Source organism: uncultured Polaribacter sp. (genome assembly GCF_947503875.1).
Lineage (GTDB): Bacteria > Bacteroidota > Bacteroidia > Flavobacteriales > Flavobacteriaceae > Polaribacter.
Genome location: NZ_CANNFH010000001.1, coordinates 518,201 through 575,871, shown reverse-complemented (window position 1 = coordinate 575,871; position 57,671 = coordinate 518,201). Strand labels below are relative to the sequence as shown.

The 57,671-nt window shown below is 30.5% G+C and carries 49 protein-coding genes (2 of these 49 running past the window's edge); 21 read left to right on the top strand and 28 right to left on the bottom strand.

Annotated features, from left to right (window positions below):
• From pta to Q0684_RS02520, 3 genes are all read left to right on the top strand, one after another.
• Window positions 1–2,007 carry the 3' portion of a phosphate acetyltransferase gene (gene pta, locus Q0684_RS02530; RefSeq protein ID WP_299012456.1) on the top strand. The gene continues 87 nt to the left of window position 1, outside the view, so only the last 2,007 of its 2,094 coding nucleotides appear in the window; the start codon falls outside the window, past its left edge; the stop codon is at window positions 2,005–2,007.
• 2 nt (window positions 2,008–2,009) lie between these two features.
• A complete protein-coding gene (locus Q0684_RS02525) occupies window positions 2,010–3,194 on the top strand; it encodes an acetate kinase (protein ID WP_299012455.1) in 1,185 nt (394 codons plus the stop codon).
• 129 nt (window positions 3,195–3,323) lie between these two features.
• On the top strand, window positions 3,324–4,037 hold the full coding sequence (locus Q0684_RS02520; RefSeq protein ID WP_299012454.1) for a YebC/PmpR family DNA-binding transcriptional regulator: 714 nt from the start codon (window positions 3,324–3,326) through the stop codon (window positions 4,035–4,037).
• A gap of 74 nt (window positions 4,038–4,111) precedes the next feature.
• Here the strand turns inward: Q0684_RS02520 and Q0684_RS02515 are convergent, their stop codons facing one another.
• From Q0684_RS02515 to Q0684_RS02460, 12 genes are all read right to left on the bottom strand, one after another.
• A complete protein-coding gene (locus Q0684_RS02515; RefSeq protein WP_299012453.1) occupies window positions 4,112–6,193 on the bottom strand; it encodes a von Willebrand factor type A domain-containing protein in 2,082 nt (693 codons plus the stop codon).
• Window positions 6,194–6,284: 91 nt separating this feature from the next.
• Window positions 6,285–7,379: an AMP-binding protein gene (locus Q0684_RS02510; protein WP_299012452.1), complete on the bottom strand. Its 1,095-nt coding sequence runs from the start codon at window positions 7,377–7,379 to the stop codon at window positions 6,285–6,287.
• Window positions 7,366–8,343, bottom strand: coding sequence for a CPBP family intramembrane glutamic endopeptidase (locus tag Q0684_RS02505; protein ID WP_299012451.1), 978 nt, complete (start codon window positions 8,341–8,343; stop codon window positions 7,366–7,368). Before Q0684_RS02505 ends, Q0684_RS02510 begins: the two co-directional genes overlap by 14 nt.
• A gap of 30 nt (window positions 8,344–8,373) precedes the next feature.
• Window positions 8,374–9,417, bottom strand: a complete 1,044-nt coding sequence (locus Q0684_RS02500) for an o-succinylbenzoate synthase (RefSeq protein WP_299012450.1) — start codon at window positions 9,415–9,417, stop codon at window positions 8,374–8,376.
• Between the two features lie 44 nt (window positions 9,418–9,461).
• Window positions 9,462–9,980: an SRPBCC family protein gene (locus Q0684_RS02495; RefSeq protein WP_299012449.1), complete on the bottom strand. Its 519-nt coding sequence runs from the start codon at window positions 9,978–9,980 to the stop codon at window positions 9,462–9,464.
• A 9-nt stretch (window positions 9,981–9,989) separates the two neighbouring features.
• Complete coding sequence (gene menA, locus Q0684_RS02490; protein WP_299012448.1) at window positions 9,990–10,922, bottom strand: 1,4-dihydroxy-2-naphthoate octaprenyltransferase; 933 nt, start codon at window positions 10,920–10,922, stop codon at window positions 9,990–9,992.
• Entirely contained in the window at window positions 10,913–12,415 is a 1,503-nt protein-coding gene (locus Q0684_RS02485) for a PH domain-containing protein (protein WP_299012447.1), read from the bottom strand. The genes menA and Q0684_RS02485 overlap by 10 nt, the downstream gene beginning before the upstream one ends.
• Window positions 12,408–12,920 carry a PH domain-containing protein gene (locus tag Q0684_RS02480; protein WP_299012446.1) on the bottom strand — a complete coding sequence of 171 codons (513 nt, stop codon included), beginning with the start codon at window positions 12,918–12,920 and terminating at the stop codon, window positions 12,408–12,410. Before Q0684_RS02480 ends, Q0684_RS02485 begins: the two co-directional genes overlap by 8 nt.
• Before the next feature lie 392 nt (window positions 12,921–13,312).
• Window positions 13,313–14,092, bottom strand: a complete 780-nt coding sequence (locus tag Q0684_RS02475; RefSeq protein ID WP_299012445.1) for a (Fe-S)-binding protein — start codon at window positions 14,090–14,092, stop codon at window positions 13,313–13,315.
• Window positions 14,093–14,164: 72 nt separating this feature from the next.
• Entirely contained in the window at window positions 14,165–15,481 is a 1,317-nt protein-coding gene (locus Q0684_RS02470; protein WP_299012474.1) for a (Fe-S)-binding protein, read from the bottom strand.
• Window positions 15,482–15,502: 21 nt separating this feature from the next.
• The gene (locus Q0684_RS02465; protein WP_299012444.1) at window positions 15,503–16,456 is read right to left on the bottom strand and encodes an MlaD family protein; all 954 of its coding nucleotides are present in this window, start codon (window positions 16,454–16,456) and stop codon (window positions 15,503–15,505) included.
• Between the two features lie 55 nt (window positions 16,457–16,511).
• On the bottom strand, window positions 16,512–17,576 hold the full coding sequence (locus Q0684_RS02460) for an N-acetylmuramoyl-L-alanine amidase (protein ID WP_299012443.1): 1,065 nt from the start codon (window positions 17,574–17,576) through the stop codon (window positions 16,512–16,514).
• A 176-nt stretch (window positions 17,577–17,752) separates the two neighbouring features.
• Here Q0684_RS02460 and Q0684_RS02455 point away from each other — a divergent pair, with 176 nt between their 5' ends.
• Both Q0684_RS02455 and Q0684_RS02450 read left to right on the top strand, forming a co-directional pair.
• Window positions 17,753–20,407 carry a putative LPS assembly protein LptD gene (locus Q0684_RS02455; RefSeq protein WP_299012442.1) on the top strand — a complete coding sequence of 885 codons (2,655 nt, stop codon included), beginning with the start codon at window positions 17,753–17,755 and terminating at the stop codon, window positions 20,405–20,407.
• A 97-nt stretch (window positions 20,408–20,504) separates the two neighbouring features.
• A complete protein-coding gene (locus Q0684_RS02450) occupies window positions 20,505–20,885 on the top strand; it encodes a RidA family protein (protein WP_299012441.1) in 381 nt (126 codons plus the stop codon).
• A gap of 112 nt (window positions 20,886–20,997) precedes the next feature.
• On the opposite strand, the gene gap is transcribed toward Q0684_RS02450, so the two are convergent.
• The 3 genes from gap to Q0684_RS02435 all read right to left on the bottom strand — a co-directional run bounded on the left by gap (window position 20,998) and on the right by Q0684_RS02435 (window position 27,573).
• Window positions 20,998–21,999: a type I glyceraldehyde-3-phosphate dehydrogenase gene (gene gap, locus Q0684_RS02445; protein ID WP_299012440.1), complete on the bottom strand. Its 1,002-nt coding sequence runs from the start codon at window positions 21,997–21,999 to the stop codon at window positions 20,998–21,000.
• Between the two features lie 31 nt (window positions 22,000–22,030).
• Window positions 22,031–23,017: a 6-phosphofructokinase gene (pfkA, locus tag Q0684_RS02440; protein WP_299012473.1), complete on the bottom strand. Its 987-nt coding sequence runs from the start codon at window positions 23,015–23,017 to the stop codon at window positions 22,031–22,033.
• A 188-nt stretch (window positions 23,018–23,205) separates the two neighbouring features.
• Entirely contained in the window at window positions 23,206–27,573 is a 4,368-nt protein-coding gene (locus Q0684_RS02435; protein WP_299012439.1) for a translocation/assembly module TamB, read from the bottom strand.
• A gap of 239 nt (window positions 27,574–27,812) precedes the next feature.
• Between Q0684_RS02435 and tsaD the strand changes: the two genes are divergently transcribed.
• Together tsaD and Q0684_RS02425 are read left to right on the top strand one after the other, a co-directional pair.
• Window positions 27,813–28,838, top strand: coding sequence for a tRNA (adenosine(37)-N6)-threonylcarbamoyltransferase complex transferase subunit TsaD (tsaD, locus tag Q0684_RS02430; RefSeq protein ID WP_299012438.1), 1,026 nt, complete (start codon window positions 27,813–27,815; stop codon window positions 28,836–28,838).
• A gap of 18 nt (window positions 28,839–28,856) precedes the next feature.
• Window positions 28,857–30,710 carry an alkaline phosphatase family protein gene (locus tag Q0684_RS02425; RefSeq protein WP_299012437.1) on the top strand — a complete coding sequence of 618 codons (1,854 nt, stop codon included), beginning with the start codon at window positions 28,857–28,859 and terminating at the stop codon, window positions 30,708–30,710.
• An 8-nt stretch (window positions 30,711–30,718) separates the two neighbouring features.
• Here the strand turns inward: Q0684_RS02425 and Q0684_RS02420 are convergent, their stop codons facing one another.
• Window positions 30,719–31,126 (bottom strand): DUF2721 domain-containing protein, encoded by a 408-nt coding sequence (locus Q0684_RS02420; protein WP_299012436.1) that lies wholly within the window; start codon window positions 31,124–31,126, stop codon window positions 30,719–30,721.
• Between the two features lie 66 nt (window positions 31,127–31,192).
• Between Q0684_RS02420 and Q0684_RS02415 the strand changes: the two genes are divergently transcribed.
• The 4 genes from Q0684_RS02415 (at window position 31,193) to Q0684_RS02400 (ending at window position 35,375) form a co-directional block, all read left to right on the top strand.
• Window positions 31,193–31,861 carry a M15 family metallopeptidase gene (locus tag Q0684_RS02415; protein ID WP_299012435.1) on the top strand — a complete coding sequence of 223 codons (669 nt, stop codon included), beginning with the start codon at window positions 31,193–31,195 and terminating at the stop codon, window positions 31,859–31,861.
• Window positions 31,862–31,938: 77 nt separating this feature from the next.
• A complete protein-coding gene (locus tag Q0684_RS02410; RefSeq protein WP_299012434.1) occupies window positions 31,939–32,613 on the top strand; it encodes a hypothetical protein in 675 nt (224 codons plus the stop codon).
• Between the two features lie 128 nt (window positions 32,614–32,741).
• Complete coding sequence (gene pdhA, locus Q0684_RS02405) at window positions 32,742–33,731, top strand: pyruvate dehydrogenase (acetyl-transferring) E1 component subunit alpha (RefSeq protein WP_299012433.1); 990 nt, start codon at window positions 32,742–32,744, stop codon at window positions 33,729–33,731.
• A 3-nt stretch (window positions 33,732–33,734) separates the two neighbouring features.
• Window positions 33,735–35,375, top strand: a complete 1,641-nt coding sequence (locus tag Q0684_RS02400) for a 2-oxo acid dehydrogenase subunit E2 (RefSeq protein ID WP_299012432.1) — start codon at window positions 33,735–33,737, stop codon at window positions 35,373–35,375.
• 328 nt (window positions 35,376–35,703) lie between these two features.
• Here the strand turns inward: Q0684_RS02400 and Q0684_RS02395 are convergent, their stop codons facing one another.
• From Q0684_RS02395 to hemA, 9 genes are all read right to left on the bottom strand, one after another.
• Complete coding sequence (locus tag Q0684_RS02395) at window positions 35,704–36,438, bottom strand: hypothetical protein (RefSeq protein WP_299012431.1); 735 nt, start codon at window positions 36,436–36,438, stop codon at window positions 35,704–35,706.
• Between the two features lie 102 nt (window positions 36,439–36,540).
• Entirely contained in the window at window positions 36,541–37,899 is a 1,359-nt protein-coding gene (locus tag Q0684_RS02390) for a dihydrolipoamide acetyltransferase family protein (RefSeq protein ID WP_299012430.1), read from the bottom strand.
• Between the two features lie 534 nt (window positions 37,900–38,433).
• The gene (gene hemF / locus Q0684_RS02385; RefSeq protein ID WP_299012429.1) at window positions 38,434–39,357 is read right to left on the bottom strand and encodes an oxygen-dependent coproporphyrinogen oxidase; all 924 of its coding nucleotides are present in this window, start codon (window positions 39,355–39,357) and stop codon (window positions 38,434–38,436) included.
• 122 nt (window positions 39,358–39,479) lie between these two features.
• Complete coding sequence (locus Q0684_RS02380) at window positions 39,480–40,226, bottom strand: EI24 domain-containing protein (protein ID WP_299012428.1); 747 nt, start codon at window positions 40,224–40,226, stop codon at window positions 39,480–39,482.
• Window positions 40,227–40,422: 196 nt separating this feature from the next.
• Window positions 40,423–41,454, bottom strand: a complete 1,032-nt coding sequence (hemE, locus tag Q0684_RS02375; RefSeq protein ID WP_299012427.1) for a uroporphyrinogen decarboxylase — start codon at window positions 41,452–41,454, stop codon at window positions 40,423–40,425.
• A 72-nt stretch (window positions 41,455–41,526) separates the two neighbouring features.
• Window positions 41,527–42,813 (bottom strand): glutamate-1-semialdehyde 2,1-aminomutase, encoded by a 1,287-nt coding sequence (hemL, locus tag Q0684_RS02370; protein ID WP_299012426.1) that lies wholly within the window; start codon window positions 42,811–42,813, stop codon window positions 41,527–41,529.
• An 86-nt stretch (window positions 42,814–42,899) separates the two neighbouring features.
• A complete protein-coding gene (hemB, locus tag Q0684_RS02365; RefSeq protein ID WP_299012425.1) occupies window positions 42,900–43,865 on the bottom strand; it encodes a porphobilinogen synthase in 966 nt (321 codons plus the stop codon).
• Window position 43,866: 1 nt separating this feature from the next.
• Window positions 43,867–45,462: a hydroxymethylbilane synthase gene (gene hemC, locus Q0684_RS02360; protein WP_299012424.1), complete on the bottom strand. Its 1,596-nt coding sequence runs from the start codon at window positions 45,460–45,462 to the stop codon at window positions 43,867–43,869.
• Between the two features lie 9 nt (window positions 45,463–45,471).
• Window positions 45,472–46,707, bottom strand: a complete 1,236-nt coding sequence (hemA, locus tag Q0684_RS02355) for a glutamyl-tRNA reductase (protein ID WP_299012423.1) — start codon at window positions 46,705–46,707, stop codon at window positions 45,472–45,474.
• A gap of 205 nt (window positions 46,708–46,912) precedes the next feature.
• Between hemA and Q0684_RS02350 the strand changes: the two genes are divergently transcribed.
• The 4 genes from Q0684_RS02350 to Q0684_RS02335 all read left to right on the top strand — a co-directional run bounded on the left by Q0684_RS02350 (window position 46,913) and on the right by Q0684_RS02335 (window position 50,161).
• The gene (locus Q0684_RS02350) at window positions 46,913–47,794 is read left to right on the top strand and encodes an AraC family transcriptional regulator (protein ID WP_299012422.1); all 882 of its coding nucleotides are present in this window, start codon (window positions 46,913–46,915) and stop codon (window positions 47,792–47,794) included.
• Between the two features lie 73 nt (window positions 47,795–47,867).
• A complete protein-coding gene (locus tag Q0684_RS02345; RefSeq protein ID WP_299012421.1) occupies window positions 47,868–48,380 on the top strand; it encodes a TrmH family RNA methyltransferase in 513 nt (170 codons plus the stop codon).
• Window positions 48,381–48,458: 78 nt separating this feature from the next.
• Window positions 48,459–49,478, top strand: a complete 1,020-nt coding sequence (gene hemH / locus Q0684_RS02340) for a ferrochelatase (RefSeq protein WP_299012420.1) — start codon at window positions 48,459–48,461, stop codon at window positions 49,476–49,478.
• A gap of 107 nt (window positions 49,479–49,585) precedes the next feature.
• Entirely contained in the window at window positions 49,586–50,161 is a 576-nt protein-coding gene (locus tag Q0684_RS02335; RefSeq protein WP_299012419.1) for a CopD family protein, read from the top strand.
• 68 nt (window positions 50,162–50,229) lie between these two features.
• Here Q0684_RS02335 and recR read toward each other — a convergent pair whose 3' ends face one another.
• Complete coding sequence (gene recR, locus Q0684_RS02330; protein ID WP_299012418.1) at window positions 50,230–50,847, bottom strand: recombination mediator RecR; 618 nt, start codon at window positions 50,845–50,847, stop codon at window positions 50,230–50,232.
• 91 nt (window positions 50,848–50,938) lie between these two features.
• On the opposite strand from recR, the gene Q0684_RS02325 reads away from it, so the two are divergent.
• The 6 genes from Q0684_RS02325 (at window position 50,939) to Q0684_RS02300 (ending at window position 56,079) form a co-directional block, all read left to right on the top strand.
• Window positions 50,939–52,378 carry a sodium:solute symporter gene (locus tag Q0684_RS02325; protein ID WP_299012417.1) on the top strand — a complete coding sequence of 480 codons (1,440 nt, stop codon included), beginning with the start codon at window positions 50,939–50,941 and terminating at the stop codon, window positions 52,376–52,378.
• Window positions 52,378–52,791, top strand: a complete 414-nt coding sequence (locus tag Q0684_RS02320) for a hypothetical protein (protein WP_299012416.1) — start codon at window positions 52,378–52,380, stop codon at window positions 52,789–52,791. The genes Q0684_RS02325 and Q0684_RS02320 overlap by 1 nt, the downstream gene beginning before the upstream one ends.
• 2 nt (window positions 52,792–52,793) lie before the next feature.
• Window positions 52,794–53,441, top strand: coding sequence for a pyridoxamine 5'-phosphate oxidase (gene pdxH / locus Q0684_RS02315; protein WP_299012415.1), 648 nt, complete (start codon window positions 52,794–52,796; stop codon window positions 53,439–53,441).
• A gap of 33 nt (window positions 53,442–53,474) precedes the next feature.
• Entirely contained in the window at window positions 53,475–53,963 is a 489-nt protein-coding gene (locus Q0684_RS02310; protein ID WP_299012414.1) for a histidine phosphatase family protein, read from the top strand.
• Between the two features lie 6 nt (window positions 53,964–53,969).
• The gene (locus tag Q0684_RS02305) at window positions 53,970–54,869 is read left to right on the top strand and encodes a rod shape-determining protein (protein ID WP_299012413.1); all 900 of its coding nucleotides are present in this window, start codon (window positions 53,970–53,972) and stop codon (window positions 54,867–54,869) included.
• Window positions 54,870–54,978: 109 nt separating this feature from the next.
• Window positions 54,979–56,079, top strand: a complete 1,101-nt coding sequence (locus Q0684_RS02300; protein WP_299012412.1) for an OmpA family protein — start codon at window positions 54,979–54,981, stop codon at window positions 56,077–56,079.
• Between the two features lie 301 nt (window positions 56,080–56,380).
• Here the strand turns inward: Q0684_RS02300 and Q0684_RS02295 are convergent, their stop codons facing one another.
• Both Q0684_RS02295 and lpxK read right to left on the bottom strand, forming a co-directional pair.
• The gene (locus Q0684_RS02295; protein ID WP_299012411.1) at window positions 56,381–56,890 is read right to left on the bottom strand and encodes a thioredoxin family protein; all 510 of its coding nucleotides are present in this window, start codon (window positions 56,888–56,890) and stop codon (window positions 56,381–56,383) included.
• 40 nt (window positions 56,891–56,930) lie between these two features.
• Window positions 56,931–57,671, bottom strand: partial view of a tetraacyldisaccharide 4'-kinase gene (lpxK, locus tag Q0684_RS02290; RefSeq protein WP_299012410.1) — the 3' portion only. Its footprint extends 285 nt past the window's final position; only the last 741 of its 1,026 coding nucleotides appear in the window; its start codon lies off the right edge, out of view; the stop codon is at window positions 56,931–56,933.

Sequence of the window (57,671 nt, the reverse complement as noted above, 5' to 3'; positions counted from 1 at the left end):
AAATCTGCTAAGGTGGGTTATTTTAGACCTATTATTAATGAATTAAATGACAATAAAATTGATGAACACACCAATACTGCCATCAATTTTTTTAATTTAGATATCGATTATAACGACTGTTATGCCTACAAACAAGGCGAAGTTGTAGAATTACTTAGCGAAGGAAAAGAAGATGAAGTAATACAAACCGTTATAAAAAAATATAAAAAATTAGAAGCAAACTACGATTATGTTCTCGTAGAAGGTACAGATTTTTCAGGAAATGGCGGTTTTACGGAATTAGATGTAAATCTAATGATTGCAAAAAACCTAGGTATTCCTGCATTAATTGTAGGTTCTGGAAACGGAAAAAAGAAAAAAGATTTTATTAATACCATGCAACTCTCTTACCAATCTTTTGTTCAAAAAGAAGTAGATGTTTTAGGTATAATTGCCAATAAAATAGAAGTAGATGAGGTAGATTATATTCAACAAGAATTAACCAATCATTTTCCTAAAGAATTACAAATTGATATCATTCCTAAAATAGATTTTTTAGCTTTTCCAACGGTTAAAGAAGTGGTTAAAGCCTTAAATGGAGTGGTTTTATTTGGTGAGCAGTTTTTAGACAACGCTATTGGTAGTTACAGTACAGGAGCCATGCAATTGCGTAACTATTTAACGCGAATTAAAGAAAATGCATTGGTAATTACACCTGGAGACAGAGCTGATATTATACTTGGAGCGTTACAAGCAAATGCTTCTAAAAATTACCCTAAAATTGCTGGTATTATTTTAACAGGTACTTTAAGGCCAGAAGAATCTATACTCAAATTAATAGAAGGTGTACAATCTACAGTACCAATTATTGCTGTAGATGGTGGCACGTTTAGTATTTCTAACAGAATTGGGGCTGTTAAATCTAAAATATACGCGTCTCACAATAAGAAAATATTATTATCTCTAGACACTTTTGATAAATATGTAAATGCAGAAGGCATTACTAATATTTTAACCTCTTATCAATCAGATAAGTTAACGCCAAGCATGTTTCAATACAACTTGCTACAGAAAGCAAGAGTTCAAAAAAAACATATTGTTTTACCAGAAGGAGATGATGACCGTATTTTAAAAGCAGCCGCACGTTTGCAATTACTAGACATTGTAAACTTAACTTTGTTAGGAGACAGAAACACAATACAGCTAAAATGCGATCAAATTGGATTGCAAATCGACTTAGAAAAAATAAATATTATAAATCCAGAAAACACAGAGCATAGCAAACGTTTTGCTAAAACACTTTTTGAAGCCAGAAAACATAAGGGTTTAACAGAAACTACTGCCTTAGATTTAACAAGAGACGTTTCTTATTTTGGTACATTAATGATTTTAAATGGATTGGCAGATGGTATGGTTTCTGGTGCAGTGCATACAACTATGCATACCATAAAACCGGCTTTACAATTGATAAAAACCAAACCAGGTGTTTCTGTAGTTTCTTCGGTATTTTTTATGTGTTTATCAGACAGAGTTTCTGTAATGGGAGATTGCGCAGTAAATCCAAACCCAAATGCAGAACAATTGTCTGAAATTGCAATTTCTTCTGCGCAATCTGCAGAAGCCTTTGGTATAACTGCTAAAGTAGCTATGCTCTCCTACTCTTCTGGAAACTCTGGAAAAGGGGAAGAAGTAGAAAAAGTTAGGGAAGCTACAATATTGGCTAAAGCAAAAAATCCATCGTTAAAAATTGAAGGTCCAATACAATATGATGCTGCTGTAGATATGTCTGTTGCTAGAACAAAAATGCCAGATTCTGACGTGGCAGGACAAGCTTCTGTACTTATTTTTCCTGATTTAAATACGGGAAACAACACCTATAAAGCCATACAAAGAGAAACAGGCGCATTAGCAATTGGACCAATGTTACAAGGTTTAAATAAGCCTGTAAATGATTTAAGTAGAGGCTGTACTGTAGATGATATTTTTAATACTGTCTTATTAACCGCAATTCAAGCAAATCAAAAATAACTATGAATATTTTAGTTTTAAACGCGGGCTCATCTTCTTTAAAATATCAAGTTATAACAATGCCTTCAGAATTGGTAAAATGTGTTGGTTTAATAGAAAAAATTGGTGAAGAAGAGGCTATTTTCAATCATGAAAAAGGTGAAGAAAAATTTTCTGAAACACTACCTATTTTAAACCATAAAACTGGCTTAGAAAAAATTGCAAAAACTTTATTAGATGCTGAATTAGGAGTTCTAAAGTCTGTTGATAAAATTGAAGCTGTTGGACACAGAGTTGTGCATGGTGGTAATAAATTCAGTAAAACTACTATTGTAAATAATGAAGTTAAAAAGAGCATAAAAGCACTTTTTGATTTAGCACCATTGCATAATCCTGCAAACTTAACAGGTATAGAAATTGCAGAAACCATTTTTAAATCTGCAAAACAAATTGCTGTTTTTGATACTGCTTTTCATCAAACGATGCCTAAAAAAGCTTATCAGTATGCCATACCTAATCATTATTTAGAAAAACATCATATAAGAGCTTATGGTTTTCATGGTACTAGCCATAAATATGTTTCTGAAAAAGCAATAGAAAAGCTTAACAAAAAATCTTCAAAAATTATTACCATACATTTAGGCAATGGTTGCAGTATGGCAGCTATAGCAAATGGTAAAACTATAGATACTACTATGGGTTTTGGCCCAATGAATGGTTTAATAATGGGAACCAGGTCTGGTGATATAGATCCTTCTGTAATTTTCTTTTTAATGAAGAAAATTAACAAAAGTACAGAAGAAGTAAACACGTTATTACAAAAAGAATCTGGCATGCTAGGTTTAACAGGCGCTTCTGATTTGAGAGAAATTAGTAAAAAAGCATCTAATGGAAACAAAGATTGCAAAAATGCACTAGAATTAGCTGCCTATCGCATTCAGAAATTTATTGGTTCTTTTGCTGCCGCTTTAAATGGTTTAGATGCTATTGTTTTTACTGCAGGTATTGGTGAAAACTCTGCTTTAATGCGCGAATTAGTTTGTGAAAATTTAGATTTTTTAGGCATCCTTTTAGACGAAGAAAAAAACACTATTCGTTCTAAAGAAATAAGGGAAATTCAGCAGAATTTAAGTAAAATAAAAATATTTGTAATTCCGACTAATGAAGAAGTAGAAATTGCAAAACAAGCTTATTTTTTAATAAAGTAAAAAATACCTTCAATTATAACTGCTATAAAATGAAGTATATTTTCAAAAAAAATGAACAATCAAAATAATTGTAAAACAACAATCTAAGTTTTACATTTGTGAGCATTAAAATTAAAACGGTTTACAGAAATGGGAAGAGCATTTGAGTTTAGAAAAGCTAGAAAAATGAAACGTTGGTCTGCAATGGCTAAAACATTTACCAGAATTGGTAAAGATATTGTTATGGCTGTAAAAGAAGGCGGTCCTAATCCTGATTCAAATTCTCGTTTAAGAGCAGTTATGCAAAATGCCAAGGCTGCAAACATGCCAAAAGACAATGTAGAGCGTGCCATAAAAAAAGCAACCGACAAAGATACCGCAGATTATAAAGAAGTGCTTTTTGAAGGATATGCGCCTCATGGAATTGCAATTCTTTTAGAAACAGCAACAGACAACAATAACAGAACAGTTGCCAATGTTAGAGCTGCCTTTAATAAATGTGATGGAAATTTAGGAACTTCTGGTTCTGTAGTTTTCATGTTTGATCACACCTGTAATTTTACCGTAAAAAAAGATAATATTTCTGATTTAGAAGAATTAGAATTAGAACTCATAGATTTTGAAGTAGAAGAGGTTTTTGACGATGAAGAAGGTATTATAATTTATGCTCCTTTTGAACAATTTGGTGCTTTACAGAGTTATTTTGAAGCCAATGATATAGAAATTATATCTTCTGGTTTTGAGAGAATACCTACAACAACCACAAAATTAAATGAAGAACAAAAAGCAGATGTAGAAAAGCTTTTAGAAAAGCTAGAAGAAGATGACGATGTAAATTCTGTTTACCATTCCATGGAAGAATAAACTAAAATAGAATTGTATAAAAATCGAAAACTAATTTCTAGTTTTCGATTTTTTTATCTGGTCTTACTTATTCGTTAAATTTCATTTTCATAACTTTTCACTAACCTTATAAACTCTGCTCTGTAACCTTGTTTATCTTCTCCTCTACTCTTTTCTGCCAAAACAATAACATCTTTTAAATTGGTATTATTAGAGTAGCTAGAATTTCTTAACTGCATACCAAATAATGCAACAGCGGAAGCAAATTGTAAGTCTTTAGAGGCTATTTCTACTGTATTGTTTTGAACGTGAACCATTTCTATACTTTCTATGCCAGAGGGTTTTTTATATCTAAATTTTACTGTAAATAATTCGTCTGAATTTGATGAATTGGTTTCTGTGTATTTTAATTTTGGCACTTCTTTTAAATAATCGCTTTTTGCATCTATTAAAACAATTTCGTACAAAGCAGTTACTGTATGGCCTGCTCCTAATTCGCCAGCATCTATGGTATCGTCTATAAAATCTTCATCATTTAACAACCTATTTTCATAACCAATTAATCGGTAACCTTTTACTATATTAGGATTAAATTCTATTTGAATTTTAACGTCTTTTGCAATGGTATGTAAAGTGCCTCCAAACTCTTGTCCAAAAACTTTTTGAGCCTCTTGCATGGTATCTACATAAGCATAATTTCCGTTTCCTTTATCTGCTAATATTTCTAATTTATCATCCTTATAATTACCATATCCAAAACCCAAAACCGATAAAAACACTCCTGTTTTCCTTTTTTCAATAATTAACTTTTCCACATTTTTATTGCTAGATGCACCTACATTAAAATCGCCATCTGTTGCCAAAATAACTCTGTTATTGCCATTCTTTTTAAAGTTTTTTTCGGCTAATTTGTAAGCCAACTCTATACCTTGACCACCTGCAGTAGAACCACCAGATTCTAGATTATTTAAAGCAGTAATTATTTTTTCTTTTTGATTGCCAGAAGTAGGTTTTAAAACAACACCTGCAGCACCTGCATAAACAACAATAGCAACTTTATCTTTTTTTCTAAGTTGTTTTACTAAAAGTTTAAAAGCAGCTTTTAATAAAGGTAATTTGTTAGCATTACCCATAGAACCAGAAACGTCTATTAAAAAAGTAAGGTTAGATGCTGGTAAATTTTCTTGTAAATATTCTTTTCCTTGTAAACCAATTCTTACCAACTTGGTATTTGTATTCCAAGGTGTCTTAGATACTTCTGTATGAATTGAAAAAGGATGTTTGTCTGTTGGTTGTTCATAATCATAATCGAAATAATTAATCATTTCTTCTATTTTAACAGTATCAAAGGGCACTTTTTCTCCATTATTAATCATTCTTCTAACATTGCTATAAGAAGCTTTATCTACATCAATAGAAAAAGTAGATAAAGGAGAAAGTGTTACTCTTTCAAATTTATTTTCATAAATTTTCGCGTAAGACTCGTCGTTTTCTATTCTATAATTTCCTTTCTTAGTGGTAATTACAATACAACCATTTCTGGCAGAATTACCAAATAATTTTTTGGCTTTATTAGATTTATAAACATTTATTTTATTTATTTTTTTTGAATCTAAGTTTTTAATTAAAGGATTATACGCATTGTTTATAGCAATACCATCTATAATATATAATGGCTGTTTTTGTTTTTTAAAAGTGGCAACTCCTCTAATTTTTATACGTTTTTGATTTGAATTGGCAATACCTAAAGAATTACTTTGTAATGAATTTGCTATTTTATGATGCAATGGATTATATTTTTTTCTTTTACTTTTTATTGAAGATACTGCACCAGTTATAGACGCACTTCTATAATTGCCATAACCAACCACCACTATTTCATCCAAAGATTCACTGTCTTGGGTAAGAACCACATTAATTACATTAGATTTTCCAACAGTTTTATTATTTTTTTTATAGCCCAAATAGCTAAAAACCAACGTATCTCCAATAGAGGCTCTTATACTATATTTTCCATCAAAATCTGTGGTAACACCATTGGAATTTCCTTTTATAAATATAGAAACTCCGGGTAAACTTGTGCTTCCATCTGTAACTGTGCCTGTTATTTCTTTCTGCTGTGCTTGTATAATTGATATTCCAGATATCAAAAAAACATAAAATAGTTTTCTCATCATTTTTGTAGTTTTTAAAAGTTTTTATAAAACTACGTTTGAATTTTATTTCAAAAAATAACGAATGAGTAAACCACTCTAAAATGAAGGTAAACTAACTTTTTGAACTAGTTTGTAAATGCTGAAGTGTTTTTTTACGCTGAATTTTACCTGTTTCAGTTTCAACAAAACTTTCTGTAAAATACATTTCTTTAGGAATTTCAAATTTCGACAATGTCTTTAATGCTTTAATTTTAGCAGATAAGAAATTAACATCTAAATTTGAAGAGATGCCCTTTTCAACAATTAAAATTAACTTTTCACCCAAAACTTCATCTGAAATACCGGTTACAAAAAAATGTTGCTCGATAATTTTAGAGAGTTTTTCTTCTATTTTTTCTGGATGTAATTTTACACCTCCAGAGTTAATCACATTGTCAAAACGCCCTAACCATTCAAATTGCGTATCTGATATTAGACTTACCACATCATTTGTAAATACAATTTCATTGGTAACCTTTTCATTTTTAATAACCAAACAATTTCTTTCATCTACATAAATAGTTGTGTTTGGTAAGGTTGTATAATACGTTTTTTGATTCTTTTTTAAACGAAAGCCCTCAGCATGATTTAGCTTTTTTACTGCAATATGTGTTATAGATTCTGTCATACCATAGGTTGCAAAAACCTGTGTAGAAATATTTTGTAATTTTTCTTGTAATTTGTTTGAAACCACGCCTCCACCAACGATTAACTTTTTAATTAAATGTAGCTTATCTACAGCATTTTCTACCTGTAAAGGCACCATTGCAGAAAAATCATATACTTTGTTTAGTGTGGCTAATGGATTAGCATTTGACGCTACAATATCTAAATGCCAACCTAAAGTGATGGCTCTTATCAACATCATTTTACCAGCAATATATTGCACAGGTAAGCATAATAAAGCTGTAGTTTTTGGTTTTAAATTAAAAAATTTACCAGTTGCAAAAGCAGAATTAATCATTTTACTTTTTAAAAGCTTTATGGGTTTTGGTTTGCCTGTAGAACCAGAAGTTTGCACAACTATAAATGCTGTATTTGAAAACCAATCTTTTAAAAACACATGTGTTTCCGCAGAAAAACTTTGCACATATTGTACTATTTCATCTGTATTTGTAAATGAAAAACCATTTAGAGTAAAATTTTTATGAAATTTAGGCTTCTCCAATATTGTCTAAAGTTTTATAATTTTCATTAAAATTAGCAGGCACCTCTATTTTTCCAGTTAATTTTTCTTTCCAGTTTGTCCAACCATATTTTTCAGAAAATAACCACAACATTAATGGGTATAACACAAAAACAGGTAGAAACATTTCCCAAGTTACAGAAGGTTCTGATGTATCTCTATACAAAGCATCTGTTTGAAAAACAGTCCAATCTGTGGTTACTAAAAATGCAGCAGTAATATTATTTACGGCATGCAAACCTAAAGCTATCTCTGTACCCTCATCCATTAAAGTTGTAATACCATACAACAAACCTGTTCCAATATAAAAAACCATTGTAATTTGCCCTAGCTTTGCAACCTCTGGATTAGCGCCATGTAAAAGGCCGAAAATTAAGGAGGTAATTAGTAGTGGGAACCATCTATTTTTAACCAAAGCACCCAAACCTTGCAGAAAATAACCTCTAAAAAGCAGTTCTTCAAAACTGGTTTGTAAGGGAATAAAAATAAAGGATATAGCCACTAAAATGAAAAATGGTTTGGCATTAAAATTCCAAATATAATTTTCTGGTGCAAGTGAAATACCTATAAAAGTTATAGCTACTGCTATAGCTCCCCACAAAAAGAATGCAAAAAAGAAGCGATTCCAATCTATTTTTTCTCGACTTGTAATTAAAGAAGTAATGCTTCTTTTGTGAATATATTTTATACCTATAAACAAAAACACTAAACCCACTACAAACATAAATAGCAATAAAAAAAGCAGGAAATTTTTATCAATTCCGGCAGATGCAAAGTTACTTTCTGCATAACTGATAAATTCTGTAATGTTTTCTGCTTTAGCAAAAACTACGGCAGTTAAGGGAATTACACCTAATAATTGCCAACCAATAAGTACCAAAAAAATGGTAATTAGCCAATGATACCATTCGTTTTTACCTTTATATACTTGTTGTATGTAGTTCATATTATTTCGTGTAAATTAAGAAGATCTCAATTATTTTAATAAATCAAGATTCCACTTTTTAGCATTATTGTATTGTAAAGTACCGTTAACAACTTCTAACGGACTAGTAAAATTATTTGTAAACAAGCCACCTGTACCTAAACCTTGTGGTAATTTATTTTGTAAACTATACGTAAATTGTGCAATTGCGTTTAAACCAATATTGCTCTCTAAAGCAGAGGTGATCCACCAATTAATATTGTTTTTTTCAACTGTGTTTATCCATGCTATGCTTCCTGCAAAACCACCAACTAAACTTGGCTTTAAAATTATAAATTGTGGTTTTACGGTTTCTATTACCCTTTTCTTTTCTTCGGAAGTAAAAACACCAATTAACTCTTCATCTAAGGCAATAGGCAAAGGTGTTTTTTCACACAAAAGCGCCATTTCTTGCAGTTGCCCTTGTTTTATAGGTTGTTCTATAGAATGTAAATCTAATTGGGCTAATGTTTCTAATTTTTCTAATGCATTTTCTGGTAGAAATGCTCCATTTGCATCTACTCTTAGCTCTATTTCATTTGCACTATACTCCTCTCTTATGGCTTTTAATAAAGCTATTTCTGTATTAAAATCTATGGCACCAATTTTCATTTTAATACAAGAAAAACCTGTTTTTAGTTTCTCTTCAATTTGAGATTTCATAAAGGCTTTATCTCCCATCCAAACTAAACCATTTATAGCAATTGGTGTATTTTTTTTTGTAAAATCAGATGGAAATAATTCGAACTTACTTTTTGCTTTTAATGATAAAAATGCTTGCTCTAAACCAAATTGTATAGATGGAAATTCTAAAAGTTCTTGTAATAAAACTTCTTGCTCTTTATGTATGTTTTTACAAAGCCAAATTAATTTCTCTTCATAATTTGGTACATCATCTATACTTAAACCACGAAACAAACCAGTTTCTCCTATACCAGTTTTTCCGTTTTCTTCTAAAAATATAAACCAGGTTTCTTTGGTTCTTAAAACGCCTCTAGAAGTACCACTAGGATTTTTAAAATTTAGAATGTATTTTTTATAGGTTGCTTTTATCAATTTTACTAATTTTAAATTCGTTAAAAACTGTATTTACTTTATTGCTATTTTGTTTCTTCTACAAAATCTTTAAAATTGTTTAAATACATTTGACTTTGTTCTTGAAACGTACCTTTAAAATAAGGAAAAATACAGGACACTATGTAAGAATCACTCTGGCATTTGGCATTCAGTGTTATTTTTGTTTTACCATTTTCTTCAGTAAAATTATAATCGTCTTTCTTAAGCATATTTTCTGCATCAAAAAAAAATGTAATTTTTTTATGAGGTACATACGCTAAAATTTTTTCAGACATGTTAATCTCTTGGTCGTTATTTTGTATTGTAATATTGTAAACACTTCCTGTAACGCCTGCATTTTTATTTACGGTTTCTATGGTTTTTATTTCAGGAATCCAATTTTTAGAACTTTCTACATCTGCAAATGCATTAAAAACAACCTCTGCAGGTTTATCTACAATCACACTAGCAGTATAATTGGTTTCTTTAACCACTAAACCTGTTGCTAAAAATAGGAGTGCAAAAACAGAAATAATAATTAAAATAATTTTTATTGTTTTCATAATTAATTTTTAAAAGATTGTATTTAAAACACTAAATAATATCGCAAATAAAAATGTACTTAATGCTACCTTTTTTAATTCTCCATCTAAAGCTGCTGGAATTTTATTTTTAGCTACGTTAACTATATTTTTAAGTAACGGTATAAAAGCAATCAAAAATACGAATTGATAAATGGATTTAAAATTTAAAACTGTGTAAATTAGCGCAGAAATTAAAGCACCAATTATTAAAAAATAATGGTACTTTTTAGCTTTAGAAAAACCCAATTTAACAACTAATGTATTTTTATTATTCTTTGCATCTTCTTCTCTATCTCTTAAATTATTTAAGTTTAAAACGGCTGTACTTAATAAACCCACAGCAACTGCGGGTAAAAATACTTGAACATTTACATTTTTGGTGTACAAAAAGTAACTACCAACCACGCTTAATAAGCCAAAAAACAGAAATACAAAAATATCTCCAAAGCCACTGTAACCATAAGCAGAATTACCAACCGTATATTTTATTGCAGCAACAATAGAGGCTACTCCCAAGCCAAAAAACAAAACTGAAAAACCAAAGTTATTACTACCAAAAGCCACATAAATTAAAAATAAAGCTATAATTAGAGTTACTAATGCAGTAATTATCATTGCTGTTTTCATTTGCTTTGGTGAAATGGCTCCTGAAGAAACCATGCGCGCCTCTCCTGTTCTATTTTTATCGGAACCTTTTATTCCATCTCCATAATCATTGGCAAAGTTTGATAGTACCTGAAAACCAATTGTTGTTAAAATGGACAACCAAAAAATTGGTGTTAACCAAACTGTAATTTTTACACTTCCTAAAGAAATAGAATTAAGAAATGCTACACCTAAATAAGAACCTACAATTATGCCAGAAATAGACAATGGTAATGTTCTTAATCGTGCTGCTTTTATGTAACTTTTTACATCCATGATTTTGTACTGCTTTCTACTTTAAATAATGTGTAATTATAAATATGCATTGCTTTTTCTATTGAAATACAAGGCAACTTTAATTTACCAGATGCCGTTTGAAACACCAAATCTGCCACACCTTTTCTTTCTTGAAAAATGGTTTGCTTTAATTTAATATTTTGTACTTTATAAAACGGCAAATAAGTTTGGTGTGTTTCTAAAATTCCTGAACCAATTACCATAATATCTTCAGTGCATTTAAAAACTCTTTTTTTGTAAAAAAAATGCGTTACAATTATATACACAGGAATAATTATAGCATTTACCCAAAAGGCATTATAATCTTCCATTCCAAAATAAAAAAGGATATTTAGTGGAACAAAAAATAAAAGTGAACGTATATAATTTCTATATTTTAAATAAATATTAGACTTTTGAAACGGAATTGCATCTATTTGAGCACTAAAATCTAACAACTCTTTAATTTGATTTACTTGGTTTGCTTTACAACCTACTATTCTTATAATTTTATCTAATTGTTTCTTTTTAACTTTACCACTTATTGCTTGTTTAAACGTAATAAATGAGATACCAAGTATTTTTTTAATAGGGTTTGTAGAAATTGTAATATGTTGAATTTTATTCTTTTTTAAAATTACAGTTTTCTTAGTAGTTAATCCCTGATAAATTTCTAACGCATTATTTTTAATATAAACAGTTAAATTAAAATGCTTAAAGACAACGCGAACAACTGAACTTAATACAGCAATTACAGTTAATAAAATTAATAAACCCACAATTAAAATTACGCTTGATTGTAAAGCAGATGTATTTTCTGATATATAATTATCTAACACTTCTTTTTTTCCTAAACCATCAAAAAGGTCTGTAATTTGTTGAAAAAATGTAATAAGCACCGCAAATAAAAGCAGTAAACTGTGGAAGTGATTTTCCGTTAGACTTACTTTAAGTAAGGCTGGGAAATTTATTTTTAAAAAAGGTTTTTCTGAAATGATTTCTTCAACTTTATTTTCTTTTTTCTGAGAGATTGTAACCGCATTTTTTAACGCTTTTGCATCTTTAAAAGATAAAGCTTTAATAGAAATTTCTGCTTTTGTAGAACCTGCAGTTTCTACATTAACCTCATGCACATTTATTATTTGCTGAATAATATTTTGTTTGAAATTAATGTTCTGAATTCTATCAAAAGGAATGGAAGTATTTGATTTTTTGAGTATTCCTTGTTTTAAAACAAAGTGTTCTTTGGCTATTTTAAATTGAAAATTCTTGTAAATTAAAAATGCCCTAATTAAAAAGAACACTAATAAAACTGCTATCCCTAAATAGATATAAGTAAAATGATTTTCTTGAATTTTAGAGAATCTTTGAGCTACCAATAAAAGTACTAACCAAGATGTTTTAAGAGCCTTGTATAATAAATTGGCATAAATTACAAGAATTCCTTTTTTAGATTGTTTCCTAAACTGACTAAAATCCGCTGTATTACCCATCTATTTTAGTACTGATGAATTCTTTAATTTTTATAGCATCTTCTTTTAAAATTCCTTTAATTTTTAAATCGTCACTAGAATCTCCTGCTGTGTAAACGCTTAAAGATGCTAATTTAAAAAATCTAGAGAATGGTCCTTGATCTATTTCTATATGTTGCACTCTATTAAAAGGTACAGAAGTAGTTTGTTTAAATAAAATACCGCTTTTGTAAGAAACATCTTTTTCTCTTACTGCATATTTTCTTTTTTTAAAACCTATAGCATACACCACATAAAAAAAACCAAACAAAATTGTAATACCAGCATATAAGTAGTATTTAAACCCCATCATTTCGTCTTGTAAATAATAGGTGGTAACTATAAACAAACTACATATAAATATCACAAAATAAATGGTAATATTTAAAAGAATTACATTTAAGTATTTTTTACTAATACTTACAAAATCAATTTTAGTAATATCAGGAAATGTAATTACTATATTGTTGTCAAATAAATTGGTCATATACCATTTTCTTCTTTTATTGCATCTGAAATTTTAATCTCAAAACTACCTCTTAAAGCTTGTACAAAAGCATTTGGATAGCGTTTTTTAACCACACTTTCATACGCTTTCGTAACCTTGTAAGTTTTAAACTCTCCTCGCCTTTATTTTATAAGGTTTTCATCTATATAAATAGAAATATTACGTAAGTTTTCTAAAGCTTTGTTTTTTCTTTTAAAAGTACCTATTTGAACTTTATAAACCAAAAGGTTTTGTTGTAATTTTGTTTTATTAGCAGGAGTACGATCAACAGAAACTGACCAATTTTTATGTATATTATGCTTGTTTTTGGCCATTGTAAAACAAGTAGCTCACGTAAAAAGTAGCACACCTAAATACTTCATTCTCTTCAATTATAAATTATTAGCTTGAGCAATTAGTTCTGCTATATCTTTAACAATAACACTATCTTCCTTCTCCTTAAATTTAATTCCATCTGTCATCATTGTATTACAATATGGGCAACCTGTAGCAATAATGTCTGGTTTGGTTTCTAAAGCATCTTCCGTTCTTAAGACATTTACTTCTTTATCACCTGCTTCTGCATCTTTAAACATTTGTGCACCTCCTGCTCCACAACACAATGCAGTTCTTTTATGGCGTTTCATTTCTGTTAGATTCACTCCTAACCTTCTTATTAAATCTCTGGGAGATTCATAAACTTCATTAGCTCTTCCTAAATAACATGGATCGTGAAACGTAACTCTTTTACCTTGTAAATTTTTATCATCTATTTTTAAACGTCCGTCTGCTATTAGCTTTTGTAAAAACTGTGTATGGTGTAAAACTTCATACTTACCTCCTAAACTTGGGTATTCATTTTTAAGAGTATTAAAAGAATGCGGATCGCAGGTAACAATCTTTTTTATTTCATAACCATTTAATACTTCAATATTCATCATGGCTTGCATTTGAAACAAAAATTCATTTCCCGATCTTTTTGCGGCATCTCCTGTTGAAGATTCTTCTGTACCTAAAACAGCAAAATCGACTTTAGCTTGATGTAATATTTTTACAAATGCTCTACTTATTTTTTTAGCCCTATCATCATAACTTCCAGCTGCGCCTACCCAAAATAATATTTCTGGTTGTTTGCCTTGAGCCATCATATCTGCCATTGTTGGTACTACCATAAATTACAAATTTTAAATTATAAATTATGAATTGTTATAATTCGTAATTGATAATTATTAATTAAAATTGTTTTACTCTTCATTGACCCAATTCAATCTATCTTGCTGATTGTATTGCCAAGGTGCACCATTGTTTTCTATATTGCTCATCATAGCATTTAATTCTTGTGGTGCTGCACTTTGCTCCATTACTAAATATCTTCTCATATCCATAATAATAGAAAGTGGGTCTATACTTACAGGACACTCTTCTACACAAGCATTACAACTTGTACATGCCCATAATTCTTCTGGCGAAATGTAATCGTTTAATAACTGTTTCCCATCGTCTTTAAAAGTGCCGTTATTTGCATCTATATTTCTACCAACCTCTTCTAAACGATCTCTAGTATCCATCATTATCTTACGAGGGGATAATTTTTTACCTGTTAAGTTTGCAGGACAAGCAGATGTACATCTACCGCACTCTGCACAAGTGTAAGCATTCATTAATTGCACCCAATTTAAATCTGTAACTTCAGATGCACCAAATTTCTCTGGTACTTCTTCTTCTGTTCCTGGTTCTGGATTTGCGTATGGATCTGCATTAGGATCCATCATTAATTTTACTTCTTTGGTAACTGATTCTAAATTATTAAACTGCCCTTTAGGATTTAAATTTGCAAAATAAGTATTGGGAAAAGCTAATAAGATGTGCAAATGCTTAGAGTAATACAGGTAATTTAAAAATACTAAAATTCCTAAAATATGAATCCACCACGCAGCTCTTTCTACCAGGTGCAAACTCTCTGCTGAAAAGTCACTAAACATTGGTGCTAAAAATTGACTAATAGGATTTCCTACTCCTGCTTGTTGAAAAGGTAGGTCTGTAGCATTCATGACTATAAACAGCGTCATTAAAACCATTTCGAAATACAAAATTAGGTTACCATCTTTTTTAGGCCAACCTTCCATTTCTTTGCTTAAAAATCGCTTAATATTTGCAACGTTTCTTCTTGTCCAGAAGATTACAACCGTAATAAAAACAAGTGCTGCTAAAATCTCAAAAGTACCAATTAAAAAACCGTAAAATGCATCACCTAAAAAGCCTTGAAAAACACGATGTGTGCCTAATAAACCATCAACAATAATTTCTAAAACTTCTATATTTATAATAATAAAACCAACGTAAACAATTACATGCAAAATACCAGAAAGAGGTCTTCTAACCATTTTGTATTGCCCCAAGGCAATTTTTAGCATGTTTTTTAAACGAATTGGTTTATTATCTGCTCTGTTTACGTCTTTACCTAAATTAATATTTCTTGTAAGTTTTTTAATGTTTCTCACAAAAAAACCAACACCGGCAATTAACGCAATTGCAAAAAGAATATTAGGTACAAACTGTATCATATAATTGTTTAAATAAAATTAGTTTTTCACTTCTGCTTCTTCTTTAAAAGGTTTACCCTTTTTCCCAAAGATAGAAAAATGAACATATCTTTTTGGGTTTAGCTTTAGATCTTTTAACAACTCTTCTAATTCTTTAGAAGCCGCCTCTAAATTATCGTACATCTTATCGTCATTGATTAACTTACCAACAGTACCATTATTAGAGTTTATTTTTTGAGATAACTGATTAAAATTATCTACCGCATTTTCTGCTTTATTGACAATATTTTTAAAGTTAACTGTTGCAATACTGTCTGATATTTTCTCGAAATTCTCAGTAATATTCTTTGTATTATCTACTGCAATTTTTAAGTTTTGCTTATTTTCATCAACAATACCATTTACAGAAATAATTGCATTTTTAAGTTGTTTTATGGTTAATGATAAATCTGCTATTGATTCATCTATTTCATTTACTGCCTTTTCATTTAAAATTTTATTTACGCTTGTAAATAAAGTATCTGCACTTACAATAACTTTTTCTAATTTCGCTTGCAGCGGATCTAAACGCTCACCTATAGAAGTAAATAAACTTTCTTCCATTTCGCCCATTAATGTATCTCCAGAAACAGCAGTTTCACCTTTATAACTAGGCACAATAGCCAAGTTAGAACCACTTAAAGGATTAGGGGAGTAAATTTGAACAACACTTTCTTTAGAAAACTCAAAATCGTTTTGCACACTAAAAGTTACTATCAAATGCCCTCTTGTAGCTTCGTTTGTATCAAACTCTATTTTATCTACGGTACCCACTTTTAATCCGTTTATAGTAACAGGGCTAGATTTTGCTAGGCCACCAATCTTTGGGTATTCTACTTTAAAAACTCTTGTACCACCATCAAACAAATTTTGTCCTTTCAGGAAATTAAAACCCCATAAAGAACAAATAATTATTAGCAATACTACAATTCCTGTTTTTAACTCTCTTGACATGTATAATTAATTTAGATACAAAATTACTAATATTTTCCTTTAGAAAGTATTAATATTACTTCGTTTTTAATGCTTCTTTTAAAGAAATTTTTTCTCCATTTTTAAAAGCAACAATAAAGGCAGTTTTATATCCTTTTGCTTTTGCTTTTTTTAATGATTTTTGAACCTCTTTATATACGCCAGAATTGCCAAAGTAATATTTAAAATAAGAATCTACAGCTACCCTTTCTACATTTTTTAAACCTTTAAAGTTATACGATTTTGTAGCTAACTTGGTTTTACTAGATGCCAATTGTACTTTATAAACAATTGCATTTTGATTTACAGGCTTTGCTGAATTTTGATCTGCAACTGTATTTAATTTTAGGTTATTGATATACTTATAAATAGCGTCTGCTACTGCTTTTGCCATTTCTTGTTGCCCTTTTTTAGAATTTAAATATCTCCCTTCTCTTTTATTTGTTAAAAAACCTAATTCTACCAAAACGCTTGGCATAATCGTTTCTCTTAGTACCTGAAAATTATCTTGTTTTACTTTACGGTCGTTCCTTTTTAACTTAAAAGCAAAGTTTGTTTGAATAAGACTGGCTAAAACTAAGCTTTTATCTAAATTTTCTTCTTGCAAAAGCGATAAACCAATAACAGACTCTGCTGAGTTAGGATCGAAACCTTTATAACGTTTTTCAAAATTATCTTCTAATAAAATAGAAGCATTTTCTCTTTTTGCAATTTCTAAATTCTTTTTATTACCTCTTAAACCCAACACAAAAGTTCCTGCACCGTACGCATTAGAAGTATGAGAATCGCAATGAATAGAAACAAATAAATCTGCCTTTGCGTGGTTTGCAATATCTCCCCTTTTCCATAAATCTATAAAAACATCTGTGTGCCTAGTATAAATTACTTTTACATCTTTTTTATTATTTAACAAATTACCAATGGCTAAAGCTACTTTTAAGACAATACTTTTCTCTTTATAACCGTTACCTGTATTACCAGGATCTTTGCCACCATGACCTGCATCTATTACAACTACATATTTTTTTTGCGCAAAAAAATGGTTTGTATTGCAAAATAAAAAGCAAGTAAATGCAAAGAATAAGAGAAATTTATTTTTCAATATATTTTTGTGGATTTGTTGGGATTGCATCAATAAAATTTAACTAATTTTGAAATCTAAAATATGAAACTTCAAATATTGAGCCATATTTATATATTTACACAAAAATAGTATTTAAAGCGTTGCAAACAAATCTATCATACATACTTTTATTTTGTTGCTACTTTTTTATAAAGTTGGGGTATTCCCAAGATATAAAACCAGATAAAAAAATTACAATTCCTGCAAAAAAGAAAGACTCTGTAATTGCGAGTGTAAAAGCTACACCTAAAAAATTAGATACTCTTTTACTCAAAAAAAAGGACACAATTAAAAGAGATTCTATAAAGCCTAAAGAAACTATTGAAGATTTAATTACACATGTAGCTACAGATTACACCATACAAAATGCCAAAACTAAAAAAGTAACTCTTTATAATGAGGCAAATATTAAATATACAGATATCGATCTAAAAGCAGGTATTATAATTGTAGATTATACCAAAAATACACTTTTTGCAAAAGGAATTATAGATAGTACTGGTTATGTACAAAAACCAATTTTTAGGCAAGGTTCAGAAGAATCTGAACAAGATTCTATTATCTATAATTTTAAAAGTAAGAAAGCAATTATTTATGGCTTAAAAACCAAACAGGGTGAAATGTTTACTTACGGAGAAAAAACCAAACGTGTAAACGATTCTACAATTTATGTAAGAAAAATTAGGTTTACCACTTCAGAAAAAAAGAATCCTGATTATTATATAGGCACAAATAAGGCCAAAATTGTACCCGGAAAAAAAATAATTGTTGGTGGTAGTCAGTTGTACATTGTTGATATTCCTACTCCTTTATTTATACCCTTTGCCTATTTTCCTATTACAGAAACTAGTGTTTCTGGCTTTTTAGTTCCCGCTTTTGACACGGGAAGTAGCGACAGAGGAATTGGTTTTCAGAACGGAGGATACTACTTTGCTATTAGTGATTATGTAGATTTAGGTATAACTGCTGATGTTTTTTCTAATGGTAGTTGGGGTTTACGAGCAAATTCTAATTATAACAAAAGATATCGATTTAATGGAGCTTTTAACTTTAATTTTGAAAACAATATAAGTGGTATCAGAGGTTTTGATGATTTTAGAAAATCTAATAACTTTAATATCAGGTGGAGTCATAATCAAGATGCAAAAGCCAGTCCAAATTCGAGGTTTACAGCCTCTGTTAACTTAGGTAGTAGTCGTTTTTTTAGAGAATCTCAAAATCAATTTAATATTGCGCAAACACAAACCAACTCTTTTAACTCTTCTGTAAATTATAATAAAACTTTTGTTGGCACACCTTTTAACTTAAATGTTACAGCAACCCATCAACAAAACACAAATACAGAGCAAATTACAATGACCTTACCGTCTTTAAATTTAAATATGAATAGAGTTTATCCGTTTGCAGGTAAAAACGGAGTTCAAAAAAACCCTATTCAAAAATTAGGCTTTAATTATACTTTAGATGGGCAATATTTAATAAACACTACAGATGACGATTTTTTAACAGCTAAAATGTTTGAAACTGCCAGAGCAGGAATGCAACATAGAACAGGTACCAATACAAATTTTAAGGCTTTTAGGTATTTTACGGTTTCACCTAGTATTAATTATGAGGAAGTTTGGCAATTTGATTACATACAAAAAGAATACGATGCCACTAGAAATGTAGTTGTTACAGATACCTTAAGAGGTTTTAAAAGTTTTAGAGAGTACAATACAGGTGTAAGTTTAGCTACTAATATTTACGGTACATTCCCCTTTAAAAAGGGAAGATTAAAAGGGATTAGACATACCTTTAGACCTTCTATTTCTTATTCTTATAGACCAGATTTTGAAGCGCAACATATACGCCGTGTAAGATCTGGTAATAACCCAGATGATTTTGAGGAGTACACACCTTTTGACCAAGGTATTTTTGGCAGACCAGGAGCAGGTGTTAGTAATTCTATTGGTATTACTTTAAACAATGTTTTAGAGGCAAAAATGGCACCCAAAGACCCAGACAGTGATGAAGAAGACGAAAAAATCACCATTTTAAACAACTTAAACTTTAATTCTAACTACAATATTGCTGCAGATAGTTTGCGTTGGGCTCCTGTTACTTTTTCTGCAGGTACAAGGCTTTTTAAGAATAAATTAGCTATAAATTTAAATGGTACTTTAGACCCTTATAAAGTGGTTGCTTCTAGTTCTGGTGCTCCTATTAGAATTAATCAATTTAACTCTGGTATTTTTAGGCTTGCTAATGCAAATTTAAGTGCCAATTACTCCATTTCTAGTGCAGATTTTAAAAAAGATGGAAACAAAAAAGAAAAAGAAAATAGAGACCCAAACAATACTACAGATGTTATTGGTGCAAATATAGATCCTACCAATCGTTTTGCGAATAGAAACCAATTAGGGGGAGGACCAAACACAAATCAAAATCAAGACGAAGAGAAAGATAAAACAGCTAAATTGTATAATGCTACCATACCTTGGTCTGTTAATTTGGCATACTCTACAAATTTTAGAAATAATGGTTTAGATGGCGGAGAAATAGGTGTGCACAGTATTGTTTTTAGCGGAAACCTAGATTTATCTCCGAAATGGAAATTGGGTTATTCCTCTGGTTACGACTTTAAAAATGGTGCTTTTACATTCTCTAGATTTAATTTCTCTAGAGATTTAGATAGCTGGAATTTTAATTTTAATTGGGTTCCGTTTGGTAATAATTCTTCTTACACCTTTTTTATTGGTGTAAAATCTTCTGTTCTACAAGATTTAAAATGGGAAAAAATTAGACCTCCGGATAGAAGGTTGTTTTAATTTATGCTGTTTACTAAAAAGAATAAATAAAATTATTTATTTTAACTAAGCCGCAAAAACGAAACTTTGAAACTTTGAAACTTTGAAACTAAAAAAAATGAAAAAAATAATTACAACAGAAAATGCACCTGCACCAATAGGACCTTATAACCAAGCTATTTTAAGTGGAAATACACTTTATACTTCTGGTCAAATAGCGATTAACCCAAAAAATGGGGAATTGGTTTTAGATTCTATTGAAGCAGAAACAAAGCAAGTTATGGAAAACTTGAAAGAAGTTTTAGCAGCAGCAGGTATGACTTTTGAACACATTATTAAAACGTCCATTTTTATTGCAGACATGCATAATTTTAGCAAAATAAATGCAGTTTATGGAGAATATTTTAATGAAGCCACAGCACCTGCCAGAGAAACGGTAGAAGTTGCCAATTTACCCAAATTTGTTAATGTAGAAATTAGTGCAATTGCTGTAAAGTAAACTTTTGGACTTTTAGATTATTAGATAGTTAGATAGTTAGATTGTTAGATAAAACTAAAAAACCTGATAGAAATAAATCTATCAGGTTTATTATTGATTTTTTTTTAAAATACTATAAAGTATCTGCATATTCAATTAAATCTACAATTTTAGTAGAATAACCTATTTCATTATCATACCAAGAAACAACTTTTACAAAGTTATCATTTAATGCAATACCTGCTTTAGCATCAAAAATAGAAGTTCTTGTATCTCCAACAAAATCTTGAGAAACTACTAAATCTTCCGTATATCCTAAAACACCTTTCATTGGTCCGCTTTCAGAGGCTGCTTTCATAGCTGCACAGATAGCTTCATAAGATGCTGGCTTTTCTAATTTAACAGTTAAATCTACCACAGAAACATCCATAGTTGGTATTCTAAATGCCATACCTGTTAATTTACCATTCATAGCTGGTATAACTTTTCCTACTGCTTTTGCAGCTCCTGTAGAAGAAGGTATAACGTTACCAATTGCAGAACGTCCACCTCTCCAATCTTTCATAGAAGGTCCATCTACTGTTTTTTGTGTTGCTGTTGCAGCATGTACAGTTGTCATTAATCCTTCTACAATACCAAAGTTATCATTTAATACCTTTGTAATTGGCGCTAAACAGTTTGTTGTACAAGATGCGTTAGAAAAAATCTTTTGGTCGGCCTTTAACTCTGTATTATTTACACCCATTACAAACATTGGTGTATGGTCTTTAGATGGTGCAGATAAAACTACTTTTTTTGCTCCTGCTTCTAAATGCTTTCCTGCTAATTCTTCTGTTAAGAAAAATCCTGTTGACTCAATTACGTAATCAACTCCTACCTCATCCCACTTTAAATCTGCTGGGTTTCTTTCTGCTGTAATTCTAATTTCATTTCCGTTTACAACTAATTTACCACCTTTTACATCTACAGTTCCATCAAACTTACCATGAACTGAATCATACTTTAACATATATGCTAAATAATCTACATCTAGTAAATCGTTAATTGCTACTACTTGTACATTTGATCTGCTTACTGTAGATCTAAATGCTAATCTACCAATTCTACCAAATCCGTTAATTCCTACTTTTATCATTTTTAAAACTTTTATTTACTATTACTTAATTTTACGTTGTCATTATATCAGAAACTCTTAAAAGTTCTTGATTTATAGAGTGTCCTCCTTTAATTGCTTCTGCAATACTTGTGCTTATCACTTCGTTATCTTTTAAACCTACCATTAAATTGGTTTTTCCGTCTAAAATCAATTCCACAGCTTTTACACCCAACCTACTTGCCAAAACCCTATCAAAACAAGATGGAGAACCACCTCTTTGCATATGACCTAAAACAGAAACTCTAACATCATATTCTGGTAAATTTTCCTCTACGTATTCTGCTAATTGGTACACATTTCTTCCAGATTTATCTCCTTCTGCAACTACAACAATACTAGATGATTTACCAGTTCTTCTACTCTTTTTTAAAGATTCTAGCATTCTATTTAAACCTAAATTTTCTTCTGGTATTAAAATTTCTTCTGCACCTGCCCCAACACCTGCATTTAAAGCAATAAAACCAGCATCTCTACCCATTACTTCTACAAAAAACAACCTGTTATGAGAAGATGCAGTATCTCTAATTTTATCTATAGCTTCTACGGCGGTATTTAATGCTGTGTCATAACCTAATGTGTGCGAAGTTCCAAAAATATCATTATCAATAGTTCCTGGAATTCCTATTACAGGAAAATTATATTCTTCATTAAATATTACAGCTCCTGTAAAAGAACCATCTCCACCAATTACAACCATGGCTTCAATATCATTTTCTTTTAAATGCTCATAAGCTTTAGCCCTTCCTTCTTTAGTTCTAAATTCTTTAGACCTAGCAGATTTTAGAATGGTACCACCTTTATTAATTATATTATTTACGCTTCTTGCCGTTAATTCTATAAAATCACCTTCTATTAAACCTTCATACCCTCTATAAATACCAACACAACTAACTCTGTAATAAGCACATGCTCTAACTACAGAACGTATAGCTGCATTCATTCCAGGAGAATCGCCTCCTGAAGTCATTACTCCTATTTTTTTTATTTTCTTCATAATTATCTTGGTAAAATTACAGTATTTTAAAGACTTAAAATAATAAAACTACGAAAACGTTTTAGCCTTTGAAAGCGTATAAAAAGCGTATTTTTAAGTAAAAATTCAATATTTTACTTTAGTAAAATAGATTGTAAATATTTTAGAGTAGAAATCTAATTTTTCTTGAATAAAAGAAGTATAAATTTTTCTTAATTTCCTTCGAAATTATTAATTTCTTCTTCTTTTCTAATGGGTTTATTTTTAGGAATTTCTTTTTTAGACGCTGTTTTGTCTTTTTTGTTGATGCCTATTTTTTGCAATAAACCTGCAAGCGTATTAAAATTAACTTGGTAAGATAAACCAATACCTTGCGTATAACCTTGGTCTTCTATAGTATACTGTATTTCATTTTGTCTATTAAAAATAACCCATCTAAAATTACCTTCTTTGTTTAAAAGCACCTCTACTTTTACTTCGCCAATAACACTAGATTGAGTTTGCGTACCAACAGGCACACCAACTTTTCCATTAATAATTACTCTATCACTAACTTGTGTACTTACAGATAAATCTACTTGATTGTCTATGTTTAGCCTTTCAATATCATTATCTGTCTGACCTTGTTGATAATCTACACCCAATTGAAACTTACTATCTGGACTATTTAAAAGGTTAGAAAATGCACCTGCAATTGCACTTGATGCTGTATTTGCTATTTGGTCTGTTGCATTAAAATTAACTCGATCTGGATTTACAAAATTACCAAAGGCTAATAAAGATATAAACTGAGTCGTTTTTTCATTAACATTGTTATCATTTAAAATAAACTCTAATTCACTAGCAATAGTGGGATCTACATTTGTTAATAAAATATCTAATTCTTGTTTAGAGTTAAATAAACCACCAGAAATTCTTGCTACCAAATCTACCTCGATATTTCTATTAGAGTTAAAATTCTCTAATAAAACACCAGGATTGGCTTTGGCTTTATAAACTGCAGTTACATCTAAATTTGCGTTTGCAGGATCTCCGTTCCAAGAAACGGTACCTCCTTTTTGTATCACAAAAGGCTTATTTACAATACCACCATACTTAAAATCATAAACACCACTACTTACAACATAATCTCCATACATATTAAATTTACCCCTAGTGTCTATTTCTATTTGTAAATTACCAGAACCTTTACCCGATAATTGGCTGCCGTAAACCTCATCTATAACCACTTGCGCAACTGCACTTGATGTTACCTCTAAACCAATATTAAGAGACAATCCTTTTAGAGCTTGTAAGGCAACTTCATCTTGCCTTTCTTCTACCACAGTTTGCTCTGTTTTAAAATGAATTAAACTGTAACTATCTACAGTTTCTACGTCTTTTAAAGGCAACACAAAAATGGTTCCTGGCATTGTTTTCGCCTTTATATCTATGGTTAATCTATCTGTTAAACCATAAATATCTGCTGTACCATCTATAAAGGCACTACCATAATACAAGGCTTCTTCTGTATTTTCTGTATCTAAAACTAACAGATTATCACTTTCTATATTTAAATCTAAATACCATTGTTTAAAATCTAAATGTGAAATGTTACCATTTAAAAAACCCTTTGTTTTTCTTTTAGAATCTAGTAATTTAAAATTCTCTAAAATAAAAGACTGCTGTAAAAGTGTGATCTCAGACTCGCCTTCAAAATCGTAATCTACATTTAAATAAGGAAACTTTAAGCCAGCGTTTTTTAATTTTAAAACACCATCCATATCTGGGTTGCGCAGAAAACCTCTTAGCGTAAAATTACCAGATGCACTTCCTCTTAAAGAGGATAACACATCTTGACCAAGAGGACTAAATGCATTGAGTTGAAATTCTTCTAAAAGCACTTCTAAGTCTATAATTGGTCTTTCTGCAGAAAAATCTAACAAACCATTTGCTGCAATACTTTTTACAGATTCGTTTTCTATAGATAAATCTACATCATAAGTCTTATAAGAATTTTGTCCTTTTATATTTAAAGATAAATCTCCTTGTTTAAAATTATTAATTTCAAAATCTTTTATGGTTAAATTGGCCTCTGGTTTATAGTTCCCTTCTTTTTGAATAAAATCTAAATGACCAGAAAGTTGTCCTTTTAATGCTAAACTGTCTATTTCTGGTAAAAAGCTTTGTAAATTTACTTTGGTAAAATCTGCAAGTAGAACTTTTTCTTGGGTTCCTTTTAAACTTCCTGTAAATTCTATTTCTTGGGCTCCTGAAATTAATTTAAATTGACTAAAATTAAACTCATTGGCATTTAAATCGAAAGTGATTTTATCTGTATTGGTAACATCAGGATTAATATTCCAAGTATTTTCTTTAAATATGAATGATGATTCTTCGAAACCTACTACAGATTTTCCTTCAGAATTAAAAGTGTAGAAAAAATCTAAATTAAAATTTTCATTCTTCTTTTTTCCTCCTTCAAATTCAGATTTAAAGAATAAAGTATCATTTCTGTTGATATTAATTAACTTTAACTTAGAAACCTTATAATAATCTGTATTTACCTCTTTGGCAGACAAAAAGGTATTATAAATAGGGTTTTTATTATCGGTTCTTAAAATAATATCTTCGATTTCATTTTTTAAATAAGCAACTTTAGGCGAACTTAAATTCAAACGAAATAAATTTTTATCCGAATTAATTTTACCTTTAATTTTGGTATTATTATCAATAAAAATATCCGGAAAAAAAACATTTACCACCTGATTGTAGATTTCAAAATTAAAATCTAAAAACTGATTTGGAGAAACCGCATAAGGTTTGTAGTTGGTATATACACTACTCAAAGCATTTTGTGCTACTTTAGGCAAATCTGAAAAATAAAATTTACCCGCTATTTTACCATCTACAATATCTTTAGAAGTTACCGCTATTGTTTTTATACTGTCTTTTAATGATGATGAAACAATAAATTCCTTAAAAGCATACTCTTGCTCTTGATTGGTATAAAACACCTTGTTAAAAACCGCTTTTCCTATAATATTATCTAAAGTGTTCCCCTCTATATCTACAGCTATATCTGCTTTTAAAACTGCAGTACTGTCTCTTGTAAATAAATTGGTTTCTTTAAGGTTTAAATAAGCAATATTAGATTTAAAATCAAACTTATGTGTTGTAGATGATAGGTCTGCTAAACCGTTAAATTTCATTTTAAAATTAGCATCATCTATGACCAAATCACCATCAAATTTATTGTTTTGATATCTTCCATTAGTAACAATATTTTGATAGGTATATTCTTTAAAATTTAAGGCACTAATAGTACCAATAAACGCAGTATTTATATTGTTTAAAGTAAAACCACTTCCATTTACATCTCCTTTTAAAGAAACCAATCCAAAAAGCGGATTGTTAAAAAAGGCGCCCATATCAAAATCAGTCAACTCTAAATCACCAATATAAGAGGCGTTGTCTATATTATTAATGTTATCTATTTCTAAATCTGAAACAATAGTACCAATTTTAGAACGCAAAGCAATTGCAGCGCTTATTTGTGTTGGGGTTAATCTTACATTTCCTTTGGCTGTAAACCTGCCAAATTTAGAAAACTCAGATGGTAAGGTGTTTCCTAAAACATTTGGTAAAATATTTTTTAGCTCTGCATAAGAAGCAGATAAATTTCTTAGTTTTCCGTCAAAAACAAAACCTCTTTTCGTATTTACTGCATTTACAAAAGATAAATTACCAATAACTTTAATTCCTTTTCTGGTTTTTAAATTAAGATTACGCAAATCAAAATTATTTAGTGTTCCGTTTAGTTTTCCATTAAAAAAAATCACATCATTCCCGCTTAACTCTGTATAAAACTTTTTTAAATCTGTTATCTTAATTTTACTTTTAGTGAAGTTAGCGGTTATTTTTACATTATCTGTAAATTTTGCTAAATCCCCTTTGTTGTAGTTAAAAACAATATTTGCATTAAGATCTGATTTTTCGGTCTTTAACAAGGTATTCTCAAAATTCATTTTAGTATTAGTATAGGCATAATCTGTAGTTAAATTATTAACAACAATACCTTGATTGGTTTTAAAATGCAATCCTCTTGTTTTAGCTTCAAAATTAGCACCGTTAATTGCCAAATCTTGCACATTACCACCAATATTTACCGCAGAAAAAATTAACGGTTTTTGGTTATTTTCATTTATAATTTTAAAATCTAGATTTTGCACATAAATATTATCTGCCTTTAATACAAATGGTGGTGCTAAAGAATCTTTGGGTTTATTGGTAACAAAGCTTTGCAGAAAAACAGAAATGTTGTTCTGTTTTTCACCTTTGTGTGTTTTCATGTAGTAAGAAGCATCACTTAAAATAACGTCTCCTAAAAGCACCTGCTTATCTAAAACTTTTTTTGCGCTTAAAAGAGAAGTTGATAGTTTGTTTACAAAAATTAAAGTGTCTTTGTGGTGGTCTTTAATTTGAACATCTTTCAATTGAACACTGCCTAATAAAGACAAGTTTATTTTACCAATAGCTAAATTAGCACCATATTCTTCATTAATTTTACCAGTAGCATAATTACCTAATTTTGTTTGCACAAAAGAAGTAGATAACAACAAACTCAACAACAGCAAAAAGAGTATAAAATACCCTATAAGTTTTACTGTTTTGTATGCAAAAGTTTTAATAACGCTTTTTTTTAAATTGATGATTTGTTTCTCTTTAAGAAGCAAAAACATTGCCAAGTAACACAAAGAACGTGCAAATTTACCAAAGAATTATATTTCTATTCTAAAAAAAGAAAAATCAACCTAAATTTATTTCTATTTTTGCCCCAATGAAAACACCTATATATATTTTAGGAATAGAATCTTCTTGTGATGATACTAGTGCATCTGTTATTTGCGATGCTAAAGTACTAAGCAATGTAGTGGCTAACCAAGAAGTGCACGCAAAATACGGTGGTGTTGTGCCAGAATTGGCATCAAGAGCCCATCAGCAAAACATAGTACCTGTAGTACAACAAGCGTTAAAACAAGCAAAAATTAACAAAGAACAATTATCTGGAATCGCTTTTACAAAAGGACCAGGTTTAATGGGTTCTCTTTTAGTGGGCACTTCTTTTGCCAAATCGTTAGCAATTGGTTTAAATGTTCCTTTATTGGCTGTTAATCATATGCAAGCGCATATTTTAGCGCATTTTATTAATGAAGAAGATAGTAAAACACCTCCTTTTCCTTTTATATGCTTAACAATTAGTGGTGGTCATACCCAAATTGTAAAGGTTTCTAATTATTTTGAAATGGAAATTTTAGGAGAAACTATAGATGATGCTGTTGGAGAAGCTTTTGATAAGTCTGCTAAAATTTTAGGTTTGCCTTATCCTGGTGGCCCTTTAATAGACAAATATGCACAACTTGGTAACCCAAAAGCGTTTGCATTTACCAAACCTAAAGTAGGTGATTTAGATTTTAGTTTTAGTGGTTTAAAAACAGGAATTTTATATTTTATTCAAAAGCAACAGAAAATAAACCCAAATTTTATAACAGAGAATTTAAATGATATTTGTGCTTCTATTCAATATACAATTGTTGAAATTTTAATGGAAAAATTAAAAAATGCCGTTAAAAAAACAGGTGTCAAACATATTGCAATTGCTGGTGGAGTATCTGCAAATTCTGAAATAAGAAAAAGGTTAGCACTTGCTCAAAAACATTTTGGATGGACTACCTACATTCCTAAGTTTGAATATACCACAGATAATGCAGCCATGATTGCAATTACTGGTTATTTAAAATTTTTAAACAATGAGTATTCTAATACAAATGTTACTGCCAAAGCAAGATTAAAAGTTACAGAATAACTAATTACAAGCACTATTTTGAGAAGTTTTAAAAACAGAATTCTTTTTTACATAAGCTACTTTTTACTTTGGGTAAGTTATTTTGTTTTTGCAAGATCCTTTTTCTTGGTGTTTAACTTTAGTAGTACTAAAGAATTAGACACTTCAACAATTATAAACACCTTTTATTATGGTTTAAAATTAGATATTTCTTTTGCAGCCTATCTTTCTATAATACCCTTTTTACTTTTTATAATTTCTGTATTTACAACTACAAACTATTTAGGTAAAATAGTTAAAATATATTCTTATATAATTCTTGCTATAATTACAGTTTTGCTTTTAACAGATGCTGGTTTATACCAATCTTGGGGCGTAAGATTAGACAATAGTATTTTACCTTATCTAGACAAACCTATGTTGATGCTAGCTTCTGTTTCTAAAGGACTGCTAGCTTTTGGCATTTTTGCTTGGTTACTTATCACTATTGGCTTTTGTTGGTTTTTTAAGAAAGTAATTAATAATAAAACAATAGTAATAGCAAAAAGCCATTGGGCACAAGCAATCTTATTTTTAGTAACAACAGCAAGCTTAATATTACCTATTAGAGGAGGTTTACAAACCAATCCTATAAACCAAAGTAATGTCTATTTTTCTAGCAGCATGTTTGCAAACCATGCTGCCATAAATTTTACATGGAATTTTTTTAACACCATAACGCACAGAACAAATGGTATTAATGTTTACAAATCTCTAGATGATAAAATTGCGAAAAACATCATAAAAAAAAATAGAAAACCTTTATTAAATGCGGATACAGATAACATTTTAAACACAAAAAAACCTAACGTAATTTTAATTATTTGGGAAGGTTTAACCGCAAAAGTAGTTGGTGCTTTAAATGGTGAATCCAATGTAACACCAAATTTAAACGCCCTTTCTAAAGAAGGTTTACTTTTTACCAATTTTTATGCAAACGGAGATAGAACAGATAAAGGAATTCCTGCCATTTTAAGCGGTTATTATCCTTTACCTGTAAAACGAATAATGCGTATGCCAAATAAAACGAGAAGTTTACCTATGTTACCCAAACAAATGGAGGATTTAGGTTATAAAACAAAGTTTTATTATGGAGGCGATTTAAATTTTGCCAACATGAAAACCTATCTTAGAAATGCGCAAATTAACAATTTTGTAGACGGTAGTTTTTTTAAAAATGATGATTGGAATTCTAAGTGGGGTGCTCATGATCATGTTGTATTGCAAAAGTTTGCAAAAGATTTTGAAAACAAACAAACACATCCTTTTTTTAAAATTCTATTAACCTTAACTAGTCATGAACCTTTTGAGTTTCCTGATGTTTATAAATTTGGAAAAGACACAGAAGATAATAAATTTAGAAGTTCGCACACTTATACAGATAAAGCAGTTGGTAATTTTATAAAATTTGCAAAACAACAGCCTTGGTATAAAAATACTTTAATAATTATTTTGGCAGATCATGGCCATAGTTTGCCAAAACATGAAGGCCTTTTTAATGATCCCAAAAAATTTAAAATTCCTATGCTGTGGTTAGGAGGTGCATTAACTAAAACCAACCTAACTGTAGACAATTATACAAATCAAATAGATTTACCTTACACGCTTTTAGATTTATTGGATGGTGATAATAGCGCCTTTAAATGGAGTAAAAACCTATTTAATAATTCTAAAAATCAGTTTAGTTATTTTAGTTTTAACAAAGGCTTTGGCACAATTTCTAAAAACGGAACAATTGTTTACGATTTGGTGGGTAAAACTCCTATTTTAGAAATAGGAAACACCAAAACGCTAGACTCCTTAGGTAAAGCTATTTCACAAGAAGTCTACCAAGATTTTTTAGACAGAAAATAAAGCTACTTTTATTTTTGATTCAAATACTCTTCTATATCTGCAATATGATGTTGCAAAGCTTGAGACGAAATTTGAATTTCTTTAATTAACAAACTCAAAGATAATATGAGTAAAATTAGGCCAAATCCAAAAGTATAAGAAGCTATTGTTTGTTGATTAATGTAAATTAAAAACATCGTTAATACACAAAAAAGCAAACTAGTAATTCCCAAAATTTGCATGTATCTTGTTAAATTCAAGCGCAGCTTTAAATTTTTAATCTGTCTTAGTAAAGCATCGTCTTTTTTCTCTAAATAAATATCATGTAAGTTTCTAATAACTGCAGAATAAGCTAAAAAACGATTTGTATAAGCTAACATAATCAAAGAAATCGCAGAAAATAAAAGTGCAGGTGTTGTAAGGGTTAGTTGTTCCATAACAATCAAAATTAAGTATTAATTTTTATATAGAAGCCTTCCTTTAAATTTTATTATTTTTACGCTATGCAAAAAAGTATTTTAGTTGTTTTTATTTGTTTTAGTTGCTTTATTTATTCGCAAGAAATACCAAGTGGTTTTACTTATTTAAATGATGTAGCACCAAGCATACAAGTAGAACTATGTTATTTATCTGATGATAATTTTATTGGAAAGCCAATAGACGGTTATAAAAGTAATTGTTTGTTAATCACAAAAGCGGCCGCAAAACAATTACAAATTATTCAACAAAAACTTAAAAAAGAAAATTTAGGTTTAAAAATTTTTGATGCATATAGACCACAACAAGCCATAAATCATTTTGTAAAATGGGCTAGAGTTTTAAATGATACTTTAATGAAAAAAAAGTATTATCCAAATATTCCAAAATCTAAATTGTTCAAACTCGGTTACATTGCCTCTAAATCTGGCCATACTAGAGGCAGTACTGTAGATTTAACCATTATAGATTTAGCTACAAATAAAGCATTAGACATGGGCAGTATTTATGATTTTTTTGGTAAAGAATCGCACCCGTTTTATAAAAACCTCACAAAAAAACAGCAACAAAATCGTTTATTTTTAAGAAAAATAATGATGGATAATGGTTTTAAACCTTATGATAATGAATGGTGGCATTTTACGTTAAGACAAGAACCCTATCCAAAAACCTATTTTAATTTTCCCGTTCACTAAAGGTAAATTTAACAAAACTGTTACAGCTACAACAAAAATCGGCATTATATTTGTTTACACTATAACAAAACAACAATATGTTATCTACATTAAAAACTTTTTTCATAATTTTTATTACCTTTTCTTCTTTGTCTTTGTGTGCACAATTAGATAAAAGTAACGGTGGTAAAAATGACAAAGGAAAGGTAAAAGCATTGGTTATAAAAAACACAAAAGTATCAGAACAACCAACCTCTATAGAACTTAAAGGTTTAGATGGCTTCAAAAAGGCGTATGACAGAGAACAAGAAAAGCTAAATAAGCAGCAAGCAGAAGAAAAGCGATTGAATAAAGGTATTCTCACTCAAAAAAAAATTAAGGAAGCTCGTTTTTTAAACGCCTTTAAAACGGTTAACGGTCAATATATATATCCTGTTATAGACCAAGATTTAGGTAGTATTAGAACCAAGGCAAATAGTGTAAATATTATTTGTAGAGATTTTCAGCATCCAGATGGAGATCGAGTAACTATTATGGTAAATGATAAACCTGTGGTAAATAATATTGTATTAAGACGCAGCTACCAAAGCTTTAATATTCCTTTAGAATTAGGTATTAATAAAATTGCCTTTGTAGCCTTAAATCAAGGTACTTCTGGCCCTAATACTGCTGCCTTTAAAGTGTATAATGATACTGGCGTGCTTATCTCTTCAAATGAGTGGAATTTGGCTACAGATGCCAAAGCGACTTTAGTTGTTGCCAAATACGAGTAAAATTGTTCATTTTTTCAATTAAAATATAGCCTTCACGTTTTTTTATTCACTAAAAACAGTTATTTTTGTTCCAAATATTATAAACCAATTAAATTTCCATTAATTTAAACTAACAACAATAACTTAGAATGAAGAAAATCACCAAAGAGACCTACTTAAATTGGTACAAAGACATGCTTTTTTGGCGCAAATTCGAAGACAAACTAGCCTCTGTTTACATTCAACAAAAAGTTAGAGGATTTTTGCACCTATATAATGGGCAAGAAGCAATTTTAGCAGGTGCGTTGCACGCCATGGATCTTTCAAAAGACAAAATGATTACTGCATACAGAAATCACGTGCAACCTATAGGTATGGGAGAAGATCCTAAAAAAGTAATGGCAGAGTTATTTGGTAAAGTAACGGGAACCTCCAAAGGAATGGGTGGTTCTATGCATATTTTTTCTAAAGAACACCGTTTTTATGGTGGTCATGGTATTGTAGGTGGTCAAATACCATTAGGTGCAGGACTTGCTTTTGCTGACAAATATAAAGGTAGCGATGCTGTAACCTTAACCTGTTTTGGTGATGGAGCTGCAAGACAAGGATCTTTACACGAAGCGTTTAACATGGCTATGTTATGGAAATTACCCGTAATTTTTATTGTTGAAAACAATGGATATGCTATGGGAACTTCTGTAGAAAGAACAGCAAACCATGACGATATTTGGAAACTTGGTTTAGGTTATGAAATGCCATGTGGACCTGTAGATGCAATGAACCCAATAAAAGTAGCAGAAGCTGTAGACGAAGCTATACAAAGAGCTAGACGTGGAGATGGCCCTACTTTTTTAGAAATGAAAACCTACAGATACAGAGGACATTCTATGTCTGATGCGCAACACTACAGAACTAAAGATGAAGTAGAAGAATACAAGAAAATAGATCCAATTACACAAATTAAAAACATTATTTTAGAGAAGAAATACGCCACTGAAGAGGAAATTTCTGTTATAGATAAAGACGTTAAAAGTAAGGTTAAGGAATGTGAAAAATTCGCAGAAGAATCTCCTTTCCCTGAAGTTCAACAAATGTATGATATGGTTTATGAACAAGAAAATTACCCTTTTATAAGTTAATATATGGCTACAATAGTAAATATGCCGCGTTTAAGTGACACCATGGAAGAAGGTGTTGTGGCAAAATGGTTAAAGAATGTTGGAGATAACATTGAAGAAGGCGATATTTTAGCTGAAATTGAAACGGACAAAGCTACAATGGAGTTTGAATCTTTTCACGAAGGTGTATTATTACATATTGGTGTGCAAGAAGGAGAAACGTCTCCTGTAGACACTCTTTTAGCCATTATTGGTGAAAAAGATGAAGATATTGCTGGTCTTCTAAATGGAAGTTCAGATGACAATAAAGCTTCCGAAGAAAAAAGCAATACAGCAGAAAAAGAAGAAAAAACTAAAGTAGAATCAAGTAGTTCTGAAGTTTCAATTCCTGAAGGTGTGCAAGTGATAAACATGCCACGTCTAAGTGATACAATGACAGATGGTACAGTAGCAACTTGGTTAAAAAAACAAGGTGATACTGTAGAAGAAGGTGATATTTTAGCGGAAATTGAAACAGATAAGGCTACAATGGAGTTTGAATCTTTCTATGAAGGTACACTTTTACATGTTGGTACTCAAGAAGGAGAAACTGCACCAGTTGATAGTTTATTAGCAATCATAGGTCCTGCAGGAACAGATGTTTCAGCAATTGTTGCTAATGGTGGTGCTACAACTACAGCTGCCAAAACAACTGAAGCAAGTAAACCTGAAACCACAGAAGAAGCAAAAGAAGAGCAAAAAGAGGCTACTACTTCAAACAACACGAGCAACACAAATTCTAATGGAGGTAGAATTTTTGCATCTCCTTTAGCAAAGAAAATTGCTGCAGATAAGGGAATTAACCTTGCTGATGTTAGTGGTTCTGGAGAAAACGGTAGAATTATAAAAAAGGATGTAGAAAACTTTACACCTGTAGCTAAAGAAGCTGCACCGAGTAAAACAAATGCTGCTGCACCTGCAATGAGTTTTGTTGCCGCTGGTGAAGAAAAATCTGAAGAAGTGAAAAATTCGCAAATGCGTAAAGCAATTGCAAAATCACTTGGAAACTCTAAGTTTTCTGCTCCAGACTTTAGCTTGAATATAGAAGTTGACATGAGTAATGCAATGGCTTCTAGAAAAACCATTAACGCAATTCCTGATGTTAAGGTATCTTTTAATGATATGGTAGTTAAAGCTTGTGCGATGGCTTTACAAAAGCATCCACAAGTAAACACATCTTGGACAGATAACAACACAATTTTCCACAGTCATATTCACGTTGGTGTTGCTGTTGCTGTAGATGATGGATTGTTAGTACCTGTTATAAAACACACTAACGATTTAAGTTTAACGCAAATTGGAGCTAATGTTAGAGATTTAGCGGGTAAAGCTAGAAACAAGAAAATTGCGCCTGCAGAAATGCAAGGAAGTACTTTTACGGTTTCTAATTTAGGAATGTTTGGTATTGATAATTTTACATCAATAATAAACCAACCTAACTCTGCTATATTATCTGTTGGTGCTATTGTTGAAAAACCTGTAGTTAAAAACGGACAAATAGTTGTAGGAAATACAATGAATTTAACTTTAACATGCGACCACAGAACAGTAGATGGTGCTGTTGGAGCAGCGTTTTTACAAACATTAAAAACGTTTATAGAAAACCCGGTTACAATGTTAGCCTAAGTTTTTTTATATCAATATAACAAAATCCCAAACTTTACAGTTTGGGATTTTTTTTGCGTTTTATATTATAAGATTTAAAACTAATTACATTTCAACTGAAATAAAGGAATCTCAAATTAAGTACGAGATTTCTCAACTACACTTCGTTGCGTTTGAAATCACAAGTAATAAATTTGCAACTACACAAAACATAAACTGTAATAGTCACATCTCACTCACATTAAATAGGTTCTAACTTTACTTTAACACTTCGCAATATTCATATTAGGTCAAAAAAAATACCTTGAAACTCAATTCAAGGTATTTTAAAGTTTTAAGTTAATGTTTATTATAGTTTGGTAGTACTACTTTTAGTTTTTACTACTGTTTGAGCACCTTCTTCTCCCATAGCAACTTCAATATTTGCTACATCTTGCACACCTGTTGCAATATCTATTTCTAAATTACCTTTTACTACACCTTGTACAGCTCCTGTTACATTTCCGCTAACGTTTACATATACTTTACCGTTTTCTATTTTAGAAACGGTAAAAATCATTTTTGTTGCCGCTCCTTGCATATCGTTTTCGTCTGACCAAGTAGAGCCAACAGAAACTTTTTCTTCTGGATATTTTATGCTTTGTTTTTGATTTACAAATTGTGACATAGCAGGCGTCATTGGTTCTACTTTTATATTTGTAACTTCTCCTTTTTTAGTTAGTGTAGAGTAAATAGTTGCTTTTAACATGGGATCTATCTGTTGCTTCATCATTTTACCCATTTGATCTAAGTTTTCTTCTTTCATGGTAGAATCAAAACTCATAACCTGGCCTGCCTGTAACATGTTCATGTTAATCTTCTTAATTTGAGATTCCGTTTTAATGGTATCTCCAATTACCTCATTCACTTTCATTTCCATAGACATCTTAATGTCTAAACCACCTTGTACTCCCATATCTTGAGAAATATCTTGTTGCACAACAAAAACATCTCCTTTAGCATAATTTGCTCTTAATAAAACCGATTTTTGTGCTACAACATTTAAACCAGAAAGAAACACAAATAAGAATAACAATTTTTTCATTTTAAAATATTTTTAATTAAAATTATATATAACGAAGATAATCTTTTAAATAAAAAAACACCCAAAAAATATGGGTGTTTTGTAGTGTGAACCTTGTAATTATTAGAAATCTTGGTTTACATCCCAAGCTTCTAAAATATCTTTGAATGTTTTTATAAACATACCGCCCAAGGCTCCGTTTACAACTCTGTGGTCGTAAGAATGAGAAACCATCATTTTTTGGCGAATGCCTATAAAATCTCCATCTGGTGTTTCTATTACTGCAGGAATTTTTCTAATTGCTCCCAATGCTAAGATTGCTACCTGTGGTTGGTTAATAATTGGTGTACCTGTTATAGAACCAAAACTACCAACATTTGTTACTGTGTATGTTCCATTTTGAATTTCATCTGGCTTTAAGGCGTTATTTCTTGCTCTTTGCGCCAAATCGTTTACAGCTTTGGTAATACCAACTAAATTTAATTGATCTGCATTTTTAATTACAGGAACAATTAAATTACCATCTGGCAAGGCTGCTGCCATACCTAAATTGATATTTTTCTTTTTAATGATTGTATCTCCATCAACAGAAATATTAATTAAAGGGTATTTTTTAATTGTTTGTGCAACAGCTTGCATTAATATTGGTGTAAAAGTTAACTTCTCTCCTTCTCTTTTAAGAAAAGCATCTTTAACTTTATTTCTCCATTTAACAATATTAGTAACATCAATTTCTATAAAAGATTGAACGTGAGCAGAAGTTTGTACAGAATTAACCATATGTTTTGCCACCAACTTACCCATTCTACTCATCTCTATAACTTCATCTTCGCCACTTACAGTAATAGAATTAACTTTATTTGCTGATGCATTATTAGAATGTTGCGTTTGTTTAGTAATTGTTTGTTCTATATGCGTTTCTTTAGCAACAGGAACAGTTGTATCTTTTTTATCAATAAAAGATAAAATATCTTCTTTAGTAACTCTGCCATCTTTACCAGAGCCCAAAATTTGATCTAATTCCTCTTGAGATACACCTTCTTTTTGAGCAATATTACGCACCAATGGCGAATAGAATTTACCAGAATCAGAAGTTTTAGCAATAGGTGCTGCCACAACTTCTGTAGCTTTCTCTATTGATTTTTCTAGCTCTTTAATGGTACTGCTGTCCGTCATCTTTTTAGGAGCATCCTTAACTTCTTCTTTAACTGTATTGGTTTTTGATGAAGTATTATCATCTCCTGCTATTTCTATAATAGCAATTGTATCTCCTACATTTACAACAGCATCTTTTTCAAAAAGTATTTCAACAAGCGTTCCTTCTACTTCAGATGGAATTTCAGAATCTACTTTATCAGTCGCAATTTCAACTACAGCTTCATCTAATTCTACAGTGTCTCCTATTTCTTTTAACCAAGAGGTGATTGTTGCCTCAGCAACACTCTCTCCCATCTTTGGTAATTTTAATTCGAATCTAGCCATTTAAATTTTCTTTTAACTTTTGCAAAACTACTAAAAATTGACTGTTTTTAACGTATAATGACCTTAAAAAAAACACAAAAACAAACTAATGGATTTATTTATTCCTAAAAAATATAGGATAAATATCAATTTAATTTAATTAAAATCAAAATTTAACTTCTTTAATTATTAAATTAATAATTAAAGAAAATAGTCTTTATATCCAAAAAATTAAGCGCATCAAAAAGAGACTATCTTAAAGTAATTCAATTTTAATCTTTTTGAGTACAATTAAGATTAAATACTTTTAAATTTAACTAATACAAATGCTAAAAAGGAGTTGATAAAACCATATAACTAGAATTAAATAGTTTCGTTTGTTCAATGCAGATAGAATAAAAGTTTAAGACCATGCTTTAAACAATCTATTCTCAATTAAATTGAAAGGTTAGCGTTACTAATTTTGATTTTAATATTAGCTAAAAAAACTTAGTGTAAAGCGATATTGTTTACAATTACTTTAATCAACTAAAAATGTTATGCAACACTAATCAATTACACCCAATTTTTAGGCTTTGCCAAAACCTCTAGTAAACGTGCTTCTTCTGTATCTTTTTCTGGTTGATGGTTATATTTCCACTGCACAATTGGTGGTAAACTCATTAAAATACTTTCTATCCTACCATTTGTTTTTAAACCAAATAAAGTACCTCTATCATGCACTAAATTGAATTCTACATAACGCCCTCTTCTTACCTCTTGCCAATCTTTATGTGCTGTTTTGTAAGTTAAAGCTTTTCTTTTTTCTACTATTGGTGTGTAAGAATTTAAAAAACTATCTCCAATTTCGGTAACAAAATTATAACGATCTTCAATTAAAAACTCATCGGTTTCTTTTAAATAATCGAAAAACAAACCGCCAATTCCTCTTGCTTCATTTCTATGGGTATTCCAGAAATAGGTATCGCAAGTTTCTTTAAATTTAGGGTAAAAATCTTTGTTATGCTTGTCACAAGCTGTTTTACAAACTTGGTGAAAGTGTGTTGCATCTTCATCAAATAAATAATAAGGCGTTAAATCTTGGCCACCACCAAACCATTGCGTTACAATATTTCCTTCTGTATCGTACATTTCAAAATAGCGCCAATTTGCATGTACTGTTGGTACAAAAGGGTTTGTAGGATGCAAAACTAAACTTAATCCGCATGCAAAAAAGTTTCCTTCTTTTACACCAAATTGTTTGCGCAAAGCTTCTGGTAATTCGCCAAAAACTTTAGAAATATTTACGCCTCCTTTTTCAAAAATAGCGCCATTTTCTATAACTCGTGTTCTACCTCCACCACCTTCTTCTCTTTGCCAAAGGTCTTCTTTAAACTTTGCTTTACCATCTAATTGCTCTAATTTAGAAGTTATGGTGTCTTGTAAATTTTCTATATAATTGTAAAATTCCTTTTTAAAACTAACTTTACCTTTCTGCATATTTATTAACTTTATTGTTAGTGTTATTTAATATAAAAGCTACCTTTCTACTTATTAAAATAATTGTATTTGAATATTCTAAAAAGGAAAAATCAAAACAAAAACCTTAGACGAAATATTCTTTAAAATGCTTTCTGTTTATTTAATGCCTTAATTGTATTTACAGTTGCTGAAGTTACAGATAGTGGTAAAACAAAAATAACCCCAATTACTGGTATTAATAAGAATAGTAAAAAAACAGTTCCATTACCAATTGCAAATCCTTTATTTTTACTTACAAAATGTATACTTTCTCTGTATTTTAAATGACGTTCTAAAGTATAATCCATATTACCAAAACCTGCATAATACGCTTGTACTAAAAACAATAATATTGTAGAAAATATACTTACTATGGGCACTAATTTTAAAAGTAAAATAGGAATGGTTACTAGTAGTTCTTTTGTTAAATTTCTACCATTAATTCTTATTGCTCTAATTAATTGCTCTTGGAATGTGGTTTTTCTGTGTTGATGTGATAAACTTCCATTAATATACCTTTCTATTTTTTCTGAAACAGGACTCATAAATGGTGCAGATAACGCTAAAATTATGTGTTTGTATAGAATTAAACCAAGTACCAAAACCACAAAACCACCAATAAATGCAGATATTGTTGTAAAGGTTTCTTTGCCCCAATCCCAAATCCAGATTTTAGCTAAAAAATTACCCATAGGATTTGATAAGTTATAGGCCACAGCTCCAATTACCAAGGCTGTAACAAAACTAATTAACATTGGAATTGCAAAATACTTCCAGAGTTTTAGTTTAGATATTAAACTAAAAGCACCAAAATAGGTTCTAATTCCTGAAAGTATGTCTTTAATCATTATCCTTTGTCTGCGTTAGCGATTGAAATGGCATCCTTTTTGCCTTTTTCGGCAAAAAGATATAATGGAAAGCGCGACCTTTTTAGGGAACGCCCAAAATATTGTAATTTATTTTATACTTACAAAGTTTTGAAAACCCTGTAAAGTGATTTTTTACAGTATAAGCACCAACAAGCATTTCTTTCCTTTGGAAAGATTAAGATGGCATTTTATACTCTTTAACTGCGTCTATAAATGCTTTGGCATTGTCTAAAGGAATGTCTGGCAAAATACCGTGTCCTAAATTTACAATGTATTTATCTTTACCAAACTCGTTTATCATTTGTGTTACCATTCTTTTAATTTCTGATGGTGACGAATACAAACGTGTAGGATCAAAATTACCTTGCAAAGTCATTTTTCCGCCGGTTAAATAACGTGCATTTCTTGCTGTAATAGTCCAATCTACACCCAAAGCAGACGCACCCGATTTAGACATTTCTTGCAAGGCAAACCAACAGCCTTTACCAAAAGCAATTACTGGAGTTTCTTCCTTTAAGGCATTAATTATTTGTTGAATATATTGCCATGAGAATTCTTGATAATCTTTTGGCGACAGCATACCTCCCCAAGAATCAAAAACTTGTACAGCATTTACGCCTGCTTTTACTTTTTCTTTTAAATACGCTATTGTTGTGTCTGTAATTTTTTGCAATAATTGATGTGCAGCAATAGGGTTTGTAAAACAAAATTTCTTTGCCTTATCAAAGTTTTTAGAGCCTTGCCCTTGCACACAGTAACACAAAATTGTCCAAGGAGAACCTGCAAAACCAATTAACGGAATTTCGTCATTTAGTTTTTCTTTGGTTGCCTTAATCGCTTCCATAACGTAACCTAATGTCTCCTGAATATTGGGAACAATTACATTATCTACATCTTTTTGGGTTCTTACAGGATTTGGCAAATACGGACCAAAATTAGGTTTCATTTCCACATCGATATTCATAGCTTGTGGAATTACCAAAATATCTGAAAACAAAATTGCAGCATCCATACCATATCTTCGAATTGGTTGTACTGTAATTTCTGATGCTAATTCTGGAGTTTGACAACGTGTAAAAAAATCGTATTTCTTTTTTATTTCTTGAAATTCTGGCAGATATCTTCCTGCTTGACGCATCATCCAAACTGGAGGACGTTCTACTGTTTCTCCTTTTAATGCTCTTAAAAATAAATCGTTTTTTATCATAATTTATTAGTTTAAAAGTTTGAAAGTTTCAAGTTTTAAAAGTTACTTTCCAACTTTATTACTTTTTAACTTTTAACTATTTGCTACTTTGGCCATCGCTTTATCTACAGCCTTTGCAATTACTTTAATATCTTTATCTGAAATAGCAGAATTTAAAAACCAAGCTTCAAACTGACTTGGTGGTAAAAACACACCATTTTTTATCATTTCCCAAAAGAAAACACCAAATTTTTCTGTATCTGAGGTTTGTGCTTCTGCAAAATTAGTAACCTTACTTTTGGTAAAGAAAGGATTCATCATAGAGCCAAAACGGTTTACCACTAAATCTACATTGTATTTTTTAGCAGTTTCTAATAAAATTACTTCTATAATCGATCCGATTTCCTCAAACTTATCATACGGATTTTGTCTTTTTAATTCTGATAAGGTAGAAATACCTCCTGCCATAGCAATTGGATTCCCAGACAACGTTCCTGCTTGATACATTCCGCCTAAAGGGGCAACGTTTTCCATAATTTCGTTTCTTGCACCATAAGCACCAACAGGAAAACCACCACCAATTACTTTACCTAAACAGGTAATATCTGCAACCACGCCTAATTTTTCTTGAGCACCACCAAAAGTAGACCTAAAACCTGTCATTACCTCGTCTGCAATTAATAAGGCACCTTTAGATTCTAAATAAGTTTTTAACTCTTTTAAAAATCCGTTTTGCGGAATTACAACGCCCATATTACCACCAATTGGTTCAATAATTACGCCTGCAATATCATCATGTTCTTCAAAGTGTTTTTTTACACTTTCTAAGTTATTGTATTCTGCAATTAACGTGTTTTTTACTGCTCCTTCTGGCACGCCTTTAGAACCTGGTAAGCTTAAAGTTGCCAAGCCAGAACCTGCTGCAACCAATAACGCATCTTGATGCCCATGGTAACAACCCGAAAATTTAATAATTTTATCTTTTCCTGTAAACGCTCTTGCCAAACGAATTCCGCTTAAAACAGCCTCTGTACCAGAGTTTACAAAACGTACTTTATCCATTTCTGGAAAAGCATCACAAACTATTTTTGCTAATTTGATTTCTGCCTCTGTAGATGCTCCAAAAGAATAGCCGTTTTTTAAAGCTTTTTTGGCTGCTTTTTCTACTTTCTTATGTCTGTGCCCTAGAATCATTGGGCCATAAGAAACTACCAAATCTACATATTCGTTTCCATCAACATCAATAATTTTAGAACCTTTTGCTTTTTTAATAAACAAAGGATTTCCTCCCACTGATGAAAATGCTCTTACAGGAGAATTTACTGCTCCAACAAGGTTTTTTAGTCCTTTATTGTATAGTTTTTGTGATTTTTTAAACATCTTTCTTGTGTAATTGTTTATTTGTGTAATTGTGTAATTGAGACCTTTCGACTGCGCTCAGGGTGACAGTTCAACAATTACACAGTTTAACGTTTCAACAGCAATCTCGCTGCTTCTTTCGCAAAATAGGTAATAATAATGTCTGCTCCTGCTCTTTTCATAGACAACAAGCTTTCCATCATTACGCGTTCGCCATCAATCCAACCTTTTTCTGCGGCGGCTTTTACCATTGCATATTCGCCACTTACATTATAACATGCAATTGGTCTGTCAAAATTATTTTTTAAATCTCTAATAATATCTAAATAAGATAAGGCTGGCTTAACCATTAAAATATCTGCGCCTTCTTGATCGTCAAAAGTTGCTTCACGCATTCCTTCGTCTCTGTTTGAAGGATCCATTTGATAGGTTCTTCTATCTCCAAAAGTTGGAGCAGAATCTGCAGCGTCTCTAAAAGGTCCATAAAATGCAGATGCATATTTTACAGAATACGCCATTATTGGTAAATTTACAAAACCTGTATTATCTAAAGATTGGCGAATCATATCTATAGTGCCATCCATCATTCCAGATGGTGCAACCATATCTACCCCTGCATTTGCATGAGAAATTACTTGTTTTGCAATATTTACTAAAGTAGCATCATTATTCACATCATTGTCATGAATAATTCCACAGTGCCCATGAGAAGTATATTCACAAAAACAAACGTCTGTAATTACATATAAACTTGGGTAATTCTTTTTAATAAAACGAATGGCTTGTTGCATAATTCCATTGTCGTTCCAAGTTTCTGTACCTTCATCATCTTTGTTAGATGGAATACCAAATAACAAAACTGAAGGAATATTTAAGGCAACAACCTCATCTAATTCTTTAGAAATTCTATCTAAAGAAAAACGCTTTATACCAGGCATAGAAACAATTTCTGTTTCTATATTTTCGCCTTCTTCAATAAAAAGAGGATACACAAAATCGTCTACAGAGAGTTTGGTTTCTTTAACCAATCTTCTAATTCCTTCGTGTTTTCTAAGTCTTCTTGTTCTAAACATCTTATTCTTCTGAAAAATGATTCTTAACCAATTCTAAAAGTGACTCTACACTTGGCATATTAGCAACAACTACATTTTCAAAATGTTTTCTTGCCTCAACAGCTGTTGTTTCTCCTATACAAAAGGCAGTTTTATCTGTGGTGTTTTTTTCCAAATAGCTTGTAATTCCAGACGGACTGTAAAATAAAACGCCTTTAACATCGTCTGCTAACTTCTCTGGACTTAACATTGTTTTATAAGCCTCAATTTCATTTACAGCAACTCCTTTATTTTTTAATGTTGATGGTAAAACATCTAATCTTATATTACTACAGAAATAAGAAACTTTTTTAATATCTGTTTCTTCGGAAATATATGCTGCCAATTTTGTAGCATTTTTAGCTACTTTGGTTACCTTACCTATTCTATTTTCAATTAATTTTTTGGTTCTTCTACCTACACAAAAAATATTTTTGAACTTAATTTCATCTTTGGTAAATGAATTTAAAACGGCCTCAACTCCATTTTGGCTAGTAATTAAAACATTTTCGTGCTCTTTTTTCATAACCTTTGGTGACAATCTATTAAACCGAATTTTAATAAAATCACTATCTTCTAATCCAATACTACTTGGTAATTCTTTCTTTTGAAGTTCAGATAATTTCTTAGTAGAATACACTTTATTTTTAACTAGAGAAACACCTTCTAAATCTTCTAGCATTAACTCTTTACCACCTCTATTTATAATATAATCTGCACAATCTTTAGCCAACAACTGATGTTTACCTAATTTGGCAGTTTTAGTAACCGTGATTTTTTTAGAACCGTCTTTTTTTAATAAAACACCTTTAAAATTTATTTCTTGTGTTTTTTCATCTACATAAGCTAAAGCGCCTATTGGGGCAGAACAACCTCCTTCTAACAAGCGTAAAAACTCTCTTTCTACACCTACACAAACTTTTGTTTCGTGATGATTTAATTGCTCACATGCATCTAAAGAAAAAGTATCTATTTCCATGGCAGTAATCATAATTGCACCTTGCGCAGGTGCAGGAATCATCCATGGTAAACTAACTGCTCCTGCTGGTCTTTTACCAATTCTTTCTAAACCTGCTGCTGCAAAAACAGCACCATTCCAAGTTTCGCTATCTTCTAATTTTTGCAAACGCGTATTTACGTTTCCTCTTAAATCTTCTACTTTATGTGTTGGATAACGATTTAACCACATTGCTTTTCTACGCAAACTACCTGTTGCAATTAAACCTTCTGGGTGCCCAAAAAATTCTTCTGTATCTTTTAATACAAGAATATCGTTATAATTCGCTCTTTTTAAAACTGCGGCTTGTACCATACCTTCTGGTAAAGCTGTTGGTACATCTTTTAGAGAATGTACTGCAATATCAATATCACCATTTAGCATGGCAACATCTAAACTTTTTGTAAAAACACCAGTAACACCCAACTCATACAAGGGTTTATCTAAAACAATATCACCCAAAGACTTTATAGGCACCAAGGTTGCCTCATAACCTAATTCTAATAATTCTTTACGTACTTTATTCGCTTGCCAAAGTGCCAATTCACTTTCACGAGTTCCTATTCTAATTACTTTTTGCATGTGGTTTGGTTAGGATTGAAATACTTTCTGAATAACATCTATACTTTCTGGTACAGAAGTATCTTCACTTTTTAGATGTTTTACAAATTGTGTGGTAATCTTTTGAATTAAGCGAGAAGTTAAGATTTCTGCTTGATTTTCATCGAAATTAGAAATTTTCTTTTTTTGAAAGTTAATTTCATCATTCTTAATAGTTTCTAACGAATTTTTTAAAGCAGTAATTGCAGGTGTAAACCTTCTATGGTTTAACCAATCATTAAATTCTAATTTATGTGTAGCTATAATTTTTTCTGCTGCCGGCACTTCTGCTAAACGAACTGCTAATGTTTCATCAGTAATCTTAGAAAGTTCATCTACATTTACTAAAGAAATGTTATCCAATTCTAAAACATCGTGTGAAACATTTTCTGGCATAGATAAATCTAGAATTAATAATTCTTTATCTTTGGAGAGATTACTTTTGGTAATTGTAGGTTTATCTGCACCCGTAGAAACTATTAAAACGTCTGTATTAGCAATTTCCTCATTTAAATTTTCTATAACAGCTTTTCTTATAGAACTATGCTCTTTAACAAACTTTATAGTTTTTTCTTCTGTTCTATTAATTAAGCAAACTGTTTTATTACTTGTATACTCTGCAAGGTTTTTACAAGTATGTTTACCCATTTTACCCAAACCATACACTAAAATATTTTTAGTATTGTAATTGGGCACATTTTTAATAATGTATTGCACAGCAGCATAAGAAACAGAAGTTGTACCAGAACTTAATTTAGTCTGGTTTTTAACTTTTTTACTTGCTTGTAAAACACTGTTAACTAATCTTTCTGAATACGCATTTGTAGTTTTGAATTTTTGCGACAACTTAAAAGATTGCCTTAGTTGACCAACAATTTCATAATCTCCTAAAATTTGAGAGTCTAAACCTGTACCTATTCTGTACATATGGCTAATAGCTTGTTGCCCTTCATAAACGTGAGAGAAATCTGAAAATTCTTTTGTAGTTCCTTCAGAAAAGTCACATAACAATTCTATTAGCAAACAAGGTCTATTTGCAAATCCAAATATCTCTGTTCTATTGCATGTAGAAATTACTAAAGCACCTGAAACACCTTTATGACTTGCCGCCTTTAACAGCGCAATCTGGTTTTCCTTAGATACAGAAAACATACCACGAGTTTCTGCGTCTGCTTTTTTGTAACTAACTCCAATATTGTAAAAATGCTCTTGCCCTAATGCTTTCATATACCCTATAAGATGGCACAAAAATAAAAACTTCAATAAGATAAAAATGTCGCTAAAAGTATTTTTAATAACGTTTGCAGTATTTTTATAAATTTTTAACAATTAACACTACAAAAACCTTTATTTTTGTAGTGTTTATAAGGTTTTACATCTTTACAATATAGAATGGTTCTAAATAAACTAAAATTAATATAAACGCTTTTTTATGCTAAAAAATGTCGGTAAAAGTACTTTTGATGAAATAACATTAGAAAAAGGTTTTTATGTACTTCATTTTCAGAATGAAAGCAATAAATCTGTTACTTTTGAAAGAGAAATAGACAATACCTTTATACAAATGCACTTTTGTTTGAGAGGTAATTCTAAATTTTTATTCAATCAAAGTGCATACACTTTTGATGTGTTGGATAATAGGTCTATTTTATTATACAACCCACAACGAATTTTACCCATAAATTTAGAAATTCAACCCAAAACAACCTTAGTTTCTTTACTAATTTCTATTGAAAAATTTCATTCATTGTTTTCAAGGGAATCTGGTTATATTCCTTTTTTAAGTGATGAAAACAGCAATCATAAATTTTATGATGACCAAGAAATAAAGCCTACCATTTCTATTGTTTTACAACAAATTATAAATTCAAGTAGTAATAGTTCTTTAAGAGAATTATATGTAAAAGGCAAAATTTATGAATTGTTAAGCCTTCATTTTCAAAAAGAAGAAGATACAAACGCAGAATTTTGTCCGTTTTTAATTGATGAAGAAAACGTATTGAAAATAAGAAAAGCCAAAGAAATTATAATTTCGAGAATGGCAGAACCACCTACTTTGCAAGAACTAGCAAACGAAATTGGTTTAAATTTAAAAAAATTAAAAGAGGGTTTTAAACAAATTTATGGCGATACCGTTTTTAGTTTTTTGTTAGACTATAAAATGGAGCACGCCAGAAAACTGCTAGAAAGCAATCAACATAACGTAAATGAAGTAGGTTTGCAGGTGGGTTACAGCACTGCTAGTCATTTTATTGCTGCCTTTAAAAAGAAATTTGGTACAACACCAAAAAAATATATGCAAAGCATTGGGTAGTTTATTTATAATTTTTTAGTTACAAATCTATATGAACTATTTAACTTTGTAAGGTAAAATTTAAATTCAAAAATTGAAGCAATTAACTCACTACGATATCGTAAATAAACAAAAGCAATTTCCCATAACAATTGTTTGCGACGCAATAAGAACTCCAGAAAATATTGGAATGTGTTTTAGAATTGCCGAAAGTTTTGGAGTACATGAAATTTATTTTCATGAAAATTCGCCTTCTTTAGAAAATAGAAAAGTTGTAAACACCGCTAGAAACACTATTAATCAAATTAAACATAATTTTTATGCTGATTTTAGCCAATTAATACAACAATTAAAAAATAAAGGCAATACAATTATAGGCATAGAAATTACTGATAAAAGCATCGATATTCAGAATTTTAATTTTAAAAATTATGAAAAAATCGTTTTACTTTTGGGGAGTGAAAGAAACGGAATCGCTAACCCTGCTTTGTTAGACCAAACTATTGCAATACCAATGTATGGCAGAAATTCTAGTATGAATGTAATACACAGTTTAGCAATTACTTTATATGAAGTTACAAATCAGTTATTAGTGAGTAGTGAGTAGTGAGTAGTGAAAAAAATAAAAAATATAACATTTTTAGTGTTTCAACTTTGAAACATTAAAACCTTGAAACTTTTTTAAATGAAAGGAGTATTATTAGTAAATTTAGGATCGCCAGATAGCACAAGCACAAAAGATGTTAGAAAATATTTGGATGAATTTTTAATGGATGAGCGTGTTATAGACGCTCCAAAATGGTTAAGAACTATTTTAGTTAGAGGTATTATTTTAAATACCAGGCCAAAAAAATCTGCAAAAGCCTACAAGAAAATTTGGTGGGATGAAGGTTCTCCTTTAATTGTTTTATCTGAAAGATTGTTAGATAAAGTTCAGGAAAAGACAGAAATACCTGTAGCTTTAGCTATGCGTTATAGAAACCCTTCTATTAAAGCTGGTTTACAAGAACTGCATGATAAAGGAGTAACAGACGTGTTGATTATACCTCTGTACCCGCAGCATGCTATGGCAACTACAGACACCATTTTAGTATTGGCAGAAGAAATAAGACAAGAATTTTTCTCTCACATGAAGTTTAATCATATTCCTGCTTTTTATGATAGAAAAGACTATATTAAAGTACTAGGAGACAGCATTAAGCGAACTTTAGAAGGCAAAGAATGGGATAAAATTTTATTTTCTTATCACGGAATTCCAGAAAGACATGTAAGAAAGTCTGACATTACAAAATCGCATTGCAAACCTAATGATAGTAAAAACTGGGAGTGTTGTAAAACCAATTCACCTGCGCATGAATTTTGTTACAAACACCAATGTTATGAAACCACAAAGCAAGTGGCAGAATACTTAAATTTAACACCAGAAGAATATTTTGTTTCCTTCCAATCTCGTTTAGCTGGTGACCCTTGGTTGCAACCATATACAGATAAAATGTTAGAAAAATATCCAAAAGAAGGTGTTAAAAAACTAGCTGTTGTTACACCTGCTTTTGTTTCTGATTGTTTAGAAACGTTAGAAGAAATTGCCATGGAAGGTAAAGAAGAATTTTTAGAAGCTGGGGGAGACGCTTTTTATGCAATACCATGTATAAATGATAATGATGATTGGGTAGATGTTCTAGTAAATTGGATAGAAACGGAATAGTTGTTGGTTGTTAGTTTTTAGTTGATGGTTGAAATTAAAAATAATTACTTCAAACTAATAAACTTTTAAACTTTTAAACTTTTAAACTTTTAAACAAAAATTAAAAAATGAGTGTTTATTACATTAAAGCATTGCATATTATTTTTGTGGTAACATGGTTTGCTGGCTTATTTTATATTCCGCGTTTGTTTATTTACCAAACAGAAGCAGAAAAAAAATTAGAGCCAGCAAAATCTATTTTGCAAACCCAATATAAATTAATGTCTAAACGCCTGTGGTATATTATTACTTGGCCATCTGCTGTATTAACATTCATTTTTGGTTTTTGGACCTTTTATCATTTTCCTGAATATTTGCAAGAACCATGGATGTTGGTTAAACTATCTTTTGTACTTGCACTTTATTTTTATCATGGTTTTTGCCATAATCTGTACAAGAAACTGCAAAAAGATATCATTCCGTACACTGCTTTTAAACTAAGAATAATTAATGAAATTCCCACAATAATACTATTTGCAGTGGTCTTTTTGGTGTCTGTGCAAAATGCAATAAGCTGGGTTTGGGGTGTTGTAGGTATTTTACTCTTTGGTATTTTATTAATGTTAGCCACTAAACTCTACAAAAAGCTAAGAGAAAAAAAATCTTGGGATAAGGCTGAGAAAGAGGTTTTGCAAGAAAAGTAGTTTACAGTGACAGCTTTCAAGTCTCAGTTGATTACTGCTAACTATTACTGAATACTTTCAACTAAATTTCACCCCCTAATACTCTGCTCAAAAGGTATCCTATTCACAATACTTCTTCCTAAAGTAACTTCATCTGCATATTCCAATTCATCACCAACAGCAATTCCGCGTGCAATGGTAGAAGTCGTAATGTCAAATTTTTCTATTTGTTTATAAATATAAAAGTTGGTGGTATCTCCTTCCATAGTAGAACTTAAAGCAAATATCAATTCTTTTACCTCGCCACTTTCTACTTTATTTATTAAAGAGTCTATTTGTAAATTTTGAGGTCCAATCCCTTCAATAGGAGAAATTTTACCTCCTAAAACATGGTACAAACCTTTAAATTGTGCAGTACTTTCTATAGCCATTACGTCTCTAATGTCTTCTACAACGCAAACAATTTCTGGATTTCTTTTTGGGTTTTGGCAAATAGCACATAAAATAGTATCTGAAATATTATGGCATTTTTTACAAGTTTTTACATCATTTCTTACCTGTAATAAAGCTTCAGATAAATATTTGGTGTGGTCTGTAGGCTGTTTTAATAAATGCAATACTAAACGCAAGGCTGTTCGTTTGCCTATTCCTGGCAAACGACTCACTTCATTCACCGCATTTTCTAATAATTTAGAAGAAAAATCCATATTGTAAAATTACGAATTATCAATTACATAATCCATCAATTAAAAAAATTAAAAAAGTATATCTTCGTATTTACTAAATAGGATTTAAAAAATGCAACCACTTCATATTATATTATTAATTGTAGGTTATTTTTCTGTACTGATATTCATCTCTTATATCACAGGAAAATCTGCAGATAACAAAACCTTTTTTAAAGCAAATAACTCTTCTCCTTGGTATTTAGTAGCCTTTGGCATGATTGGCGCATCACTTTCTGGAGTAACTTTTATTTCTGTACCTGGTTGGGTAGAAGCACAAAACATGAGTTATTTTCAAATGGTTTTAGGCTATGTTGTTGGGTATACTGTTATTGGTTTGGTGCTACTTCCACTCTACTACAAACTCAATTTAACATCAATTTATACCTATTTAGAAGATAGATTTGGCAAGTATGCTTACAAAACAGGTGCTAGTTTCTTTTTACTTTCTAGAACTATTGGTGCTGCATTTCGTCTTTTTTTAGTGGCAAATGTATTGCAAGTAATTTTGTTTGATGCTTATGGAATTCCATTTTGGGTAACTGTTTCTATAACCATTTTATTAATTTGGCTGTATACTTTTAAAGGAGGTATTAAAACTATTGTTTGGACAGACACTTTGCAAACCTTATTTATGCTAATTGCAGTTGGTGTATGTATTTATACCATTTCTAGTGAAATGGAAATAAATAATTTATTTACCTATATTTCCGATAACAAACTCTCTAAAACTTTCTTTTTTGAAGACATAAATGCTGGAAATTATTTCTGGAAACAATTTTTATCCGGCGCATTAATTGCAGTTGTTATGACAGGTTTAGATCAAGACATGATGCAAAAAAACTTAACTTGTAGAAACTTAAAAGATGCACAAAAAAACATGTTTTGGTTTACAATTGTGTTAGTAATTGTAAATTTTTTCTTTTTAGCATTAGGAGTTTTATTAACAGATTATGCCCAAACCAATGGTATAAATGCTAATAAGGATGAACTTTTCCCTATAATTGCTACAAGTGGAAAACTTGGTTTGGCTACTGCGCTGTTCTTTTTACTAGGTTTAATTGCTGCTGCCTATTCTAGTGCAGATTCTGCCTTAACCTCTTTAACAACATCTTACAGTATAGACATTTTAGAATTAGATAAAAAGGATAAGACATCAGATGAAAAAGAAACAATCAGAAAAAAAGTACATGTTCTATTTTCAATTGTCTTAATTATTACCATTCTAATATTTAAATATTTTATTGCAGATGAAAGCGTAATTGCCAATATATTTAAAGCGGCAGGTTATACTTATGGTCCACTTTTAGGCCTCTATAGTTTTGGTTTGTTTACCAAGCTAAAGGTCAAAGATAAAATGGTACCTGTAATTTGTTTAACAGCACCTATTTTAACCTTTATTATAAGTCATTATAGTTTGTATTTTTTTAATTTTGATTTTGGGTTTTTTGTGTTAGCGCTTAATGGGTTTTTAACTTTTTTGGGGTTATCTTTGTTTAAAAAATCAACTTAATGAAAAAAAACACCTTAATATTGCTACTTTTTATAACCTATTATAGCAATGCCCAATTTAAAGCAACAGGTTATTTTGATAAAGAAATAGGTATTAGTTACGCCTTTAATAATAAACTACAAACAGAACTAAGAATAAACGATAATTTAGGCATTGATTTTAATACAGAACTCAGCTTACTTTACAAATTTGTAAACAAAAGCAACTATAACTTTAATACAGGTTTAGGAGTCTCTTTTTTTCCGTTTACAGGAGCAGACTTACAGAGCGTCTATTTGCCAGTGCAATTAGAAATATTCCCTGTACAAAACAATAAAAATTTGGCGCTAGTTTTAGAGAGTGCTTACCATTTAGATGATTTTGAAAATGGTTTAAGAAATACTGTAGGAATACGATATATATTTAATAAATAATAATGGCAAAAGACTTAAGTAATTATAGAAAATCTTACGAAAAGCAAGAACTTTTAGAAAGTACTTGTCCAGAAAATCCAATGGAATTGTTTCAAAGATGGTTTAGAAATGCAGATGAATCTGAAACTGTAGAAGAAACCAATGCAATGAATATTAGCACGATAGGTAAAGATGGTTTTCCAAAAAATAGAGTAGTATTATTAAAAAAGTTTACTTACGAAGGTTTTATTTTTTACACAAACTACACTTCCGAAAAAGGAAAAGCAATAGCAGAAAACAATAACATTTGTTTGTCTTTTTTTTGGCCTGCTTTAGAACAACAAATTATTATTAAAGGAAAAGCAGAAAAATTAGCAGAAAATTTATCTGATGGATATTTTGAATCGAGACCAGATGGAAGCAAATTAGGCGCTTGGGCTTCTAACCAAAGTACAGTGGTTTCTTCAAGAAAAGCACTTGAAGACAATTTATTAGCTTTAGAGAAAAAATACGAAAATAAAGAAATACCAAGACCAAAACATTGGGGTGGCTATCTGGTAAAACCAATTTCTATAGAATTCTGGCAAGGCAGACCAAACAGACTTCATGATAGAATTAGATATTCTCTACAAGAAGATTTTTCTTGGAAATTAGAAAGATTAGCACCATAATTTTTATATTTACCGTATCAACTATAAAAATTAATGAAAACAATTTACATAGTAAGGCACGCAAAATCTTCTTGGGAATATTCTGGTATATCAGATATAGATAGACCCTTAAAAAAAAGAGGTATAAAAGATGCACATTTAATGTCTAAACATCTATCTAAAACTATAGATAGGCCAGATGTTTTTGTTTCCAGTAGTGCAAATAGAGCTTTGCATACTGGTTTAATTTTCTGCGATAATTTAGACTTTCCGTTAGCCAATCTTCAAATTAAAAAACAATTGTACAGTTTTAGCGATGGTTATTTAGTAAAAACAGTAAAAGCCTTAGATGATGGTTTTAACTCGGCTATTATTTTTAGCCACGATCATGGTATCAACTCTTTTGTAAATAAATTTGGTAGTACGCCAATTTCTCATGTAGCTACTTGTGGAGTTATCGGTATTCAATTCAAAGAAAAACATTGGAAAAATATTAGAAAAGGAACAACAATTTTAATTGAATTTCCTAAAAACCATAAATAAAATATTTTGTTAGAAATAAAAAAATATGGAGCCATAGATATTGGTTCTAATGCAATTAGATTATTAGTATCTAACGTAATTGTTTCTGAAGATAAAGAACCTCAATTTAAAAAATCTTCTTTGGTTAGAGTTCCAATAAGATTAGGTGCAGATGCATTTTCTAAAGATGGTATTATAACCGATGCCAATATTACTAGGATAATAAACGCCATGCAAGCTTTTAAACTTTTAATGAAAGTGCATAATGTAGAGCGTTTTAAAGCCTGCGCTACCTCTGCAATGAGAGAGGCTGTAAATGGTAAACAAGTAGTAGCACAAATTGCTGAAAAAACAGGTGTTAATGTAGATATTATTGGAGGTAAAGAAGAAGCTGCAATTATATCTTCTACAGATTTAAGTTCCTTAATAGATGGTAATAATACCTATTTGTATGTAGATGTTGGTGGAGGTAGCACAGAGTTTACCATTTTTTCTAAAGGTAAAATAATTACTTCTAAGTCTTTTAAAATGGGTACAGTACGTTTATTAAACAATAAAAAATCTGTAAACAAAGAAATTTTTGCAGGCGTAGAAAAATGGATTAAAAAAAACACCAAAGATTTTAAAAAGATTGCACTAATTGGTTCTGGAGGAAATATAAATAAACTTTTTAAAATGTCTGGCAGAACAGATGGTAAACCTATTTCTTATATTTATTTGAGTGCGCAGTACCAATTTTTAAAACAAATGTCTTATAATGAGCGTATATCTGAGTTGAGTTTAAACCCAGATAGAGCAGATGTAATTATACCGGCTACTAAAATTTATTTATCTGCAATGAAATGGAGTGGCGCCAGAAAAATATTCGTTCCAAAGATAGGACTCTCTGATGGTATTATAAAAAGCCTATTTTATAATAAAATTTAAAAATACAGTTAACTTTTCTTTAACAGGTCTTCACATTTTTCACATTATTGTGACTTTTAGAATTTATTTGTGTCTTAAAAGTGTATATAAATCTAAAACTATAACAATTATGAAAAAAATTTTACTAGGAGCCTTCTTTTTAGCATTTGGCGCAGTAACTTTCGGGCAAGATTTGCCAACAAACCCAGAACCAGGAAAATGTTACGTACGTTGTAAAACTCCTGAAGTATGGAAAAATGAGGATGTAACAATAGAAATTGCACCTGCATACAAGAAAATTGTAACATATCCTGCAACTTTTGAAACCGTAACTGAAAGAGTATTAATTAAAGAAGCAGATCAAAAATTAGTAATTGTACCAAGTGTATGGGAAACTAAAACTATGACTTATGTTGGTAAAGAAGATGCTAACAAACTAAGCGTTGTAAAAGCAACCTTCGGATCAGATGCTCAAGTTATAGAAACTAAGGCAGCCTCTGCTGTTTGGGAAATGAGTGAAAAAGCTCCTGATTGTGAGTCTAGCGATCCTAACGACTGTAGATACTGGTGTTTTAAGCCAATTCCTGCAAAATTTGTAACAGTTAACCAAACAACTTTAAATTCAGATGCTTCTACAGTAAGTACTCCAGTACAGGGTTACAATAAAACGTATACTAAAAGAGTAATGGTTAAAGGACCAACAACAAAAACTATTGATGTTCCTGCTGTTTATTCAACTATTAAGAAAATAGTTTTAGTCAAAGACGCATATAAAGAAGAGGTTACTGTACCTGCAAAGTATAAAACGGTTACTAAAGAAGTTTTAGTAAACAAAGGCGGATTAACTACTTGGAAAGAAGTTGAATGTGAATTAGTAAACAACACTCCATTACCAATTAACTGGAATCTAGGAAGTGCTACTTTAACTTCTGGTGCAAAAAGAATTATTGATGCTCGTTTATTACCTATCCTAAAAGACGGTGTAGCAGTAGCAATTGAATCTCATACAGATTCTAGAGGTTCTAAAGCAAATAACCAAGAATTATCTGAAAGAAGAGCACAAGCAGTTACTAACTACTTAATTTCTAAAGGTGTTAACCCTAGCCAATTAACTGGTAACGGAATGGGAGAATCTAAATTAACTAATAGATGTGCAGATGGTGTTTCTTGTACAGAAGCGCAACATAGAGCAAACAGAAGAACTACTTTTAGAGTTATAAACCAAAAGTAATTTTTTTTAGAATCTTTAAAAGATTTAAAAGTCGAAGTAGTTTATGTACTTCGGCTTTTTTTTGGTTCTATATTGAAAATTAAGAAGCCTATTACTAGTAAAAACTATAATATTATTATTGAAATAACTGAAAACTTTTTATAGAACCCCAGTTAGAAAAAAGATTACAATCTAAAGTTTAATGCTATAAAGCTATAAGACAGAATGTGATCACATTTATTTGCAATTAAAGTGATATGAATATGCTTTTAAGCTATGCAACAGGGCAGATTAAACAGTCTATTTAGTTAAGTTAACAACTCTAGTAATTTTCTATAACAGATTCTAAAAAAGGATAGTAATATTCTGGAAGAATGAGACCTTTCTTATGGCCAATCATTTTTCCTTTGTGATTTACAAACACCAAAGTAGGGTAAGATTTTACGCCATACTTTCTTATTAAATCATAATTCTCTTCCATTTTTTTTGCAGGAACCAAATCTTTATTCTGCGGATTGTCTACTTCTAATAAAATTAATTTTTTATCTGCTAAATTTTTAAATTTCTCTGTATGAAATAACTTTTTATCCAAAATCTTACATGGTCCACACCAATCTGACCCCGTAAAATAAATTAAAACAGGTTTATTTTGTTTTTTAGATTTCTTAAGAGCTTTTTTGAAACTCTCTTCCCAATTTAAATATGGCGCCTCATTTTCAAGAATTGCATTGTGCACATATCCATCTTTAAAAGTTTCCGCACCCGCTTCTTCTTGTGCAAAATTTACTACTGTAACTAGCATTAAAAGATAAGTAAAAAATAATTTTTTCATAAGAAGGTTTCTTTATAAAACAACAAATACAATACCAAAGTTAGTTATTTCCATTTAAATGCAAATTAATCAAATTACTAAATGTTTTAGATTGCTCATTTAAAAAACTTGTTTCTATCGCCAAATATGATAAATCATCTAAGATATTGATTAATCTTACATAATCTTTTTCTGTGGTTAAAATCATCTTTTTTTCTGCCTGTATTTTATCAAATTTCTTTTGAATTTTATCAATTTCCTCCTCTGAAAAATGATGATGATCTGAAAATTTTAAATGCTCAAAATTAACCTTTAAATCTAATAAATAGTTGGTTAACGGTTCTGTATGTGCTATACCCGTTATTAATAAAACTGAAAAATCCTTTATTTTTTCTGTTTGAATTTGTTGGCTACCTAAAGTGGTTTCAGCATACTTAATAGTTGTAAAAAAAACAGGCTTATTATACTTACTTAATTTGTTTTTTATTACCCTTTGCTCTTCTGCAGTAATATTTTTTGGGCATTTTGTAACCAAAATAGCGTTGCTTCTATTTGCACCTTTTTTACTTTCTCTAAGATTTCCTGTTGGCAATAAAAAATCATCTATAAACAAATCGTTATACTTTGTTAAAAGTACATAAAAACTACCTTTAACTTTTCTATGCTGATAAGCATCATCTAACAAAATAACATCAGGATTTTTTAAATTACAAAGTTTAAATATGCCCTCTACTCTATTTGCATTTACTGCTAAAGCAATATTAGAAAACTTTTTAAAATATTGCAAAGGCTCATCTCCTAC

Coding starts and splice junctions, on each gene's coding strand:
- Q0684_RS02525 (WP_299012455.1), top strand. CDS start 2,010: ATGAATATTTTAGTTTTAAACGCGGGCTCATCTTCTTTAAAATATCAA.
- Q0684_RS02520 (WP_299012454.1), top strand. CDS start 3,324: ATGGGAAGAGCATTTGAGTTTAGAAAAGCTAGAAAAATGAAACGTTGG.
- Q0684_RS02515 (WP_299012453.1), bottom strand. CDS start 6,193: ATGATGAGAAAACTATTTTATGTTTTTTTGATATCTGGAATATCAATT.
- Q0684_RS02505 (WP_299012451.1), bottom strand. CDS start 8,343: ATGAACTACATACAACAAGTATATAAAGGTAAAAACGAATGGTATCAT.
- Q0684_RS02495 (WP_299012449.1), bottom strand. CDS start 9,980: ATGAAAACAATAAAAATTATTTTAATTATTATTTCTGTTTTTGCACTC.
- menA (WP_299012448.1), bottom strand. CDS start 10,922: ATGGATGTAAAAAGTTACATAAAAGCAGCACGATTAAGAACATTACCA.
- Q0684_RS02485 (WP_299012447.1), bottom strand. CDS start 12,415: ATGGGTAATACAGCGGATTTTAGTCAGTTTAGGAAACAATCTAAAAAA.
- Q0684_RS02480 (WP_299012446.1), bottom strand. CDS start 12,920: ATGACCAATTTATTTGACAACAATATAGTAATTACATTTCCTGATATT.
- Q0684_RS02475 (WP_299012445.1), bottom strand. CDS start 14,092: ATGGTAGTACCAACAATGGCAGATATGATGGCTCAAGGCAAACAACCA.
- Q0684_RS02465 (WP_299012444.1), bottom strand. CDS start 16,456: ATGTCAAGAGAGTTAAAAACAGGAATTGTAGTATTGCTAATAATTATT.
- Q0684_RS02450 (WP_299012441.1), top strand. CDS start 20,505: ATGAAAAAAATAATTACAACAGAAAATGCACCTGCACCAATAGGACCT.
- gap (WP_299012440.1), bottom strand. CDS start 21,999: ATGATAAAAGTAGGAATTAACGGATTTGGTAGAATTGGTAGATTAGCA.
- tsaD (WP_299012438.1), top strand. CDS start 27,813: ATGAAAACACCTATATATATTTTAGGAATAGAATCTTCTTGTGATGAT.
- Q0684_RS02420 (WP_299012436.1), bottom strand. CDS start 31,126: ATGGAACAACTAACCCTTACAACACCTGCACTTTTATTTTCTGCGATT.
- Q0684_RS02415 (WP_299012435.1), top strand. CDS start 31,193: ATGCAAAAAAGTATTTTAGTTGTTTTTATTTGTTTTAGTTGCTTTATT.
- Q0684_RS02410 (WP_299012434.1), top strand. CDS start 31,939: ATGTTATCTACATTAAAAACTTTTTTCATAATTTTTATTACCTTTTCT.
- pdhA (WP_299012433.1), top strand. CDS start 32,742: ATGAAGAAAATCACCAAAGAGACCTACTTAAATTGGTACAAAGACATG.
- Q0684_RS02400 (WP_299012432.1), top strand. CDS start 33,735: ATGGCTACAATAGTAAATATGCCGCGTTTAAGTGACACCATGGAAGAA.
- Q0684_RS02395 (WP_299012431.1), bottom strand. CDS start 36,438: ATGAAAAAATTGTTATTCTTATTTGTGTTTCTTTCTGGTTTAAATGTT.
- Q0684_RS02390 (WP_299012430.1), bottom strand. CDS start 37,899: ATGGCTAGATTCGAATTAAAATTACCAAAGATGGGAGAGAGTGTTGCT.
- hemF (WP_299012429.1), bottom strand. CDS start 39,357: ATGCAGAAAGGTAAAGTTAGTTTTAAAAAGGAATTTTACAATTATATA.
- Q0684_RS02380 (WP_299012428.1), bottom strand. CDS start 40,226: ATGATTAAAGACATACTTTCAGGAATTAGAACCTATTTTGGTGCTTTT.
- hemE (WP_299012427.1), bottom strand. CDS start 41,454: ATGATAAAAAACGATTTATTTTTAAGAGCATTAAAAGGAGAAACAGTA.
- hemL (WP_299012426.1), bottom strand. CDS start 42,813: ATGTTTAAAAAATCACAAAAACTATACAATAAAGGACTAAAAAACCTT.
- hemB (WP_299012425.1), bottom strand. CDS start 43,865: ATGTTTAGAACAAGAAGACTTAGAAAACACGAAGGAATTAGAAGATTG.
- hemC (WP_299012424.1), bottom strand. CDS start 45,462: ATGCAAAAAGTAATTAGAATAGGAACTCGTGAAAGTGAATTGGCACTT.
- hemA (WP_299012423.1), bottom strand. CDS start 46,707: ATGAAAGCATTAGGGCAAGAGCATTTTTACAATATTGGAGTTAGTTAC.
- Q0684_RS02350 (WP_299012422.1), top strand. CDS start 46,913: ATGCTAAAAAATGTCGGTAAAAGTACTTTTGATGAAATAACATTAGAA.
- hemH (WP_299012420.1), top strand. CDS start 48,459: ATGAAAGGAGTATTATTAGTAAATTTAGGATCGCCAGATAGCACAAGC.
- Q0684_RS02335 (WP_299012419.1), top strand. CDS start 49,586: ATGAGTGTTTATTACATTAAAGCATTGCATATTATTTTTGTGGTAACA.
- recR (WP_299012418.1), bottom strand. CDS start 50,847: ATGGATTTTTCTTCTAAATTATTAGAAAATGCGGTGAATGAAGTGAGT.
- Q0684_RS02325 (WP_299012417.1), top strand. CDS start 50,939: ATGCAACCACTTCATATTATATTATTAATTGTAGGTTATTTTTCTGTA.
- Q0684_RS02320 (WP_299012416.1), top strand. CDS start 52,378: ATGAAAAAAAACACCTTAATATTGCTACTTTTTATAACCTATTATAGC.
- pdxH (WP_299012415.1), top strand. CDS start 52,794: ATGGCAAAAGACTTAAGTAATTATAGAAAATCTTACGAAAAGCAAGAA.
- Q0684_RS02310 (WP_299012414.1), top strand. CDS start 53,475: ATGAAAACAATTTACATAGTAAGGCACGCAAAATCTTCTTGGGAATAT.
- Q0684_RS02300 (WP_299012412.1), top strand. CDS start 54,979: ATGAAAAAAATTTTACTAGGAGCCTTCTTTTTAGCATTTGGCGCAGTA.
- Q0684_RS02295 (WP_299012411.1), bottom strand. CDS start 56,890: ATGAAAAAATTATTTTTTACTTATCTTTTAATGCTAGTTACAGTAGTA.